We start from the raw sequence: 57,671 nt of genomic DNA, 5'->3' as shown, positions 1-57,671 counted from the left end.
GGTCACCTTGACGCTCAGCGGAGTCGCCTGCACTGTCACCCCTTGCTTTGTTTTGACTTTGACATCGAGTGTCACCGTCTGTCCGGGGGCTATGTTGATCATCGCCGGCGAGACGATGACCTGGGCTATGTCCTGGCCGCCGAGCACACGGACGTCACGGGTTTTTGTAATGCCTGCCGCCGTCGCTTCGATCGTGATCGTACCCGGCTTCAGAGCCGTCAGCCGATGGCCTTCAAATGTTCCAGCCTCGCTCTGTCTGACCGACCAAGTAATCTCGGAAGGATCGATCTTATACGGCAGGTAATGGTTGTCGTACGCCTTTGTCGTAAAGTCGGCCGTTTGTCCCATTAGCACGTCGGTCGGGCCGTCGATTTGGAAATTGGAAAGGGTTCCTTGGGGTGCCGTATTGTAAACGGCAAGTCCGGTCGGTACCCGGCGCTCCGCTCCGCCCTTCGGCTGGTTGATCAGTTTGGCCTGGGTATCGCCAAGCATCCGGGCAGCGATCGTGGTGGAACCGCCGCCATCGAAGTTGACCGCCCGATACGCGCCCAAATCCACCATGACTTGCGACAGTTCCTGCAAGGTTAGTCCACGGCTGTTGGCTGTATCGTCATTTGCCACTATGTAGAGCATCTTGCCATCCTGCGAGACACCAACTGCGGTGTGGGCGTTTTTCCCCGTAATCGCGGCTTCTGCCCGAAACGACGTGAGCGGTTTCCCCTGGTCGACCAACAGGACGCCGCCGCCTACCGCATTCACCCAGTTCTTGTTGTTCGGCGTGGTCTGGTAGTCGATGCTGACGCTAGAGCCGACGGGCACATTCTGTTTTAAAAAGTCGGCTGCAGCCCCTTGCCCCCACAAGACAAAACCGTTTGCCGGGATCGCGGCAGCCGGCTGGTCTGTGCGAACTTCGGTGGCAACGCCGTTCACGAACACGACTTCCACGACATTTTTATAGCCGCTGATCGGTCCCAGGCTTGTCTTGCCGAACTTGGGTGTATAGAGATTGAGCTGGCCCAGGTGGCTTTTTCCTTCACTGGGATTGTACTCTTCCTTGTTGACCCCGCGAAGCGAAAAAGACGTTCCGTTCTCGGCGGTCACCTTGCCCGTAAAACCGAGATGTTCTATGTAGGCCAATTTATCGTCGGTAATGCCCAGGCTGTACCAGTAGGATATGTGCCCCATCGAGGACACGACATCGGAATCCTTCACCACGACGCCGAAGGGAGCTCCGCGTTTCTGCATATTAAAGAAGTCTGCGTTAATCGCCGCAATCGCCCCGCTCTCGTTGGCCATTTTCGTGACGGTTTGCTTCTCCGTCAACAGGCCGTTCGTGCCGTACACCGGTTTGACTTCAACGTAATCGTTGTTCAAATCCACTTGTGTCACGTAAATGATCGACTGCTGATTTCCGTAAGCTTTCGAATATTTGTACAGTGTCACTCCTTCGCCAATGGGCGTCTGCCAGATAACCGACATGGAACTTGGCACTGCTGCTTCTGCTGCCCTGGACGCGAACGGAACATATGTTCCCCACAACAACGACGAAGCAACAAGGAGCGACAGCAGCCTGCGCTGCCTCTTCCTCATGGTAGTATAACTCCTCTCCTCTTGTGATTTTCTCTGATGTCGTTCACTATCTTTAGACGCTTTGATAGGTTTTTAGTTTCGTAGCTTTATAGAATTTTATTTGGGTAGTAAAGTTTTTTGAAAAGATGTATATAAAAAGAGGCACAGTCAATGTGCCTCAAACCCGTTATTCCGCTAACGTCCTCGCAATCTCTGCCAGCCTGGCAAGTCCGCTTTGCAATTCGTCGGGCGATGCATATGAGTAGGAGAGGCGCAAATACTGCGCAGCCCCCTGATCGTACACGCTTCCCGGATTAATCAGAATACCGGCTTCCAGCGCCCGCTCAAACAGCTTGCGAATGGGCATCCCCACTGTAAAGCGGAGCCAGATGTAGAAGCCTCCCGCAGGCATGCTCCATTCGGCCATATCGGAATAGTGGGCATCCAGCGCCTGTATTGCCGCTTCACGCCGCTTTTTCAGCTGCTCCCGGACCCAGGCGATGTGTTCCTGATACCTGCCGCTTGCCAGCCACTCGGCCGCTGCCCATTGGGACAGGGAGCTGGATCCGTAATCCGTCTGCATTTTGATGTCAGCCAACCGCTCGATCACCGGCTCGGGCCCGATCAGCCAGCCGATCCTAAGACCGGGACTCAGCGACTTGGACATGCTCCCGAGATACAAGACCAGGCCGCTTTTGTCCGCTGCTTTGAGGGGAGGCGGCGCAGGAGTGTCAAGCCACAACTCCCGGTAGACGTCGTCTTCGACAATCGGCAGCCGCTCTGCCTCGCACACCTTCAACAATTCCTGGCGACGCTGTGCTGTCATCAGAATTCCGGTTGGATTGTGAAACGAAGGAATCGTGTACAACATCGCCGCCTGGTGCTGCCTTAGGTACGCCTGCAGATGCGAGGTGATCAGCCCCTGTCCGTCCATCGGCATGCCGTGAAGCCTCATCCCGGCAGATTGAAACAAATGCAGGGAAGACAGATAAGATGGTTTTTCCAGCAAAATCGATGAGCCTCGGTGAAGGATGCCAAGCGAAATCAGTTGAAGCGCTTGAAGGGCGCCGGAGACCACCAATACGGCCGAGGGGGAGGCCTCTATCCCCAACGATTTGGCATAACGGCTGATCTGTTCCCGCAGTGCCGGCAATCCCTTGGGCTGTTCATACCCGAGCGATTCGATTTTGCCCGATACCCGGCCAAGCATCTCTCTCATCCACTCTTTCGGCTGCAGCTCCGGTCCCAGTTCACCGGTGCCCAGCCGGATGACGCCGGGATGAAATTCCGCCTTGTTAATTTCCTGAATGGTCGGCAAATTGGGCTTGTGAATGCCTGCATTGACATAAGCGTTCCAGTCTGGGGGCGGGACCGCAGTCAGCGTCGTCCAGCTGCTGTTGGCAACGACCGTGCCGCTTCCGCTGCGCCCCTCAAGGAAACCCTCCGCTGTCAATTCCTCCAATGCAGTGACGACAGTGCTGCGATTGACCTCGAACGCTCTGGCCAGTGTGCGTTGAGGCGGGATCTTGCTGTTTACCGGCCACTCCCCGCTCGCGATCTTCTCTTTTACGTATGCAGCAATCTGCCGATACAGCGGTACAGGCGAGGCCTTGTCCGGTTTCCAGTCCAATTGAGCCATTGCCCTGTCTTCACCTCCGGCAAGCTTTCCTCTATCTTAGCAATTGGTTGGGTATTATACCATCCATTTGGTTGGAGACTTGCAGCCTGTTTCCGTTTACGATAGCTCATATGCAACAGCAAAGCTGCACTATGGGAAGGAGAAATATGGATGGCGCAAGCTTTTATTCATGGCCTTATCCTCGCTTTTGGACTGATCATCCCGCTGGGCGTCCAAAATGTGTTCGTCTTTAACCAGGGCGCTACCCAGCCGACGCTGCTGCGAGCCCTGCCGGCGGTGATAACGGCATCCCTGTGCGACACCATCCTGATATTGCTTGCCGTGTTGGGCGTATCGGTCGTCGTGCTGCAAGTCTCCTGGCTGGCCTATATTCTCTATGGCGCCGGCTTCCTCTTCCTGCTCTACATGGGCTGGGTGACGTGGAAGAGCGCTGCGGCAAACCCCGCCACCGGGGAGATCGTCAGGCTTCCGGCCAAAAAACAGATCGCCTTTACCGCATCAGTCTCCCTGCTGAATCCCCATGCCATTCTTGATACGATCGGCGTGATCGGCACCAGTTCGCTCGGATACAGCGGAATGGCCAAATGGGGATTTACAGCCGCCTGCATTCTCGTCTCGTACTGTTGGTTTCTCGGCTTGTCGATTGTCGGCAGGCGGATCGGTTCCATCGACCGCTCCGGCAAGTGGCTGGCCTTGATCAACCGCATATCGGCGGTGATTATCTGGGGCGTCGCCCTGTACATGGGTGGGAAGTGGTTGTTTTAACAGGAAAGCGACAGCCTCCATGGCGGAAGCTGTCGCTCACCTTGTCTTACACGATTGTCTGTTCCTTTTGGCCCGGGCGAAACGGCTGCGGCCGTTCGCTGCGAAGGCCGAAGTGATAAAGGATCGCTTCGACAATCCGCTCGGAAGCTTTGCCGTCCCCGTAAGGATTTACTGCTTTTGCCATCGCTTCATAAGCATCGGAATCGCACAACAATTCATTCGCCAGCCGGTATACCTGTTCCTCGTCCGTCCCGGCCAATTTCAGCGTTCCGGCTTCAATCCCCTCCGGCCGCTCTGTGGTGTCCCGCAAGACCAGTACGGGAACTCCCAGTGAAGGCGCTTCTTCTTGCACACCGCCCGAGTCGGTCAAAATCAAGTGCGCCCTGCGGGCAAAATTGTGGAAGTCGAAGGTATCCAAAGGCTCAATCAGGTGAATGCGCTGATGGTCACCCAGTACCTCCCGGGCCACCTCCTGTACAGCCGGGTTTAGATGGACCGGATAGACGACGGCGATGTCCGGGTGATCCTCCACCAGGCGGCGAACGGCCCGGAAGATCCGCCGCATCGGCTCACCCAGATTCTCCCGGCGGTGGGCGGTCATTAGCACCATCCGGCGGCCTGCCGTCTGTTCGAGCACCGGGTGGCGGTAATCCTCCCGAACAGTCGTCTGCAAAGCGTCAATGACGGTATTTCCGGTGACAAAAATAGATGATTCCTGCTTGTTTTCCCGGCGCAGATTATCCGCCGCCCCCTCAGTCGGAGAAAAATGCAGGTCAGCCATGACTCCGGTCAACTGCCGGTTCATCTCTTCCGGGAACGGGGAGTACTTGTCCCACGTCCGAAGTCCCGCTTCGACATGTCCGATCGCCACCTGGTTGTAAAAGGCAGCCAGACTGGCGATAAACGTGGTCGTGGTGTCCCCGTGAACCAGTACGATATCCGGCTTGGTCTCTTTCATCACCCGATCGAGACTCTCCAGGCCGCGCACCGTTACATCAACCAGCGTCTGGCGTTCCTTCATCATGTTCAAATCGAGATCAGGGACGATTTCAAACATATCCAGAACCTGATCAAGCATTTGCCGATGCTGGGCCGTGACGCACACGATCGATTCGATCTGCTCCGGACGGCGTTTTAACTCGTGGACCAGCGGAGCCATTTTAATCGCCTCGGGCCGAGTGCCAAACACCGTCAACACTTTGATCTTTTTCATCAGTTTCACCTACTTCGTACCGAACAAGCGGTCTCCGGCATCACCCAGTCCGGGAACGATGTAGCCGTGATCGTTCAAACGGTCATCTACCGCCGCCACAAAGATGTCTACATCCGGATGTTCCTTCTGCATGAGTTCAATCCCTTCCGGGGCCGCTACCAGGCACATCAGCTTCAGGCTTTTCGCCCCGCGCTGTTTCAACGCCGTAATCGCTGCCGCCGCCGAACCGCCGGTTGCCAGCATTGGATCAATGACAATCAAGTCGCGTTCCTGGATATCAGTCGGCAGCTTGGCGAAGTACTCTACCGGCTTCAGCGTATTGGGATCGCGATACAAACCGATATGTCCCACCTTGGCGGCAGGAATCAGCTTGAGGATTCCTTCCACCATGCCGAGGCCAGCCCGCAGAATCGGTATCAGGCCTACCTTTTTCCCTGCAAGCACGCGGGAGCGACAGGGCGCCACCGGTGTTTCGATTACGGTCTCTTCCAGCGGCATATCTCGCGTAATTTCATAGGCCATCAACGTAGCCACTTCGTCTACCAGTTCCCGGAAGTCTTTTGTCCCGGTGTTTTTATCCCGGATAAACGTAATTTTATGCTGAATAAGCGGATGGTCAAAAACGTAAACTCGACTCATTCCATTTCCCCCCGTAGTTTCCGTTTTGTCGGTGATGTAAAGGCTTTAAAAACCCCCCTTTTGAAAGCTTTTATAATCATAGCGAAACAGATGAAGCACGTCAATTTTTTGAAAATGAATACGATAGCGCATGAAAGGGGAGTCCCTTCGGTAGCATGAGCCTCTTCACAAAGAAAGTCCCCGATACGGATCGGGGACACCTTTATCACTTATGCGGGTTAAATCGAGAGTCCTTCGTACAGCGGGAACCGGGCGCAGAGGGCAGCGACGCGCTGGCGGGCTTCCTCCTGCTTGGCTGCATCCTGCGGATTCTTCAACGACAATGCGATAATCGAAGCAACCTCCTTCATCGCTTCTGTGTCAAATCCGCGGGTAGTGACCGCTGGCGTACCCATGCGGACGCCGCTGGTGACGAACGGACTTTGCGGATCGTACGGAATGGTGTTTTTATTGGTGGTAATAGAGACTTCGTCAAGCAGATGTTCGGCCTCTTTCCCGGTCAAGCCCAGGTTGCGAACGTCCACCAATACCAAGTGGTTGTCCGTTCCGCCTGATACAAGCTGCAGCCCTTCCGCCTTTAAGGCTTCGGCAAATGCGCTAGCATTCTCGACAATACGTTTCGCATACTCTTTAAACGACGGCTGCAGCGCTTCTCCGAACGCAACCGCCTTGGCCGCGATAATGTGCATCAGCGGACCGCCTTGAACACCCGGGAAGATCGACTTGTCGATCGCTTTGGCAAACTCCTCTTTGCAGAGGATCAATCCTCCGCGCGGACCGCGCAGTGTCTTGTGGGTCGTACTGGTCACAAAGTGAGCGTACGGAACCGGATTTGGATGCAAACCAGCCGCTACCAAGCCGGCGATATGCGCCATGTCGACCATGAAGTACGCGCCCACTTCATCGGCGATCTCGCGGAACTTGGCAAAGTCGATTACCCGGGGATACGCGCTCGCTCCGGCGACGATCAACTTGGGTTTGTGTTCCCGGGCAAGCGAGCGGACGACATCGTAATCGATCCGGTGAGTCTGCTCATCGACGCCGTATTCGACGAAATTGTACAAAAGCCCGGAGAAGTTAACCGGACTGCCGTGAGTCAAGTGTCCGCCATGGGAGAGATTCATCCCCAGGACAGTGTCGCCCGGCTTGAGGATGGTAAAGTATACACCCATATTTGCCTGGGCGCCGGAATGCGGCTGCACGTTGGCGTGTTCTGCGCCAAACAGTTCCTTCACCCGGTCGCGGGCAATGTTTTCGGCAATGTCGACGTATTCGCAGCCGCCGTAATACCGGCGGCTGGGATATCCTTCCGCGTATTTGTTGGTAAGCACGGTACCCGCCGCTTCCATTACAGCTCGGCTGACAAAATTTTCGGAAGCGATCAGTTCGATTTTGTCACGCTGTCTGCCCAATTCAAGACGAACGGCCTCAGCAACCTGGGGATCTTGGCTCTTTAAAAATTCCAACATCTTCATCTCTCCTACCACTGTTTTTTATGTATATCTGGTTATCGCTTACAAACAGCTCGTGTTGCCTGTGTTCCGTTCGTAAACAGCCCTGGCGCCGCCAATCAGTTTGGGGCGGGTGTAGGCGGCTGTTACGTGGGCCTCGCCAATCTGACGCAAGCCGGGGCGAAACGGGACCGCTACGTGTTTTAAATGCATGCCGATCAGCGTGTCTCCAATATCGATGCCGGCATCAGCGCGGATAAATTCCACCACAGCAGGTGAAGGCAGCTTCGCATAGGCGTAAGCGGCCATCGATCCTCCTGCCGACGGCACCGGAACGACCGTGACCTGCTCCAGTCTGCCGGACTCCAGCATTTTTTGTTCAACGACGAGGGCCCGGTTCAAGTGCTCGCAGCATTGAAACGCAACGTCAAACTGATGAATCTGCCGCACCTCGTCAACAGCCCGATAGATCGCGGCGGCAACCTCTTCGCTGCCGGCTTTCCCAATGTGCTTTCCCAGCACTTCGCTTGTGCTGCAGCCGATGACCAGCAGCTTCCCTGCCTGCAGCCCTGCCGCCTTCTGCAGTTCCGAGAGGACCGACTTCATCTGGTCTTCAATTTGCGTTACATCCACCCTACTTCACTCCCAGATGCTTCGCTTCAATACCGGTTACTTTATCAATCCGTCTTTGGTGGCGCCCGCCTTGAAACTCGGTTTCCAACCAAATTTTTACGATCTCCCGGGCGAGTCCCGGTCCGATAACGCGTTCACCCATGGTCAGGACATTGGTATCGTTGTGTTCCCGTGTCGCTTTGGCTGAAAACATATCATGCACAAGTGCGCAGCGAATACCAGGCACCTTGTTGGCCGCAATCGACATGCCGATACCGGTCCCGCAGACGAGAATACCACGGTCAAACTCTCCCGCAGCTACCTTTTCCGCAACCGGCAGCGCGTAATCAGGATAGTCGACAGACGCCTCACAGTCGCAGCCGAAGTCCTCGTAGGCGATGTTCATCTCTTCCAGCAAGGACTTGATCTCTTCCTTTAATCTGAATCCGCCGTGATCCGCGCCCAATGCCACTCTCATATGCTAGCCTCCCGTTACCTTTGATCAATAGTATTATACCTCAATTTGCGATCCGGGACATAGAAAATTAGGATGTTTTATTCGGAGGAAGCAGAGGAGCCAATTTCTCATGAAGCATGTCCAGCAGTTTGTCCAGCTCCTCAGCGCACGTCATGTAGATCTCCAAATTGCCGCCGTACGGATCGGCAATGTCCCCGTCAACACCTACGTATTCGGTGAGCGTGAAAATCTTGTCGCCGTGACCGGGAAACATCTGCAGAATGTGCTCCTTGTGCCCTCGCGTCATCGTCAGTACCAGGTCCGCCCAGGAGAGCAGTTCGAGGGACAAGCGCTGTGCCCGATGATCCTGCCAGATTCCGCGTTCTGTCAACACTTGCCTGGTATGCTCAGAGGCTTGTTGTCCGTCGAAGGCGGCGAGCCCCGCGGAGCGGATTTGGGCTGCAGTCCCCTCCAGTTTTTGTCTGAACAATGCCTCTGCCATTGGGCTCCGGCACGTATTTCCGGTGCATACAAACAAGATATGCATCACAATCCTCCTCTTCATGCCCTTCGTCAGATGTCTCAGATGATAAACTTGCAGCCAACCGCCAACAGGATCAACCCGCCCAGCATTTCACTGTGGGCGCCTAACCAGTTGCCGATGCTCCGCCCAAGCATGAGCCCGCAACCCGCCATAAATCCGCCGATCAAGCCAAACAAGCCGACCGCCAAAATCGTATTCACTTCTATCAAACCAAAAGACAGCCCTACCGACAAGGCATCCAAACTGACGGTAAAAGAAAATAAAAGCAGGCCCAACCCGCTTGTTCGTATCGTACTCTTTTCTGCCGGAGATCGCAATACGGCATTCCACAACATATGTATTCCCAAAAGGATCAGGATGGCACCGGACAGGTAATCCGCGATGTGCCCGATTAAACCGGAAAGAAACAGGCCGACGAAAATGCCGATCAATGGCATGCAGATGTGAAAGAGTCCGATGGCGATGCTGACCTTTAGAACATCCCGCAGGCGCATTCCGCCAATGCCTACTCCTATCCCCAGGGAGAAGGCATCCATTCCAAGTGCAACCGCGATCATTAGCAAAGTGAGAAACTGCCCTAAATGGAATAAATGGTCTTCCATGCTTGTTCCTCCTTCCGTCCTTCCACAATATGCGGACAAGAAGGGAAACATGCTTACACGCGGATAATTCGGCCACCTGCAGCTTTTTCCAGGCGGTTCATAACCGCAAGTCCGATACCGCTGGTCGGGAACGCTTCGGAAACGATAAATTCTACCTGATGATCGTCAAATTGGCGGAGACAGGAGTAAAGCTCCCTGGCGACGCTTTCCAGCTCGCTGGACGAGCCGCAGGAGATCACCACATCGGCAGATTCCTGCCGCCTCCACCACTCTGCTTTTTCCTCCACAGCCAGTACTCCTGTCTTCTTGCCCTCCCGCTTGGCCTCTGCCAGCATATGCAGCATTTGCTGCCTGGCGGCGGCAGCCTCGCCGGAGACGATCCACATCTGCCCCTCAGGAGCGTAATGGGTGTACTTCATTCCCGGGGACAGCGGCTGTGCTTGCTTGCTGTCGGTTACAGCGGCATCCACCAGCACCTCGCCGATCACCGCCTTGATCTGTTCATACGTAATGCCGCCGGGACGGTGAATGACAGGAGGTTCGGCTGTCATGTCAATCGTGGTCGATTCTACTCCCACCCCGGTAGGGCCGCCGTCCAAAACACCGGCAATTCGGCCGTCCAAATCGGCAAGCACGTGAGCCGCGCTGGTGGGACTGGGCCTGCCCGAGCGATTGGCACTGGGCGCGGCAATCGGCACCCCTGCCTCCTGGATCAGCGCCAGCGCCAGGGGATGATCCGGCATGCGCACACCTACGGTATCAAGTCCTGCCGTCACCCGTCCGGCCACTGCTTCTGTCTTGGGTAAAAACAGAGTCAGCGGACCCGGCCAAAATGCTTCAATCAGTTTGAGTGCTTTAGGCGGAACAAAGGACGCGACAGCGGACAGCTGCGACAGCGACCCAATATGGACGATCAGCGGATTGTCGCTCGGCCGGCCTTTGGCCGTATATATTTTTTCCACAGCCTCATCCGACAATGCATTGGCGCCCAATCCGTAGACTGTTTCCGTAGGAAAAGCGAGCAGTTCCCCATCCCGGATTACACGGGCTGCATCCACAATCTGTGAATAATTTATTTTTTCTTCCACATTTTTATCCACATGCCAGACTTTCGTCTCGATTTTTTTCTGCATATCTTTGTTTCCTTTCCGAACCTTCATTTACACGGATTTGCTTCCCTAGTATAAAATCTATCCGCCAAGTTTTCAACAACCTGTGGGTAACTTGTGGATAACTAAAAAACCCACCTCGAAAGGTGGGAAAGGGGGAGCGTGTTTATCAAAATAAACCTGTCAGCCAATCCCAGAGAAAGAAGCGCACCTCTACTTCCGGGGCGGCATCAGCAAGCATTTTGCCGCTTTGGCCGGCTTGGTCATGGAGTTGTTGCGTATGATCTTGCTTCTGCGGCTCATCCCGCTTCTGCCGGTCAGCTTGTTGTTTGGGCTGCACGGCATCTCCGCTGGACATATCGATAAAACAGAGCGGCGGAAAGAGTACGCACCACCAGTTTTGTCCCTCGGCTTTACCAATGCGTATGCGCAGCGCTTCGTAATTCCCTGCCGGATAAACGTAAGAGCCATACAGCTTGGTAGGAAATGGCACCTGGCCAAAGTCAACCTCCGCCTGATACGCAAAACCTCTGTCCTGTATCGTTTGATCCACCAAGCGCTGCAGTTCGGGCAGCCTTGATGCCACTTGGGAACGAGCTTCTTCAAATGAGCGGATATCTTTTACCCATTCGTTCATTTGTGCGACGACCGCGTCCCGAACTTCGCGCTTCAGCCATTGATCCTGAAACGAATCGCTGTTGGCGATGATGCGCAGACGAATCGACTCCTGCGGGATCGGTCCGTTATCGACGACGGATGCCGCGTTCAGCTGTCCTTCCCAGTTCATCAGCATGACGCACAGCACATACAAAACAAGGTAAAACCGCTTCATGTAAATCTTCTCCCCTCAGATACTGACGCTTTGTTTTTAAGTCTCTTTAGCTGTCAGTATCGACGGGAATCCCGGCCAATATACTGTCTCTTCACAAAAGATTTGCGATTCGCCGGCGACATCCCAACACGACCCGGCTGATCCCGGCCAGATCGGGGACGATCTTCACTTCGTCGATCTCGCCTCCGGATCGCATGAGCTTTGCGACGCTCCGGGCTTGATCGATCCCCACTTCAAACGCGACCAGTGCCACAGGCTTTAGCAGCGCCGGCAAGGCTGCACAAATGCGCCGGTAACAGTCGAGACCGTCATCCCCTCCATCGAGTGCAAGCAGGGGTTCGTAGTCCCGTACTTCCCTGTCCAGTCCCTGCACATCGGCGGAGGGGATGTACGGCGGGTTGGATACCAGGATATCGAGTCGCCGGCCTGCCGCGACAAGCGGCCCAGCCAGATCGCCCTGCAAAAAGACAACTCGCTCCCCGACCCCCAACTCGCGGGCATTTTGCCGCGCAATCTCAATTGCTTCGGCAGACAATTCTACCGTGGTCACTTGCCAGTCCGGCCGTTCACAGGCCAGGGTCAGACAGATGGCGCCGCTGCCTGTCCCGATATCGGCCACATCCAGACTTTGGCGGGCAGGCCAAAGCTGGTCGGCAGACTGCAGTACCTGTTCAATCAGGATTTCCGTCTCCGGACGGGGAATCAGCACGCCCGGTTTGACGACAAAGTCGCGTCCAAAAAACTCCTGTTTGCCCAGGATGTACTGCAGCGGTTCCCGGGTGGCCCGGCGTTCGCACAACAGCTTCAGCCGCTGCACCGCTTCTTTGGAAATGGGATCCGGCAGATTGGCCAAAAAGGTGCTTCTGCTCCACCCGAGTACATGTCTCAGCAGCAGTTCTGCCTCAAACGGCGAATCCTGGCTGCCGGCGTTTTGCAAAAAACGAGAAGCCCAGAGCAGGGCTTCTCGAATCGTCTTGATGTTGTCTGTATCAAGCTGTTGCATGGCTTTTTAACAACTCCGTCTGTTCATGCATGATGAGATGGTCGATCACTTCGTCCAGCTCTCCCGCCAAGACCGAATCCAACCGGTGCAGCGTAAGGCCAATTCGGTGATCGGTTACCCTGCTTTGCGGGAAGTTGTACGTGCGAATCCGTTCACTGCGATCCCCCGTCCCGACCAGGCTTTTCCGGGCAGCGTCCTGCTCGGCCATCGCCTGCTGCTGGTAATAGTCAAACAGGCGGGCGCGCAGTACGCGGAGCGCCTTCTCCTTATTGGAGTTCTGAGACTTCTCGTCCTGGCAGGAAACGACGATGCCGGTAGGCACGTGGGTTACACGGACTGCCGACTTGGTCGTGTTGACGCTTTGGCCGCCTGCTCCGCTGGAACAGAACGTATCGACACGTATATCCTTTTCGTGCAATTCCACCTCTAATTCCTCTACTTCAGGCAGCACGATAACGGTGGAAGTAGAGGTGTGGATCCGGCCGCCGGACTCTGTCGTCGGAATCCGCTGAACCCGGTGTGCGCCGCTTTCAAACTTCAGCTTGCTGTACGCACCGCGACCGCTCACAGAGAAAATGATTTCCTTGTACCCGCCGATGTCTGTCGGATTCGCCTCCAGAACTTCCACCTTAAAACCGTGGCGCTCGGCAAAGCGCGTGTACATCCGGAACAAGTCAGCGGCAAAGAGCGCCGCCTCGTCGCCACCCGCGGCCCCGCGTATTTCGACGATGACGTTCTTGTCGTCGTTCGGGTCTTTTGGCAGCAGGAGAATTTTTAAGCGCTGTTCAAGCTTTTCCTTGCGCTCGGTTAAATCAGATATCTCCATTTTCACCATCTCGCGCATCTCATCGTCGAGCTTCTCTTCAAACATCGCCTTGGCGTCTTCCAATTGCTGCACAACTGATTTATATTCACGATACACCGTTACGGTCTCTTCCAAACCAGCTTGTTCCTTGGACAGATCCCGCAGCTTTTTGGTATCGTTAATGACATCGGGGTCACACAAAAGGTTCGTTACTTCTTCATAACGTTCCTCAACGGCAGATAAACGCTCAAACACAGCTATCACCCCAAAGTAAAAACTTAAATGTTTTTTCGTATAACATTACAATTATATAGGAGATCACCAAATTAGTCAAAGAAAAAAGCCCGGGATTCCGAGCTGTTTTCTCATCGATGGTAGCCGTCGTGTGAGGTAATGTGGTAATCGTAACGGGGCGCTTTCAGTTTCAGCGCGCTGATCACCTGGTCTTCGATATAGCGCGCCTGTCCGGCAGTGACGTTATGGACGAGATCCAGCGTCACGTACGCGTTGCCGCCGTGCAGCGTAATCCGCGCATTTTCCACACCCGGCACATTTTTTGCCGCCGCTACCATGCTGCGCATATCAACATCTTTGTTTATGACGTTTTGATGGCCGATAATCAGATTGGGATTTTGGTTTCGTCCCATAATCCTGTCGCGGTCTGCCCACCTTGTTCCCCTGCTGATGACGTCACCTGTCTGATCAGGAGCAACCGAAGGATTCTGCTGTCTGTCCAAACTGCGGATGCTGGAGGTTTTACCCTGTGGCGTGGAAGTCTGGTTGCAGCCGGAGAGCGAGATCGCCAAGGCGAACAGCGGAACAGCAACCAAATACGATAATTTCCTTGCAATGCGGTCTGTCCGCATATAAAAGCCACCTCCTGTTTTGCCTAGTTTGTACATCCCGGGGGATGCCCATGCAAACCAGAAGGTGGGGGCATGATCTCACATTATACGCGATGTATCTGATCGAGATGGGCCAGCTTTTCAGGCTTTCCCGGCACTTCGTGGCAGTGTCGGCAGCGCGCTTCGTATTTTTCCGCAGTCCCGACCATAATGACCGGATCGTTGTAGTCAGCCGGCCTTCCGTCGATCAGGCGCTGCGTCCGGGTTGCCGGACTGCCGCATGATACGCAAATCGCATGCAGTTTCGTCGTATACTCGGCCAGTGCAAGCAGCTCTGGCGTCACGCCAAAAGGTTCGCCGCGAAAGTCCTGGTCCAGTCCCGCGCAAATCACGCGTACGCCCCGGTCGGCCAGCTTTTGACAGACCCCCACGATCTCTTGGTCAAAAAACTGCACTTCGTCTATCGCCACCACTTCCGTGTCAGGCAAGATCGCCTCCCACAGCTCCCTGGCGTCATGTACCGCCAACGCTTCTTCCATCCCTCCGTTGTGCGAGACGACGGCCATGGCGTGATAGCGATCATCAATTACCGGTTTAAACACCTGAACCCGCAGCTTGGCGATCTTCGCCCGTTTAATCCGGCGAATCAATTCTTCGCTTTTCCCAGAGAACATACAGCCGCTAATGAGCTCAATCCATCCGTTTTGCTTGATAAAATACATACTTACAACTCCAAATGTAAAATGGTCATTACCGGAAATGGCGGTAGCCTTTTCATCATACCATCTCTCGCAACGACCGCCAAGACAACAAAACCAGGTAGGGCACTCTACCTGGTTACTGTCGATAAACTTTCTGATGCAATTAAGAAAGGTTGTATTTCCGTTTGAAACGGTCTACACGGCCGCCGGAATCAACAAATTTTTGTTTGCCCGTGAAGAACGGGTGGCAGTTGGAGCAAATCTCCACGCGCAGCGATTGCTTCGTCGAACCGGATTCGAATTCGTTGCCGCAAGCACAAGTTACTTTAACCGTGTGGTAATTTGGATGAATTCCTGCTTTCATGTTATCCACCTCTTTCCGCCCTGAATCGTATACCGAAACAGAGTTATATAAAACAGACATAAAAAGATAGTAGCACGACTGGTGCCGATTTGCAATAGCAGGAAGGTGGTTTACATATTTTTCCTGCGAAGCAGTTCCTTGGGCGGTACGTGGGTGAACGAACCGATTACCACATCGGGGAGCTCCTGCTGGTAAATTTCTATCGCCTGCTTCATCCCAAACACCTCACCCTGCGCCTTTGGAATCATCTCCAGGTAGCTTTCCGGGTCGATGTTCAGGTTGCGAAGCTGGATCAAGCGAATTCCGGTGCGCCGTATAAAGTTGATCATCGCTTCTATCTCTTCTTCGCGGTCGAATACCCCTGGGAAACACAGGTAGTTGATCGAGGTGTACACTCCCTTGGAAGCAGCGTACTCCGCGGAGCGGGCCACATTTTCCAAGGTGTAGCCGCGCGGGCGGTAATACGCGTTGTAGTGCTCGTCGATGGCGCTGATGATGCTGACCCGCATCAGGTCGAGCCCTGCGTCGACGATGCCCTTGATGTGGTCAGTCAGCCCGGCATTGGTGTTGATGTTGATCAAGCCCATGTCGGTCTTCTGCCGGACGCGGCGGATCGCCGGGACGATGATCCCCGCCATTGTGGAAGGCTCTCCTTCACAGCCTTGTCCAAAACTGATAATGCTCTCTGGCGTTTTCAGATGGTGGAGCATCACTTCCACAAGCTCGTCCTCTGTCGGCTTAAAATTCATTCGCGTCTGCGGCGAAGGAAATCCGCTGTCTTCCGGCTGCTCGGAAATACAGCCATAACAGCCGGCGTTACAGGTGTAAGATACCGGCAAGCTCCCTTCCCAGCGATGGAAAAAGTTATTGGATGCAGTCAAGCATTCATACTCCAGCGCACAGTGGGACAAATGGCGCAATATCCGATTTTCCGGAAACATGGATAACGTCTGTTCGACACGGCTTTTCAATTCCTCCATCGGGAAGTTCAGCGGGTTCCATTGATAAGGATCATCGCTTTGCCGGGCGGCTGTCCAGAATGCGCCGTCTTTCCAAACGACTGCCGTATATCCGAACAACGGAAACTTTTTTTGCTTATCCGTCTTTACGTAACCGGGCAAAAGCAAGCGGGTAAAGCCTTGCGGCAAAAGCGCACCCACGGCTGTAAACCCGTCCAATCTCATCATTTCTCCTGTATCGGGATCCATGCCGACCGGCACGGTGTCTGGCAGGCTGACCAATGTAGCTCCCTCAGGCAGCGGAATTAATTCTTCTTCCAGGATTTCCGTCAGCATCTCGCCATTTCTGCCAACGGCATAAGCCTCCGGATGATCGTAAACCCTTCCTTGCTCGTCTGCGTATACCAGATACATCGTTTCCATTCGCCCCTCTTTTTTGCTTCAAGTCATTGTAACGCAACCCGGCAGGCGTTGTAAACGTGAAGAACTGCCAATTACCGCAGAAAACGCAAGGGATTGACTGGCGTATCATCCTGACGCACCTCAAAGTGCAGATGGTAGTTGGTGGAATCTCCTGTGTTCCCCATGTACCCCAAAACATCTCCCTGGTTTACTTCCTGGCCAACGGTCACCAGGATCTTGCGCATGTGGGCATAAAAGGTATTCAACCCGTCGCCGTGATCCAGCACGACCAACTGTCCATACCCTGCGCGGGTCGTTCCTGCCTCAATGACTGTGCCGCTTTTTGCTGCCAATATCGGCGTGTTGCCCTTATTCTCGTTCCACAGGTCTATCCCTTTGTGCATTCTCCCCCAGCGGCTGCCAAAATCGCTCGTAATCGTAGCGTTTTCAATCGGCCATTCCATGGTTCGGGAGCGCAGCGTGCCGCGGCTTGCAACCTGGACGGACGATCGCTCTGCGATATCCTCATGGCCAGCCGGCATACGCCGCTGCAGGGGTATGGGAACATACAAGACCTGTCCGATATACAAGTTATCCGGAATCAGTCTGACCAGTGGGTTGCGGGCGGCGATTGCCGATTCGCTGACCTGGTAACGGGCGGCAATCTGGTCCAGCGTCTCTCCGCTGCCGACCGTATGAATTATTTCATTTCGCTTCATTGTAAGCTTCAAGCCGATTCCTACGAAGTTGGGATTTTTAATTTTATTTTGCTCTACCAATTCTTTCAGGCTGATTCCGTTGCGGTAAGCAATCTCGGAAAGTGTATCCCCCTGCTGCACGGTGTATGAAATGACCGGGCTTCGCTTTTGCGGAAGTTCCTCCTCTTCCTCAAAGATCGTATAGGGATTAAACGCCTGAAGCAGGGATTGTTCCACAACGGCTTGCCTTGCTTCATCCGAGCTTTGCCATGGTACCTGCGTATCAGCTGCGTAAGCATCCATCATGCTTAACCTCCCCTCTACTTTCCTAGTAATATGCCAAAATACAAAAAAAATGACGGCGTTTACTTTGCCGTCACAGTAGATTGTTTTGGAGAGCGGGACGTCTTGGCTTCCGGTTGGGACGGTGTCTGTCCTTCCGGCTTGCTTTCGATCCCCTCCAGAAATTCTACATTTGTTTTCGTTTCCGCCAATCGTTTCAAGAAGGTCTCGACAAACTCGTGGCTGTCGTTCATGCGCTTGCGAATGGACCACAATTTATCCAATTCTTCTTTCGATAAGAGCAGTTCTTCGCGGCGCGTACCGGAGCGGCGAATGTCGATGGCGGGAAAAATCCGCCGTTCGGCCAATTTTCGGTCGAGGTGCAGTTCCATGTTCCCCGTTCCTTTGAACTCCTCGTAAATCACGTCATCCATGCGTGAACCCGTCTCGATCAAGCTGGTGGCGAGGATGGTCAGGCTGCCGCCTTCCTCGATGTTCCGCGCCGATCCGAAAAACCGCTTTGGCCGGTGAAACGCTGCCGGATCGATCCCGCCTGAGAGCGTTCTGCCGCTGGGAGGGATGACCAGGTTATAAGCTCTGGCAAGCCGGGTGATCGAGTCAAGCAGAATGACGACATCCTTTTTATGCTCCACCAGCCTTTTCGCCCTCTCCAATACCAGTTCGGCTACCTTGATGTGGTTTTCCGGCAGCTCATCAAAGGTGGAGGCTACCACCTCTCCCTTCACAGACCGCTGCATATCCGTTACCTCCTCCGGACGCTCGTCGATCAGCAGGACAAAAAGCGAAATGTCCGGATGGTTTTCGGTAATGCTGTTCGCAATCTCTTTTAGCAAAACAGTTTTCCCAGCTTTTGGGGGAGCGACAATCAAGCCCCGCTGGCCCAATCCAACCGGTGTCAACATATCCATGATCCTGGTAGAAAGCTTTGTCGGTGAGGTTTCTAAAACAAGCTTTTTTTGAGGATAAAGCGGTGTCAGGGCGGGAAAGTGGAGGCGTTCTGCTGCCAATTCCGGATCTTGACCGTTGACGGCTTCAACCTGCAGTAGACCAAAATATCGTTCATTCTCCTTGGGTGGACGGACTTTTCCAGAGACGAGATCACCCATCCTCAGATCGAAGCGGCGTATTTGCGACTGTGAAATATAAATGTCTTCCGAGCTGGGAAGGTAGTTGATCGGCCGCAAGAACCCGTATCCTTCCGGCAGAATTTCCAGTACCCCTTCCATGAACATCAAGCCGTCCCGTTCGGCGCGTGCTCGCAGTATCGCAAAAATCAGTTCTTTTTTCTTCATTTGTGAGTACTGGGCAATCTGGTACTCCTTTGCTAGCTTGTACAAATCAGTTAATTTCTTCTCTTCCAGTTCGGAAATGAGCATATATACACCACACTTTAGTATCTTTTCTCTATCTTATTTCACCGCTCACAACGCAAGAATGGGCTTCCGTTCAAGGCGATGGTTTCCTTCGATGAAACGAATCGTTCCCGTTTTCGCCCGCATGACCACCGAGTGGGTGGTTGCACGCGTCCCCTGGAACCGAACACCGCGAAGAAGTTCGCCGTCAGTTACACCTGTTGCCGCAAAAATAGCGTCATCCCCCTTAACCAGATCGTCCATGTACAGGACCTGATGCGGGTCAGTCAGCCCCATTCGCTTGCAGCGTTCCAATTCTTCCTCGTTCTGCGGCAGCAGCCTGCCCTGGATCTCCCCGCCCAGACATTTTAGCGCCACTGCTGCCAACACTCCTTCCGGCGCACCTCCGGAACCGAACAGAATATCTACCCCCGTGTTCGGAAAGGCGGTATTAATCGCCGCAGCGACGTCTCCGTCGGGAATCAGCTTGATCCGTGCACCCGCTTCGCGGATTTCGGAGATGATCCGTGAATGCCGGTCGCGGTCCAGGACGATGGCGACCAGATCGCTCATGTCCTTTCCGGCTGCCTGGGCAACCGCTTTGAGATTGTCGGCAACCGGGGCGTTAATATCAATTTTCCCTACCGCATTCGGACCGACCGCGATTTTTTCCATGTACATATCAGGCGCGTGAAGCAAGTTGCCGCGATCGGCGATGGCGATTACCGATATGGCATTCCACGTTCCTTTGGCGACGATATTGGTCCCTTCCAAGGGGTCCACTGCCACATCGACGTAGGGCGGCACCCCTTGTCCCAGCTTTTCTCCAATGTAGAGCATCGGGGCCTCATCCATTTCGCCTTCGCCGATCACCACTACGCCATCCATCGGGATGTTTTCAAACTCCCGGCGCATTGCTGTCGTAGCCGCTCCGTCGGCCTCGTTTTTTTTGCCCAGCCCCATCCAACGTGCCGAAGCAAGTGCCGCGGCTTCCGTGACGCGAACCAACTCGAGTGATAAACTGCGTTCCATCTGTGCCTTCCCCCTTACGGTCGCTTTGTCGGCTTAAGAACTTCCCGGTAAACGTCTGCACCCAAATTCCGCAGCTTGCCAACCAGATTTTCATAGCCGCGGTCAATGTGTTCCAGCCCCTCTACTTCTGTCACGCCTTGTGAAACCAGTCCGGCAATGACCAGGGCTGCTCCCGCCCGCAAGTCGCTCGAGACGACCTTGGCGCCATTCAAAGTCCTGCCGCCTTCGATCACCGCAGAGCGCCCCTCTACCTTGATCGAGGCTCCCATGCGCCGCAGTTCGTCGACATGGCGGAAGCGGGACCCGTATATGTTGTCCGTGATAATGCTCGAACCCTTGACCTGGGTGAGCAGAGTTGTCATGGGCTGCTGCAGATCGGTTGGAAAACCGGGATACGGATTTGTCTTAACATCGACAGCTTGGTATTTCTCCTGACCGATCACGCGAATATTATCGTCCCCGTCCTCGATCACGACGCCAATCTCGCGCAATTTAGCCGAGATCGGTTCAAGGTGCTTGGGGATGACATTTTCCAGGATGACGTCGCCGCGCGTTGCAGCTGCAGCAATCATGTAGGTTCCCGCCTCGATCCGGTCAGGAATAATCGTATGACGGCAGCCCCGCAGGCGTTCCACTCCCTGGATGCGAATGACATCAGTTCCTGCTCCTTTGATGTTGGCACCCATATTGTTAAGCAGGGTAGCCACATCGACGATCTCCGGTTCGCGGGCGGCATTCTCGATCACCGTCACCCCTTCGGCGCGCGCCGCAGCCAACATGATGTTGATCGTCGCTCCGACGCTGATGAGGTCGAGGTAGATACGGGCGCCGCGCAGCCGGTTTGCCCTCAAGGTCATGACGCCATTCATGTTTTCCACACGGGCGCCAAGCGCTTGAAATCCTTTGATATGTAAGTCAACAGGACGCGGACCGAGATCGCAGCCTCCTGGCAACCCCACATTCGCCTCGCCAAACTTCGCCAAAAGCGCCCCCCAGAGATAATAGGAAGCACGCAGTTTTTTTACGTGTCCATTGGGCATTACAACAGGCTTCATCGCAGAGCTGTCTATTTCCATCCAGTCATCTTCGAACAACACGGATGCTCCCATCCGCTGCAGAAGCTCTACGTAGATCTCAACGTCTTGGATGTGTGGGAGGTTCTCGATAACAACCGGACCATCAGCCAGTAAAGCAGCCGGGATGAGAGCTACAGCGCTGTTTTTCGCTCCACTTATGGATACGCTGCCCCGCAAAGGCTTCCCTCCGTTAATGATCAGTTTCTCCATGATTCGCTCTCCTCAGGCATCTCTTTCTCATTTCTTTACAAGATTCTCTGGAAAGAAGCACCTTCTCCACGGAAAAGGTGCTTCTTAGCAATCGGAAATCGAGAACCCTACTTTTTCATGCTGTTCCAGTCTGCCAAGAATTTCTGCAGTCCGCTGTCTGTCAGAGGGTGATGTAAAATCTGTTTGAGGACCTTATAGGGGACGGTCGCAATTTCTGCGCCAAGGCGTGCCGCTTCCGTCACATGCAGGGCATGGCGAACACTGGCCGCGATGATTTCCGTTTCAATATCGTGCACAGCAAAGATTTCGACGATCTCTTTGATCAGCTTCAATCCGTCGTAGCCAATGTCGTCCAAACGGCCGACGAACGGGGACACGTATGTAGCCCCTGCACGTGCAGCCAGCAAAGCCTGGTTGGCATTGAAAATAAGCGTTACATTCGTTTTAATTTTCCGCTTTGACAGTGCTTTGACTGCTTTTAGTCCTTCTTCCGTCATCGGAATTTTGACCACGATGTTTTTGGACAGCGAAGCGAGTTTCTCGCCTTCTTCGATCATTCCCTTGGCATCCGTGCTGATGACCTCGGCACTGATCGGCCCGTCCACCAGGTCGATAATTTCCTTTAAGGCCTCGATGAAATCCCGGCCTTCTTTTGCCACAAGCGAGGGATTTGTCGTAACGCCAGAGATAACTCCCCACTCGTGAATCTCACGAATCTCTTCTACGTTGGCTGTATCGATAAAAAATCTCATGATGGCCTCCTGTTAAATGCGATTATTACTTCCGAACAGGCGAATTTTCCCTTTTACTACCTCTTTAATGGCTTCCCGGGCGGGTCCCAGGTATTTGCGCGGATCGATTTCATTTGGCTTGGCTGCGAGAATCTCGCGAATCTTCGCCGTGCAGGCCACTTGGTTTTCCGTATTTACGTTTATTTTGCCGACCCCGAATTGGATCGATTTTTTAATCGCTTCGTCAGGCACGCCGGAACCGCCGTGCAGTACGATCGGAGCAGCGATATTTCTCGCTACCTCGTCAATGATTTCAAAGCTGATCTTCGGCTCGCCCTTGTACATGCCGTGAGCGGTACCTACGGCAATCGCCATGTAGTCTACCTTGGTCTCTTCCCAGAAACGAATGGCGTCTGCGGGATTTGCCAAAGCAGCGTCTTTCTCGTCGACAGACAGGTCGTCTTCCACGCCGCCAATCGTTCCCAGCTCTCCTTCGACGGAAACGCCGACTGCATGAGCAGCCTCTACCACTTGTTTTGTCAGACGGATATTCTCTTCCAATGGATAGTGGGAACCGTCAAACATGACAGAGGAGAACCCTGCACGAATGCACTTCATGACTACCTCGAAGCTGCTTCCGTGGTCGAGGTGCAGGGCAATCGGCACGCCGGAAGTCTCCGCAGCGGCCTTGGCCATCGCTACGGTGTATTCCAAGCCCATATACCGCATGGCCCCTTCCGACACCCCGAAAATCACTGGTGATTTTTCCTCTGCAGCCGCTTCTGTGATCGCCTGCGTAAACTCCAGGTTGTTCAGATTAAACTGCCCTACTGCGTATTTATGTTTCTTCGCATCCTCTGCAAACGCGGTCATTGGTACAAGTGGCATAAACGTACGATTCCTCCCCATACTGGTCTGTGGTAACTTGTGTTATTATACCACAACCCTTTTTTGCTTAACAGGCTTTCACTGCTAACAGGCGAGCTGCTGATTGACTACTTGACGAAGCTCATCAATGTCAAAGGGCTTAGTAAAGTGCATCAAAGCTCCCAATTGCGTCGCTTCCTTGATCATATCCAACTCTCCGTAAGCTGTCATCATGATGACTTTGATACTTTTGTCCATTTTTTTAATATGTTTCAAGATTTCGATGCCGTCCATGCCTGGTATTTTCATATCGAGAATAACGAGATGCGGCGATTCTTTTTCTACAATCTCCAATGCTTGTTTTCCGTTCGCCGCCTGGAAGGTGGAATAGCCCTCTTTTCCAAGTACCTCGTACAAAAGAATGCGAATGCCGTACTGATCGTCGACAACCAAAATTTTCTTTCTCTGCATTTCCATCTCCCCCTATACACCAAGGTTAGTCCCGATTTATTCTGTTATTTTCAACAATTCGCTAACCTGAGGAAATCTCCTCCATGTCCTTTGACCTTATTTGCTATATGCAAACAAAAAAGGGGCCGTAGATTCACGGCACCCTCTATCTTATCTTCTATGAGTCAAAGCTGCTTTGACAAATTCCTGGAACAGCGGCTGCGGCCGGTTCGGGCGGGACGTGAATTCAGGGTGGAACTGCGTCGCCAGGAACCATGGATGGTCTGGCAGTTCGACGATCTCCACCAGTCTTCCGTCGGGGGTTGTTCCAGAGAAAACAAGGCCCGCCTTGGCAAGCTGTTCGCGGTAGTCGTTGTTTACCTCGTAACGGTGGCGGTGACGCTCATGAACCAGCGTACTGTTGTAGGCTCGCTCTGCAAGGCTGCCCGAAATCGCCTTCGTCGGACCGAGACCTAGGCGCATTGTACCCCCTTTGTCTTCCACCACTTTTTGCTCCGGCAGCAAGTCAATGACCGGATGCGGGGTAAGCGGGTTGATTTCGGAGCTGTTGGCTCCCTCAAGTCCTGCTACATTGCGGGCGAATTCGATGACGGCCAGCTGCATGCCGAGGCAGATGCCGAAATACGGTACGCGATTTTCCCGGGCAAAGCGAATGGCTTCGATTTTCCCTTCGATTCCGCGATCGCCAAATCCGCCGGGAACGAGAATGCCGTCGACATCGCCAAGCAGCTCGGCAACATTGGCCGCGGATACCTCTTCGGAGCTCACCCATTTGATTTTCACGTCGGTATCATTGGCGTAGCCTCCATGATAGAGCGCTTCGGCTACCGACAGGTACGCATCATGGAGCTCAACGTACTTTCCAACGATGGCAATGCGTGTTGTATGCTTCAGATTTTTTACTCTTTCGACCAATTTTTTCCACTCGGTCATGTCCGACTCATCGCAGGTAAGTCCCAGGTGGCGGCAAACGTAGTCATCAAGGCCTTGCTGCTGCATCATAAGGGGAACTTCGTACAATGTTTCGGCATCAACCAGTTCGACGACAGCGTTTTTATCGATATCGCAGAACAGCGCCAGCTTGTCCTTCATCTCCTGGGAGAGCGGATATTCCGTGCGGGTCACGATGACGTTGGGCTGAATCCCCAAGCTGCGCAATTCCTTTACGCTGTGCTGCGTCGGCTTCGTCTTCATCTCGCCTGCCGCTTTGATGTAAGGAATCAGCGTAACGTGAATGTACATCACATTTTCACGCCCCACATCGCTCTTGATCTGGCGAATGGCTTCCAAGAACGGCAAGCTTTCAATATCCCCGACTGTCCCGCCAATCTCGGTAATCACCACATCCGCTCCGGTCTTCTCACCGGCGGTAAACACCCGTTCCTTGATCTCGTTGGTGATGTGCGGAATGACCTGGACCGTGGCTCCCAGGTAATCGCCGCGGCGTTCCTTGGCAATGACGGCAGAGTAGATTTTGCCGGTCGTCACGTTCGAATTGGCGTTCAAGTTAATATCGATAAAACGCTCATAATGGCCTAAGTCAAGGTCTGTTTCAGCGCCATCGTCGGTGACGAACACTTCCCCATGCTGATACGGGCTCATCGTCCCAGGGTCTACGTTAATGTACGGGTCAAATTTTTGAATGGTTACCTTTAGCCCCTTGTTTTTCAGCAATCGCCCCAAAGAAGCTGCTGTAATCCCTTTGCCCAGCGAAGAAACGACTCCACCAGTTACAAAAATAAATTTTGCCATCGTTCAAGTCCCCTCTTTCCCCTATTCCAGCGTCGACGCTTGTTCTGATGAGGATGGCTCCCCCAAAAAAAGAAAAAACAAAAGGATGACCCAACCCGAATCATCAGGCAGGGGGCACTTTTGTTTTATAGCTTATCCATATTCGGTATAACTTCATGTGAAGCCCAAGCAGTATTTTATAACGCCCTATAGATGAAAGTCAAGGATTTAGAGGTCTTCCGTTTCTTCATCTTCTATTACTTCACCCTCAAGTTCCTCGTCGTCAAAGATCTCCTCGTCGTCAACAAGGTCATCATCAGCATCTTCGTCTGCTTCATCATACTCGTCATCGTCTTCGAGTTCGAGAATGTCATCGTCTTCGAAGTCTTCTTCCAATTCTTCATCCAGATCGTCGTCGTAGTCGTCAAGATCGTCGTCAAGCAGGATTTTCTTCCGCTTGCCGCCTTCCTGGCTTTCTTCTACTGCCTCAGTCGGGTACCAACGCTTCAATCCCCAGGTATTGTCGCCAACACAGATAAAGCGTCCGTCGATGTTGATCTCCGTATAAACTTGTGCGATCATTGCCATCATCTGCTCATCCGTCATACCGCGAAGCGCCGCAATCTCATTCATGAGCTCGCGAAAATTGCAAGGTTCATTAGTCCCTTTCAGTATTTCGTATGCGATGTCGACCATCGCCATTTCGCTCAGCTTCTCTGGATCAATATGTTGAAGTGTTTGACTCAACCCGGGCACGTCCTTTCGCAACAAAAAATTGACTATCATACAGTATTCCTTATTTTAGACGAAAATGCAAGGCTTTCAAACAGCAGGCGAGCCCGGGAAATCAGTCAAGGGACCAGCTTATATTACATGTTGCGGCGATATTGGCCGCCTACCTCATACAAGGCAGCGCTGATCTGTCCCAAAGATGCCACTTTTACCGTCTCCATGAGTTCGGCGAAGATATTGCCGCCGGATACCGCGACTTCTTTCAACCTGGCCAGGGCACGAGGGGCTTCCTCGCTATGGCGCTGCTGAAAATCGCGGAGATTGCGGATCTGATGTTCTTTTTCCTCCTCGCTGGCCCGTGCCAGTTCAATCTCGTAGTCCTCTTCCGAAGCATTGGGGTTGAGGAAGGTGTTCACGCCGACGATCGGCAGTTCCCCGGTGTGCTTCTTCATCTCGTAGTACATCGACTCATCCTGGATCTTGCCGCGCTGATACTGCGTTTCCATCGCTCCGAGAACCCCGCCGCGGGCGCTGAGCCGCTCAAACTCCTGAAGGACAGCTTCTTCTACCAGGTCAGTCAGTTCCTCGATGATAAAGGAGCCCTGCAGCGGGTTTTCGTTTTTCGCCAGGCCCAGTTCTTTATTGATGATCATCTGAATCGCCATTGCCCGGCGGACGGAGTTTTCCGTCGGCGTCGTGATCGCTTCGTCATAGGCGTTGGTATGGAGAGAATTACAATTGTCATAGATCGCGATCAACGCTTGCAGGGTGGTGCGAATGTCGTTAAAGTCCATCTCCTGGGCGTGCAGCGAACGGCCCGACGTCTGAATGTGGTACTTCAGCTTTTGGCTCCGCTCATTGGCTCCGTACCTGTGCTTCATGGCGACCGCCCATATCCTCCTGGCGACCCGCCCGATCACCGTGTATTCAGGGTCCAGTCCATTCGAAAAGAAGAAAGAGAGATTGGGAGCGAAATCGTCGATGTTCATGCCGCGGCTGAGATAGTATTCCACATAGGTAAAGCCGTTTGCCAGCGTAAAAGCAAGCTGGGTGATCGGATTGGCGCCCGCTTCCGCGATGTGATAGCCGGAAATGGAGACAGAGTAGTAATTTCTCACCTTGTGGTCAATGAAGTACTGCTGGATGTCTCCCATCATCCGCAGGGCGAACTCTGTCGAAAAAATACAGGTGTTCTGCCCCTGGTCTTCTTTCAAAATGTCCGCCTGCACGGTACCGCGAACAGTGGACATTGTGTACGCCTTGATGCGCTCCAGCTCTTCCTGATTCGGCTGGCGGCCTTCCCGTTCGACAAATTTTTCCACCTGCTGATCGATCGCCGTGTTCATAAACATCGCCAGGATCATCGGAGCGGGACCGTTGATCGTCATCGAGACGGATGTCGACGGCGAACACAGGTCAAAGCCCGCGTAGAGTTTCTTCATATCGTCAAGGGTACAGATGCTGACACCGCTCGTCCCCACCTTCCCGTAGTTGTCCGGTTTATAGGAGGGGTCTTCACCATACAAGGTCACGCTGTCAAAGGCGGTACTAAGCCGCTTCGCGTCGTCGTTTTTCGAAAGAAAGTGAAAGCGTCTGTTGGTCCTCTCCGGTGTGCCTTCGCCGGCAAACTGGCGGCGCGGGTCCTCTCCTTCCCGCTTGAACGGAAATACCCCGGCCGTGTAGGGAAACAACCCCGGAGCATTTTCCTTAAGCGACCATTTGACGATCTCTCCCCAATCGGCGAAGCTCGGCAAAGCTACCTTTGGAATGCGAAGTCCGGACAGAGATTCGGTAAACAGCTTCGTCACGATCTCCTTATCGCGGATTTTGGTGACGAACTCGTCACGATTGTACGACTCCTTCAACTTGGGCCACTTTTCTAAAATTTCCTTGCATTCCGGGTGAAGCTTTCCTTCAAACAAAGCGATCTGCTCATCGAGAAGAGCGATCAGGTCAGGCGCTCCTTCTCCGGTTTCCCCGGAGGCCAGCAGGGTCTCTTTGGCCCCGTTCAGCTGGAACAGCTTGCGCGCAATATTCGACTGCTCTTCCGCAAATTGGCGATAGCTGCGAACCGTGTCGGCGATTTCCTGCAGATAGTTGACGCGGTTGGCCGGAATAAGCGATGACTTGTGTATGCGGACCGGGGTCGGGTCAAGATGCTCCGTCGGCCAATCGACGCCCGTCTTCTGAACGACCGCTCGCATCAGGGCCGCAAAAAGAACATTGGTGCCTGGATCGTTAAATTGGTTGGCGATCGTCCCGTAGACCGGGATTTGATCGTCCGGCAGTTCGAAGGCGTTGTGGTTGCGCCGGTACGCCTTTTTCACCTCTCTGAGCGCGTCTTCGGAGCCTTTTCGGTCAAATTTGTTGATCGCGACGATATCCGCGAAGTCCAGCATGTCGATCTTCTCCAGTTGAGACGGGGCCCCGAATTCGCTGGTCATGACGTACATCCCTACGTCGGATACTTCTGTAATCTGGGCATCCCCTTGACCGATGCCGCTGGTTTCCACGATGATCAGGTCAAAGCCTGCCGCCTTGACCACCCGAAGTGCATCGGCCAGTGCCGCAGACAGCTCCGAACCGGATTTGCGGGTGGCGAGGCTGCGCATGTAGACCCGGGGCGTATTGATCGCATTCATGCGAATCCGGTCGCCGAGCAAAGCTCCGCCTGTCTTTTGTTTGGACGGGTCGATCGAGAGAATCGCCACGGTTTTTTCAGGATACGTATGGATAAATCGCCGTACCAATTCATCCGTCAAGGAACTCTTGCCGGCACCGCCAGTTCCGGTGATGCCGACGACCGGGACAGTTCGCTTGGGCTGCGGCAGTTTTTCGGCGATCGGCACGAACGCCGCCGGATCGTCTACCGCGTACTCTGCGACCGAAATCAACCGGGCAATGGCCTGATGGCGCTGTTCCTGAAGCTGCGCCAGCTCTTCCCCGACCTGGCGTACGGTCGGAAAATCCGTTTGCCTGAGCATCTCGTTGATCATCCCCTGCAGTCCCATATGGCGGCCGTCATCGGGGGAGAATATTTTACTGACGCCGTATGCTTCCAATTCACGGATCTCCCGCGGGACAATCACTCCGCCTCCGCCGCCGAAGACGCGAATATGACTCGCCCCCCGCTCCTTCAACAAGTCGATCATGTATTTGAAATATTCGACGTGTCCGCCTTGGTACGAGCTGATTGCAATTCCCTGCACATCTTCCTGTATCGCCGCTGTCACGACTTCTTCTACCGAGCGGTTGTGGCCAAGGTGAACCACCTCCGCACCGGACGACTGCAAAATGCGCCGCATAATATTAATAGAGGCGTCGTGACCATCGTATAAACTGGCAGCCGTCACAAAGCGAATCTTGTTTTTCGGGCGATACACTTCCGTCTCCATCCCTTTTTGCCTCCTTCTTTGCGCTTTACGTTTGCTTGCCGCTGATCTCCCGCAAAAGCAGCGCCGTCTGCTTTTCCGTATACTCTTCCAGCGAGTAATCCCGCTTCAGCGTCCAGCGGCGGAACACCCACATCTCGCCCAGCACCATGATGTTGTGGGCCATCAATTTTACCTGTTTTTCGTCAATTCCAATCGAGCCGTCGGCAATTCCTTTCCGCAGAATCTCTTCAAAGATTCCCGTTATCTCTTCTTCTCTGCCGAGTACGTAGCGCATCGTCTCTTCCGGCAGCGACTTGGTCTCCTGATAAATCAGCAGCACCCTGTCGCTCATCTGCTCCATTACGCGAAAGAAGCTGCGCAGCGCCAGTTTTAACACCTTGAGTCCTGTGCCCTGAAACGTGATCGCTTCCCGCAAGCGGTTTTCCACTTCGGCGTGAATCGCATCACAGACGAGGTAGAGCACATCTTCCTTTGATTCAATGTATTCGTAAAGCGTGCCAATGCTGAAGCCGGATGCCCGGGCGATCTCCCGGGTGGTCGTTTTATGAAATCCCTTGCGAATGAACAGATCGACAGCCGCCTCGACAATTTGGTCGCGCCGTTTTTCAATCAACTTCGGATCCTTCACCAGGGACGGTATTGTCTTTCTTCGATTAGACATCTGGATACACCTCGCGAACTGACTGAGCGTTTAGTCAGACATTTTCATAAGGAAAGCGTCTCTTTCTCCTCTATTATACGCCGGAAAGAGAGCTGCCCTCAATCTCTATTTGTCCCTCGGTGCACCCTGATCCCCTCGAAACAAGGTTTCGGCGATCAACTCGGCAGTGCTGTACGGATCCCGGCGGCGTTCCTCCACATCGGCCAGCTGATCGGCAAAACAGCCTTCCTGTACCGCTTGCAGCATCCGCTGATAGACGTTGTGGCTCACGATCTCCAACACCTCTTCGCGGAGGTGAGCAGCGCGTCTCATCTCCCAGTCGCCGCTTTCGTGCAGAAACTGCTGGTGTCGTTCGACTGCCGCCCACAGTTCAGCCATTCCCTGCTGCCTGGTAGAAATCGTCCTGACGACAGGCGGACGCCACGGAGCATCATGCTTTGCCAAATCGAGCATCTGCTCCACCTCTACCTGAAGCTTGTCGGTGCCGGGCAGGTCGGCCTTGTTGATCACAAACAGGTCGGCTATCTCCATGATGCCGGCTTTGAACGCCTGCACGCTGTCGCCGCCGCCGGGATTGAGGACGACGACGGTCGAATCGGCGATGTTCATCACATCCAGCTCCGATTGGCCGACACCAACCGTCTCGATCAGGATGACGTCGCATCCGTATGCGTCAAGCACTCGCACGGCGTCCTTCGTATTCCGCGATAGTCCGCCCAGACTGCCGCGCGTCCCCATGCTGCGGATAAATACCCCCGGGTCGAGGGCGTGATTTTGCATCCGCACCCGGTCGCCGAGCAGAGCTCCGCCCGTAAAGGGGCTGGTCGGATCCACCGCGACGATCCCGAGCGAGAGTCCCTTGGCCCGCAGGAAATAGACCAGCGCGTCCACCAGCGAGCTTTTTCCCGCCCCCGGGGTACCCGTAATCCCGATCAATTTGGCCCGGCCGGTATGCGGGAAGATCTCCCGCAGCATTTGCATCCGTTCCGGATAATCCTGTTCGATGCAGGTAATGGCACGGGCCGCTCCCCGCACGTCGCCGGCCAGTACCCGCTTTGTAATCTCCAGCATTGCACAATCCCACGCTATTCTTTAAGAAGGTAGTTGCTGATCACGACGCGTTGAATTTCGTTGGTTCCTTCGTAGATCTGGGTAATTTTGGCGTCCCGCATAAAGCGCTCCACGGGGTATTCCCTGGTGTAGCCGTATCCGCCAAAGACTTGCACGGCTTCAATCGTGACCTCCATCGCCGTGTCGCCGGCGAACAGCTTCGACATCGCGGAAGCCTTGCCGTACGGCAGACCTTGATCCTCCAGCCACGCCGCCTGATACGTGAGCAGCCGGGCCGCTTCGATCTTCGTCGCCATCTCTGCCAGCTTGAACTGGATGGCCTGCAGCGAAGCGATCGGCTTGCCGAACTGGTGCCGCTCCTTGGCGTAGGCAAGCGCGTGCTCGTATGCGCCCTGCGCGATCCCCAGCGCTTGGGCGGCAATCCCGTTGCGCCCGCCATCGAGCGTCATCATCGCGATTTTAAAGCCTTCTCCTTCGGCCCCCAAGCGGTTTTCCGCCGGAATCCGCGCGTTTTCAAAAATGACCTCCAGTGTTGGCGAGGAGCGGATTCCCAGCTTCTTCTCCTTTTTCCCCATGCTGAAGCCAGGCGTGCCCTTTTCCACGATGAAAGCCGTAATCCCTTTGTGTTTCAGTGTCGGGTCGGTTACGGCAAAGACGATGTAGATTTCCGCATCGCCGCCGTTGGTGATGAAAATTTTATTGCCATTCAAAACGTAATGGTCTCCGTCTTTTACCGCCGTCGTCCGCATCCCCGCCGAGTCGGACCCGGAGCCGGGTTCGGTCAGGCAGTAAGCTCCCAGCTTTTTGCCCTCTGCCAGCGGCCGCAGGAACTTCTGTTTTTGTTCCTCAGTCCCGAACTTGAAAATCGGCCAGCTGGCCAGCGAGACGTGGGCAGACAGCGTAACGCCGATTGACGCATCCACCCGGGACAATTCCTCTACGGCCAAAACGTAGCTCATATAATCGGCGCCTGCACCACCGTACTCTTCCGGCCACGGTATGCCCGTGAGCCCCAATTCCGCCATCTCTTCAAAAATCGCCCGCTCGAAGCGCTCCTCTTCATCCCGCTGGGCGGCAGTTGGCGCAACCTTCGTCTCGGCAAAGTCCCGCACCATTTTTCGAATCATCTCTTGCTCTTCGGTTAAACGAAAGTCCATCTCTTCTCACCCCTGTTCTATTTACGAAAGCAAGTGCTTGGCTATCACCAGGTGTTGAATTTCATTCGTTCCCTCGTAGATCTGCGTGACTTTCGCATCCCGGAACAGGCGCTCTACCGGATACTCGCGAGTGTAACCGTATCCGCCAAAGACCTGGATCGCTTCCGTGGTTACTTTCATCGCTGCATCAGAGGCGAACAGCTTGGCCATGGAAGCCTCTTTGCCGCAGGGCAGCTTCTCATTGCAAAGGAAGGCGGCACGATAGACCAGCTGGCGTGCTGCCTCCGTCATCGTCGCCATGTCAGCCAGCTTGAAGGCGACGGCCTGCTGCTCTGCGATGGGCCGGCCAAATTGCTTCCGCTCTTTGGCGTAGCGGCGGGCATGCTCCACAGCCGCTTCCGCTATCCCCAACGCCTGGGCGGCGATGCCGATGCGCCCGACGTCCAGGTTGGCCATGGCGATGGCAAATCCGTCTCCTTCTCGCCCCAGCAAGTTTTTCGCCGGCACGGAAGCGTTGTCAAAAATCAGTTCCGCAGTGTTGGAACCGCGCAGCCCCATCTTCTTTTCCTTTTTCCCGACATGCAAACCTTTTGTGTCTCTTTCGACAATAAACGCCGAGATTCCGTTCGGCCCCTTTTGCGGATCCGTAACGGCAAAGGTGATGTACGTATCGGCCTCGCCGCCGTTGGTAATGAACACCTTGCTTCCGTTGAGCACGTATTCATCGCCTTTGCGGACAGCGGATGTACGGATGCTTTTGGCGTCCGAACCTGAATGCGGTTCCGTCAGAGCGAAGGCACCGAGGGACTTTCCTTGAGCCAGTTTGGGAACAAATCGCTGCTTCTGCTCCTCAGTGCCAAAATTCAAGATCGGATTGGTGCCGACAGAGGTGTGGACGGATAAAATGACGCCTACTGTGGCGCTGACCTTGGAGATCTCATGGATCGCCGAGATGTATGAAATGTAATCCGCGCCCGCTCCGCCCCATTTTTCCGGTACGGGAATGCCCATGATGCCGGCTTTCCCCATCTTTTCGACGATTTGACGGGGAAATTCATCACTATCTTCCATGAAAGGAACAAGGGGGGCAATTTCCTTCTGGGCAAAGCTGCGCACCATCTTGCGCATCATCTCTTGTTCCGCTGTCAGGCGGAGGTCCATAATACTCCTCCCTTTCCCAAAATGACCTCAATTTTACCTGTCATTCATACACATAAAAGCCCCGTCCGCTCTTCTTGCCGAGCCAACCTGCCTTTACGTATTTTCGCAGCAGCGGGCAAGGACGGTACTTGGAGTCGCCAAACCCTTCGTACAGCACCTCCATGATGTACAAGCAGGTGTCCAGGCCGATAAAATCAGCAAGCGTCAGCGGTCCCATCGGGTGATTCATGCCCAGCTTCATCACCTCGTCGATCGCCTCCGGACTGGCGACCCCCTCGTAGACACAGTAGATCGCTTCGTTGATCATCGGCATCAGCACGCGATTGGAGACGAAGCCGGGGAAGTCATTGACGCTGACCGGAACTTTTCCCATCTGTTTGGCCAGGGCCTCCACCAGCAGGTACACTTCATCCGCCGTCTGCAGTCCGCGAATCACTTCGACCAGCTTCATGACCGGAACCGGGTTCATGAAGTGCATGCCGATTACTTTTTCCGGGCGCCGGGTCACTGCAGCGATCTCTGTGATCGGCAGTGAGGAGGTGTTGCTCGCCAGCACCGCATGCGGCGGGCAAATCTCGTCCAGTTGACGAAAGATTTCTGTTTTGATTGCCATGTTTTCCGTGACAGCTTCTATGACGAAATCGACCTCTTTGGCGTCCGCCAAATCCGTCGAAAGGGAAATCCGCGACAGGATCAGTTCCTTGTCGTCTGCCGAAATTTTTTGCTTTTCAACGCTGCGCGCCAGGTTTTTGCTGATCGTACCCAATCCCCGTTCCGCGAACTCACGCTGCGTATCGTGCAGCAGCACCTTCAGACCTGCCTGGGCCGCCACCTGGGCAATCCCGCTGCCCATCTGGCCTGCCCCCACTACCATCAGCTTGCTCACATTCACCCAAGACCCCTCCTCATTCATCTACACGCAGCAGCACCGCGTCACCCTGGGCCGCACCGCTGCAAATCGCTGCGATCCCGAGACCTCCGCCGCGCCTGCGAAGCTCGTAGGCCAAAGTCATAATAATCCGGGCACCGCTCGCGCCAATTGGATGTCCAAGTGCGATCGCACCGCCGTTCACGTTCACTTTTTCCTCGTCCCAGCCGACGATCTTGCCGCTGGTCAGCGTGACGGCGGCAAACGCTTCGTTCACTTCGAATAAGTCAATCTGCCGGACACTCAGCCCGGATTTTTGCAGCAGCTTTTGAATCGCCAGCCCGGGCGTAACGGCGATGTAGGGCGCTTCAGCCCCCACTGCCGCATGGCCGAGAATCGTCGCCAGCGGTTTTTTACCGAGGCGGGCGGCATTTTCATCACTGGTGATCACCATCGCTGCCGCTCCGTCGTTGATGCCCGGCGCGTTGCCCGCCGTGATCGTTCCGTCCTGCAGATAGACAGGCGGAAGCTTAGCTAGCCCTTCCAGTGATGTGTCCGGACGGGGAGCCTCGTCTTGGGAGACGAGCAGCGGCTCGCCTTTTTTCCGGGGAACCTCCACCGGGACGATCTCCTCGGCGAAAAGTCCGTTGGCTGCGGCCTTGGACGCCCGCATCTGGCTGCGGTACGCCCAGGCGTCCTGCTGCTGCCGGGTGATGCCGTACTCCCGGGCCACGTTGCTGCCGTGCACAGCCATCGGCACGCCGTCAAACGGGCAGGTTAGCCCGTCGAACATCATCAGGTCGACGGCTTGACTGTCGCCCATGCGCATGCCGTACCGCGCCCCTGGCAATGCATAGGGGGCGTTGCTCATGCTCTCCATACCTCCCGCAACGATCACCTCGCCATCTTTGGCACGGATGATCTGATCCGCCAGCGTCACGGCGCGCATGCCGGAGGCGCACACCTTGTTGATCGTTTGGCTGGAGACGTTCCACGGCAGTCCGGCTTTGCGGGCCGCCTGCCGGGATGGCACCTGGCCCGCCCCTGCCTGAACGACCATTCCCATGATCACTTCATCTACCTGTTCGCCGGTGACTCCTGCCCGCTTTACCGCCTCTCGGATCACGACAGAGCCGAGTTCGACAGCACTCAAGTCCTTCAACGCACCGCCAAATTTGCCAAACGGAGTTCGGACAGCACTTACGATGACTGATCTCACGCCATTTCCCTCCTTACAGGACTGGCAAATACGCCAATCTGATTGAGCGGTCGCTCACCTATGCTTTTATTTTGACGGCATTATCTGAATTAGTCAACAAATCGAAATCGATTACCGCCTAAAAATTTGCCCATTGTTCCAGCGAAGGAGCAGTCAACCTGCTGACCGCTCCCTTCCCGCTGGTTCCGTTCATTTTTCCGGCAGCTTTTGCCGTCAGATAGCGTCGGCCAGTATCTCGGCAATATCTCTCGCTTTCACTTCGTTCTCTTTTTCCTTCATCTTGATGCCGTCGTTCATCATCGTCAGACAGTACGGGCAGGCACTGGCAATCTGTGTCGGCCCCACCTCAAGGGCCTGCTCGGTGCGGGCGACGTTGACGCGGGTGCCCTCTGTTTCCTCCATCCACATCATGCCGCCGCCGGCGCCGCAGCACATGCTGTCGCAGCCGCTTCGCTTCATCTCCACAATCTCCACGCCGGGGATGGCCGCAAGGATTTGCCGCGGTTTGTCATAAATCTCGTTGTAGCGTCCCAAATAGCAGGAGTCGTGGTAGGTGATCCGTTCTTTTACCTCTTTGGACGGGGACAGCCTTCCCTCTTTCAGCCATTGTTCCAGCAGTTCAGAGTGATGGTAGACTTCCGCCTTCAAGCCGAATTCGGGATATTCGTTTTTAAACGTATTGAAAGCATGCGGGTCGCATGTGACGATCTTCTTCACGCCGTACGCTTCGAACAGCGCGATGTTCTCCTGGGCCAGCTGCTGGAACAAAAACTCGTTTCCGATGCGGCGGGCCGTGTCCCCGGAGTTCTTTTCTTCATTGCCGAGGATCGCAAAGGAGATGCCCGCTTCGTGCATCAGCTTGACGAACGCGTGGGTGATCTTGATGCTACGGTTGTCGTACGAACCCATCGACCCGACCCAGAACAGGTATTCAAATTCATCCGTGTCCTTTACTGTCGGCACGGCATACGCTTCGTCCAACCCTTCGATCCACTTGGTCCGGTCTTTTCGGTTGATGCCCCACGGATTACCCTGCCGCTCGATGTTGTTCAGGGCGCGCTGGGCCTCGGCCGGGACGCTGCCTTCCGTCATCACCAGATAGCGGCGCATGTCAATGATCTTGTCGACGTGCTCGTTCATGACCGGGCACTGGTCTTCACAGTTGCGGCAGGTCGTGCAGGCCCACAGCTCCTGCTCGGTAATCACATCGCCGATCAGATTGGTCGTGTACTCCAGCGGTTTGGCCGCCGCTCCTTCTGCGGCTGCGGCAGCTTCGTTCGCCTGCACGGCCAGTTGATTGGCGGCAGCGTTCGGGAATGCAAAGCTGGGCATCCACGGCGTACGCGATGTCACTACCGCCCCCTTTTCCGTCAGGTGGTCGCGCATTTTGACGATCAGATCCATCGGCGACAGCAGCTTGCCCGTTCCGGAAGCGGGACACATGCTGGTGCAGCGGCCGCACTCGACACAGGCGTACAAATCGATCAGCTGCACCTGGGTAAAGTCCTCGATCTTGCCCACGCCAAAGACTTCCTGGGTCTCGTCTTCGAAGTCGATCGATGACAGCTTGCCGGGCGGATCTAGCTTTTTAAACCAGGTGTTGACTGGAGCGAACAGCAGGTGGGCGTGCTTGGACTGCGGCACGTAGACGGCAAAAGAAAGCAGGATCAACAGATGGGCCCACCAAAACACGTAGAACAAAGCCGCGGCCGCCGTCGTGCCGATCCCCGAGCAGACAATCGCGATCAGCGACGAAATGGGAGCGTAACCGGACGGCTCATGGCCCAGCCAGATCTGTTCGAAGCCGAGCGAAAGCAGTACGGATGCCATCAGCGTGGAAATAAAAATCAGGACCAGACCCGCTTTAAACCCCCGCTTCAAACGCTTCAGCTTCTCGATGTAGCGGCGGTAGTAGGCATAAGCCACCGCAACCAAGATCAGAAAGGTGGTGATCTCCTGCATCAGGCTGAAGTATTTGTGAGCGCTGCCAAAAGGGAGTTCGAAGCCGCGAACCAAACCCTTGATGATCAGTTCCACCGCCCCGAACTGCAAAATGATGAAACCGTAAAACATGACGACATGCATCATTCCGCTTTTCTTGTCTTTTAACAGTTTCTTTTGCAAAAAGACGTTTTGCAAAATCAGATTGAGGCGGGTTCCAAAATCGTCCTTAATGTCAGCCTTCTTCCCTAGCTTGATGAACAAGTAGCGGCTGTAGACAACATGGGCAAACAGGTAAAGCCCGTACGCCAATACCAGAAAAAACGCAATGAGGTTCAATAAGGACAGATCCAATTCTCTCAACTCCCTTTTCTCTTTATCCTCCGTATTTTTTATATTATCAGAACTATTTTAAAAAATGAACGAGTATTCATTGCAGATCATCTGCATTTTACCTACTGAGCGTTCACTCAGTTTCCATATTGATTTGAATATATCACAAGATCAGCACGGAAGGACATTAATAAAAAAAGGGCCTAAAAGGCCCGGGGAGCGGCGGAAATTGCCATTTTTATTGATGGAGCCGTCTTACGACCCTAGGGCGTCGCTGGGCCGCTGTCCGAGGGCTCCAGCACCGGCTGATACTTGGCGGGGATGTAGGCTTCCGCTTTGGGTTCGGTGATCATCTCCCCATTCATGCTGCCGGGGGCCGGGTCGCCGAGAGAGTAGCTGATGACCGCCTGTCCGTCCTCGGTAAAGCGAATCGCGTCAACCTTGATGCTGTAGCCGGTCGTCTGCTTCTGGCCGCGAGACAACACGACCTTGTTTACCTCTTCATTCACCTTCTCGACGGTAAAGCTTACTTCTTCTTGGGGGGCCGGTTTTTCCGACATGGACTCCAACCGTTGGAGCGCATGATACACCCAAATGCTGGCCTCCCCTCGGGTCAGCTCGTGCTTCGGGTAAAATTTGCCGTCCTCACCCGGAGTCGTGATCTTGTGCAGGACCAACCGCTGTACACTGCCGCTGCAGCTTGGATCGATCTCATCAGCGTCGGCAAATACGACCATCATCTTCACAACCGGGAGGTCACCCTTCATTTCCAAAGCGTGAATCAGCAGATCGGCGAATTGCTCGCGGGTGATGGTGCTGTTCGGATCGATGTCCTCGGGAATCTCGAGCCCGTTTGCCTTGGCGCTGATAAACGCCTTTGCATACCACGCGTTATTGGGTACCTTCGTAAAGAAATCGGATGCTGCGGGAGCTTTTACAAAGCTGGCGGCTGCGAGATTCAAGTCGAACGCCTTGACGATCAATTGGATGCTCTCTGCGTAGGTGATCTTCCCCTGCGGCACAAAGTGCCCGGCGTCCACACCGCTGACGATGCCCCGCTCCGCCAAAGACGAGATCGGCCCTTGCTGTTCGGGAGTCAGATCGGTAAAAGCGAACGCTGAACTGACGGATAAACTGGATATCAACGCTGCCGCCGTGATGGCGGAAAGGATTTGTTTTTTCATACTTGCACCTGACCTTTCTTCAATTAAAGTCCATTTTTTCTCTATCACTCCGGAGTTACTTTTTTGACGAGAGAAGGAGGTGGTCCGTTTCAGTAAATAAAAAAAACAGCACGCCTTGATTTCCAAGACATGCTGTCTTTGCACAGGTTCAGCGGGCGACTACTTGACCGCCGTTTCTTTTGGCTGCTGTTTCTTTTCCGCCTGTTCCCGGCGAACATCTGCCAGTGACTTCACTTTTGTCGCTTTGATCCGTTCATTGCGAGCCAATCCGACCGGCTCCAGGTTGTTCGCCTCATCTTTCATCAGGGCGGCGATGCCGACTGCTTTTCCTTTTGCAGCCTGACAGTACTCACAATTTTCTTCGTCGTGGGCATGGTAGTTTTTCGGTTCCGGATAGGAGGTGATCACACCTTCAAAGTTGCGCAGAACAACCTTGTCTGATGACTGGGAAATCATGTAGTTTGGCGCAACCGGGATTTTTCCGCCGCCGTGCGGTGCGTCCACGACGAACGTCGGCACGGCGTAGCCGGAAGTGTGCCCGCGAAGGTGTTCCATAATCTCGATCCCTTTGCTGACAGGCGCCCGGAAGTGCCCGATTCCTTCCGACAGATCGCACTGGTAAATGTAGTACGGGCGAACCCGGATCTTCACCAGTTCGTGCATCAGTTTTTTCATGGTGTGCGGGCAGTCGTTGATCCCGGCCAGAATGACCGATTGGTTGCCCAGCGGCACCCCGGCATTGGCCAGCATCTCACAGGCTTTGGCCGCTTCTTCCGTTATCTCGCGCGGGTGGTTGAAGTGAGTGTTCAGCCAAACCGGGTGGTATTTTTTCAAGATGCTGCAGAGGTTTTCCGTAATCCGCTGCGGGAACACGACAGGAGCCCTCGTGCCGATGCGGATAATCTCCACGTGTGGAATCGCCCGCAGGTTGCTGAGAATGTACTCCAGGATGCGGTCGTTAATCAGCAGTCCGTCTCCCCCTGAGAGCAGCACATCCCGCACTTCCGGTGTATTGCGAATGTACTCGATGCAGGCATCCAGCTGCTTCTTGGGCACGCCCATCCCGATCTGACCGGAAAACCGGCGGCGCGTGCAGTACCGGCAGTACATCGAGCACTGATTGGTCACCAAAAACAGCACGCGATCAGGATAGCGGTGAGTCAAGCCGGGAACCGGCGAGTCATCATCCTCGTGGAGTGGGTCTTCCATGTCGTACCTGGTCCGGATCATCTCCTGGGACAGCGGGACCGACTGCATCCTCACCGGATCCTTGGGATCATCCGGATCCATCAGCAGAGCGTAATACGGGGTGATATTAAGGGGTATCGTCTGGTTGGAGATACCCACGCCTGTTTCTTCGTCAGGAGTCAGGTTAATTACTTTCTTCAGGTCATCCACGGTTTTGACCGTGTGGGTCAATTGCCACATCCAATCGTTCCACTGTTCCTCCGTAACATCTTTCCACAATTCAACCGAACGCCAATCACGCATGACAGCTGCCATCAGCAATCCACTCCTTTTTCCGTTCTCGTACAAATGTGAAAACGATTTCGAAAAAAGGTGTTGCAAACTCCATGCCAATGAAAAGCTGCGGGAAAAACGGCTAAAAATTCGCTTTTTTGCCCTCTTCATCTGCCGCAGATGCCGAATTTTTGGCACCTGTCTGTCTTTGGTTCAACTTGTATTGAAGGGTCTGTCTCGGGATCCCAAGCCGTTTTGCCGCCTGCAAAATGTTCCCTTGGGTGGCCTGCAAAGCCTGGTTGATCATGGCTTCCTCCGTGGCCTGCAAGACATCCCGAAGTTTTCCGGTCTTTCCTTGGAGCGGCGGGAGGGACGACACTGTCATGCCTGAATCTTCCCGGTGGGCGGCCCTGTCAACGACGTACTGCGGCAGGTTTTCCGGCTTGATGATCTCCCCTTCTACCAGATTCATCGCCGCTTCGATGACGTGCTCCAGTTCACGGACGTTGCCAGGCCAATCGTAGTGGTAAAACAGTTCCCGGACCTCGCTGTCGATCCCGGTGACGTTCAACTGAAATGAACGATTGTACTTGTCGATAAAATGGCTGGTTAAAAGCTCAATGTCTTCCTTTCGACGGCGCAGCGGAGGAAGCTCAAAGGAAACGACGTTGATCCGGTAGTACAAATCGGCCCGCAGCAGCCCTTGCTTGACTGCTTCCTGGGGATTTTCGTTGGTCGCGGCGATGATCCGCACGTCCACTTCCATCGACTGGGTATGGCCGATGCGGCGGATGATTCCATCCTGCAGCACTCGCAGCAGTTTTGCCTGCAGATCGAGCGGCATGCTGTTCAATTCGTCAAGAAACAGCGTTCCTCCATTTGCCAGTTCAAACAATCCCGGTCGGTCATCGGCTCCGGTAAAGCTTCCCTTCGTCGTCCCGAACAGGATGCCCTCCAGGAGGGAGGACGGCATTGCGGCACAGTTCTGGGCGATGAACGGGCTGCCGCTGCGGGAAGACGCCTGGTGGATGGATTGTACCAGCAGTTCTTTCCCCGTGCCGGTCTCCCCGGAGATCAAGATCGGCGAATTCGTCCGGGCCGCCCGCCGGGCCCGTTCTTTGATGCGGATCAACTCGGAAGATTGCGTCAAAATATCATCAAACCGATACACAGTGCCATCGGAAGAAAAACGCCGGGCCCGTTTCGGCTTTCTCACCTGGGCCTGCAGGTCGATCAGCTTCTCCGACAGCTCACGCAGCTTCCGGATGTCTTTGGCCACCTCAACCGCTCCAACCAGCCGCTGCCCGACTCGCACAGGGAGCGTTGTATTGACCGTTTCGACCCGCATTCCTCGCCAATTGGTATACGTTTGCGGCTGGTTGTATATCGGTTCGCCGTCCTTGATGACCCGCAGCAGTGTGCTCGATTCCCTGTCCAGTGAGGGGAAGACCTCCAGCACGGGCTTGCCCAGAACCTCCTCGGGGGTTAATCCGTCCAGTTTGGCAGCCACGTGATTGTAGAAAATGGTGATGCCGTTCGCATCCACCACGTGAATCCCTTCGTCAATCGTCCCTAGAATGGCCTGCAGCATCTCTTTTGTGTCTGAAATCGGCCAGTTGGTCACCGTTCTCCTCCTTCCCGTTAGCAATGTGCCGAAGATTCGTCGCACAACTGCCAACTTTCCGGCAGTTCAAACTTCCTTTTTTCCATATTAGCATTGTTGACAGGCTCGGGTCATGCATGAAATATTGCCGTGACGTGAAACTAACAAGAAACAAGAAGGAGGTTTCGCCATGACAAGCGACAAATACGGCAACACGAAAAACGATATGGGGTATAACGGAAGCGGCATGCACGGCTATACGCTGCATGAAAAAGAGGGGAAGATTGACAAGTACGCCGGAAAAGGTACAAAGGCAAAAAAGGCGGAATCCGAGTAAAGCGCTGAACGATTTTATAGCAAAAACGCGGGGAAAGCAAAAAGCGCCCCGCGTTTTTACATGGATTACATCTACATTTTGGGCGAAAACTTGCCCGTTTGCCCTGGCATCACGCCAGTTCAGGGCTTTTCCTACATTTTTTCCGGAGCTGAAACCCCGATCAGGCGAAGCCCGTTTTGCACGACCGTTTGCACCGCCCGGGCAAGGGCAAGCCTTGCCTGTGTTTTGCCCAGGTCGTCGGTCAAGACGCGTTCGGCATTGTAAAAGCTGTGGAACAGCGTCGCCAATTGGTGCAGGTAGCGAACCACCCAGTGGGGGGCAAGTGAACGCGCGGCTTCTGCCACCTCCTGCGGGAAAGCCCCTACCTGCTTGAGCAAGTCGATCTCCTTCTCGGTTTGGATCTGATTGAAGTCGGCCTGCTGCAAATCAAACGTAATGCCGTTCTCTTCCGCTTGCCGCAGGATGCTGCAGATGCGGGCGTGTGCGTACTGCACGTAAAACACGGGATTTTCGTTTGACTTGGAAACGGCAAGGTCCATATCAAAGTCGAGGTGGGAGTCAGGGCTGCGCATGGCAAAGAAGTAACGGGTCGCGTCTTTCCCGACTTCTTCCATCAGATCCCGCATCGTCACCGCTTTTCCGGTGCGCTTGGACATCTTGACCTTTTCCCCGCCCTGATACAGGTTCACCATCTGATTGATGATCACCTCGAGCGTATCCGGCTTGCCGCCCAGAGCCTGGATCGCCGCTTTCATCCGCGGAATGTAGCCGTGATGGTCGGCGCCCCAAATATTGATCAGCTTGTCGTAGCCGCGCGACAGCTTGTCTTGGTGGTAGGCGATGTCGGGAGTCAGGTACGTATAGGAACCGTCGTTTTTCACCAGGACCCGGTCTTTGTCGTCGCCATAGTCTGTAGAGCGGAACCAGACAGCTCCGTCCTGTTCGTAGACGACCCCTTTGTCCCGCAATACTTCCACGATCTTCTCGACGGCCCCGTTCTCGTACAGAGAGGTCTCGGAAAACCAGATGTCGAATTGGACGCCAAAATCAGCCAGGTCCTGCTTCAGCTTGGCTAATTCCCGGCTCAATCCGTAATTGCGGAAAAAGGCGAAACGCTCGTCTTCCGGAAGGCTGACGTACTTGTCTCCCGCTTCTTTCGCCAATTCCTGGCCAAACTCTACGATATCCTGTCCGTAGTACCCGTCCTCCGGCATCGGAAAATCTTCTCCCAGCGCTTGGCGGTAGCGGGCCTCAATCGATTTGGCCAAATTGTTGATCTGGTTTCCGGCGTCGTTTATGTAATACTCGCGGGTAACCTGGTAGCCGGCCATATCGAGCACGTTGCACAAACTGTCGCCGACAGCTGCTCCGCGGGCGTGCCCCAGGTGCAGGCTTCCTGTAGGGTTGGCGCTGACGAACTCGACGTTGATCTTCTGGCCTCGTCCGGCGTCTGTCCGGCCATAGTCGGCTCCTGCCGCAAGGACTTGTCCAATCACCTCGGTCAAATAGCTGTTATTCAGATAAAAGTTGATAAAGCCCGGTCCTGCGATCTCTACTTTTTCGATGGAGGCTTTCGATTTATCCAATTGGGCCACGATTGCTTCGGCAATTTGCCGCGGCGGTTTTTTGGCAATTCGCGTCAACTGCATCGCTATGTTGGTGGCATAGTCGCCGTGAGCTTTCTCCTTGGGAATTTCCAACACGACTTCCGGCAGCTCGCTTTCAGCGACCAGGCCGGCCAGCACCGTTGCGCGACCAATCTCTGCCTTCAATCTTTGCTTCATTTGTTCGACCACGCTCATGCTCATCCACTACTCCTTCCATTCAATTCCTAATGTCAAAGCAAACTCTCCGAGGTATTCATCATGCAGCCACAGCTGGTAAGCAAGCGAGATGCCAGTCGGCCGGTCGCCTGTGCGCTCAATCCGCAGCTTTCTCGTATGGGTCTTCAACTGAAAGCGGCCATGCGGAGTGACGTAGGCCGATTCTGTGCTGCGGTTCTTGCAAAACACCTGCTTCATTTGCAGGGAGCCTTGGCGAAGCAGGGTCACATCGCTTTCGGCGACCTTGATGACAGCGCCGACCTCGCCGATCCCTTCCAGGTCCTCCTGATAGGAGAAGTACCAGCCGGACGCTTTTTGTACCGCCCTGCCATCGTAACGGTTATCCGTGACCACAGTCTGTCCGCCGCTGCTCTGCCTGATTGTCAGATGGATGGTAACCTCTTGCATGACCTGTCCTCGTTTCCCTGCCCGTTTTTCCTCATTGTTTCATTGTACCAAAAAAGCGCTCCCTTACAAGAAGCGCTTTCCCAACGTGTTATTTTACAAAGCCGAGAATCAATTCACGCACGATTTTCGAAGCGACGATCTGGGTCATTTCACTGTGGTCGTAGACCGGAGCCACTTCCACGAGATCACATCCGATCACGTTTGCTCCATTGTTCGCCATGAAGTGGATCGTATCGAGAAGCTCCCGTGAGGTAATGCCTCCCGCCTCGGTCGTGCCGGTCCCCGGAGCCGCCGAAGGATCGAGCACGTCAATGTCGATCGTCAGGTATATCGGCCGGCTGCCGATCTCCGGCAGTACGCTCTTGACCGGTTCCAGCACGTCGTACTTGTACAGGTTCATATTCTCCTTCGCCCACAAAAACTCTTCCTTCATTCCGCTGCGGATCCCGAAGGAGTAGACGTTTTTGCCGCCGATCAAATCACACGCCTTCTTGATCGGCGTGGAATGGGAGTACGGGTATCCTTCGTAATGGTCGCGCAGGTCGGTGTGGGCGTCAAAGTGGAAAATGACGAGATCCTGCTTGTACTTCTGATATACCGCCTGAATCACCGGCCAGGTCACCAGGTGCTCCCCGCCCAGCCCAATCGGCATCTTATCGTCGTCCAAGATCTTGCTGACGAAAGATTGGATGGCATCCAGACTCCCTTCCACATTTCCAAAGGGAAGCGGGATGTCTCCGGCGTCAAAGTACTTTACGTCCTCCAATAGGCGATCCAGATACGGACTGTACTCCTCCAGCCCAATCGAGACCTCGCGGATACGTCCTGGACCGAAGCGGGAGCCGGGACGAAAGCTGACGGTCCAATCCATCGGCATGCCGTAGATGACCGCCTGGCTTTCTTCGTAGTTGTTGTGACTGCGGATAAATACCTTCCCGGAATAGGCCTCATCAAAACGCACAATGATTTCCTCCTCTTAGTCGCGAGTCAACTCAGCCACAAACTTCGGCAGGTTAAAGACCGAATGATGCAGCTCTGGAGTGTAGTACTTGGTGTCCAAATCCTTGATCCTGCTCGCATCAACTTCCAACGGATCGTATTGTTTGGAGGCAATCGTGAAGCTCCACAGTCCAGAAGGATAAGTAGGAATGCTGGCCGTGTACAGTCGGGTCACCGGGAAGATCGATTTCAGATCCTTGAAGACGCGTTTGATCAAATCCCGGTTAAACCACGGCGATTCCGTCTGTGCCACCATAATGCCATCAGGGGACAGCGCGTCATAGATTCCCTGGTAGAAGCCCTTTTCAAACAGGCCTACCGCCGGGCCGATCGGCTCCGTCGAGTCTACCATGATGACATCATATTCACCTTTGCTCTCGTGGATGTGTTTGATTCCGTCTATTACCTTCACATCCACGCGCGGATTTCCAGACAGCTCGCTGGCGATTTGCGGAAAGAACTTTTTGCACGCCTCAATGACGCCGCCGTCGATCTCCGCGAGAACAGCTTTCTCCACAGAGGGGTGTTTAACGATCTCGCGGATGGCTCCGCCGTCCCCACCGCCAACGACTAGTACCTTTTTCGGATTGGGATGGGTGTTCAGTGCCACATGAGTAATCATCTCGTGGTAGACAAATTCATCCTGGTCCGTCGTCATCACCATTCCGTCAAGGAGCAGCATGCGTCCCAACTGTTTGGTATGAACAATATCGAGTTGCTGGATTTCCGTTTTTTCGCTATGTAAGGTCTCCGTTATCTTCATCGTAATACCGAAGTTTTCCGTTTGCTTTTCTGTATACCACAATTCCATTTCCATTTTGGCACTGCCTCCTCATTACTAGCCTTCAGCTTATCAAGAAAATTATAGTGGTTACCTCCAAAAATGCAAACCTATTTTTAAGAAAAGCTTCGAGCTTTTCATGCAGGATAAGCAAGCCTCCCAGACAGGTGATCCTTTTTTCATCCTGTCGAAAATGGTAGGGAAGTATAGACAAAAATAGATTTTCCCATACTGGTAAGGGATTCTTCTACAGTATCGCCATTTTAACCGGAAATCCTGCAAATGCACTTCAGCTTTGCCGAAAGGACGTGATGACAATTGGAAGTGGTCCGCGAGAGCGAATGGATACGCTGGCTTCGGCGAGCAAAGCGGCTGATCAAGCTGGCTGTGTACATGACCCTGCTCGGTTCTTTTGCCATTTTACTTTTGCTCCTGTTCTTGCGGTCACAGCCGTTGCCAGCCGCGGCCATTCATCAAACGACAATCATCTATGACAGCAACGGAGAAGTGCTCGACTCCCTGCACCAAGGGGAAAACAGGACCGTCGTGCCGCTGAAAGACATTTCCCCCTGGCTTGCCCAGGCGACCGTAGCTATCGAAGACCGCTATTTTTGGCAGCATTATGGCTTCGACTTAAAACGTCTGGCAATGGCTGCCTATATCGACTTGAAAAACATGAGCAAGGCACAGGGAGCCAGTACGATCACCCAGCAATTGGCAAAAAATCTCTACCTGACCAATGACAAGACATGGGACCGAAAAATAAAAGAGGCCCTGCTTAGCGTTCAGCTGGAGCTAAATTACAGCAAAGAAGAAATATTGGAGAAGTATTTAAACCAGATCTACTACGGACACTCGGCATACGGGGCGCAAGCGGCGGCCCAAACCTATTTTGGCAAGGATGCCAAAGAGCTGACACTGGCGGAAAGCGCCATGTTGGCAGCAATCCCAAAAGGGCCAACGTACTACTCGCCGTTGACGAATTACGAAAATGCCAAACAGAGGCAAAAGCTGGTGCTCGAAGCGATGCAGCGAGACGGCTATATCACCGCCGAGCAGGCCGACCGCGCATATGCAGAGAAGCTAGTCTTCACCACCAAGGAAGAGCGAAAAGATCCTTCCTATGCTCCGTACTTCCGGGACTACATCGCCTCGCTGGTTCAGGAAAAGTACGGCATTGACGGGGAAACCTTCCGTCACGGGGGACTCAAGATTTACACGACCCTGGACCTTGGTATGCAAAAGAAGGCGGAAGAAGCCATCGCCAAAAACTTCTCGAACAGCAATCCCGACCTGCAGACCGCACTGATCGCCATGGAGCCGTCCACAGGGAAAATCAGGGCGCTCGTCGGCGGCCGCGACTACGCCAAAAGCCAGTACAACCGCGTCTTCAGCCTGCGGCAGCCGGGCTCCTCTTTCAAAGCCTTTCTCTACTTGGCAGCCCTGCAGCAAGGATATACGCCGCTGACGGAGATGAAAAGCGAACCTACCGTTTTTACGTATGACAACGGCAAGCAGTACATTCCCAGCAACTTTGGCGGTCATTACGCCTACGACTACATTACCATGCAGCAAGCCATCGCTACTTCTGACAACATCTACGCCGTCAAGACGATTGAACAGCTGACGCCCAAGGCTTTGGCAGACGAGGCCCGCGCCGTCGGCATTACCAGTCCGCTGCAGGAGGTACCCTCGCTGGCGCTCGGGGCCTCCCCTGTCTCCCCTTATGAAATGGCGGTAGCCTACAGTACGATTGCCAACAAGGGACAGCGGGTCGAACCGATCGCGATCGAGAAAATCGTTGACAGCGACGGCAGCGTGCTGATAGAGGAAAAAGAGCAGAAAACCCAGGTCGCCGATCCTGTCGCCAGCTTCTTGCTGACACAGATGATGCAGACCGTTTTCGAACCGCAGGGAACGGCCCACCGTGTCGCCGATCGGCTGAATCGCCCCGTGGCGGGAAAGACCGGCTCCACCGACTACGACGCCTGGCTGGCCGGATTTACGCCCCAGCTGACCACAATCGTCTGGGTCGGTTATGACGAAGGGAAAAAAATCGACCCCGTCAAAGATGCGATGCTGGCCGCCCCGATCTGGGCCGATTTTACCGAAAGCGCCTTGCAGGATCAGCCGCCCGCCCTGTTCGACAGTCCGGTCGGCACCGTTTCCGTCTACATCGACCCGGCCAACGGCAAATTGGCGACAGAACATTGCCCCAACCCGCGTCTCGTCTACCTGGCAAAGGGTACCGAGCCCACGGAGTACTGCACGGAACACCTGCCCACCCCGGAAACGCCGCCAAAGCCGCCCAAACCGCCGGAAAAACCGTCGTTTTGGCATCGCATGGGCAAACTGTTGACCCCGTAAGCGGCAGGCACGGGGGCTCAAAAAAATGCAGCCACCGCTCCCAAAAGAGCCTGGCTGCATTTTGATTTTGGCTTTTGCCTTACTCCCCGCCGCCGATTACCCCGTTGCCATCGGTAAAAACGTGGTCATTCACAATCTGAATCAAACCGGCCCGGTCCAGCTCATCAAGCACCTCAAACAAGCTCTCCCGCTTGCCTGCCGGAAGTCTGCGGATAAAAAGATTGATTTCTTCAGGTGACACGTTGCTTTTAAAGTGCACGCCGCCGTGGCGGGCAAAGTGGTCGTTATCCTCTTGGACTTCGCCAAGCTCCGAATGATCACCGTTTGGTTGCACCATATGACACCCCTTTTGTCGAGTAAATGGACAAGACTCTGTTATAGGATGTCACTTTCGTACAATTTGATAACCTGAATTTTTGATTCGATAAGAAAAGCTTCGATTGAAGCCTTCTCGAAGAAGTAGTCGAGTCCCTCTTTAGAGGAAGCTTTTCATGCAGGATAAGGAAGCCATTTCAAGAAGTTATACTTTCTTATCCTGTAAAGACAAACAGGGAAAGACGACGGTATCCTTCCCTGTTTGCTGACCTAGTATAAGATGTATGCAGTTGCATCGTTAGTTTACCTGAGTTAATTTCCAGGTACAATTGATTTCACAATTTGTTCACAGATTCGACCATTTTACCCATCCGTTTTGCCGCGATAAACCCTAGGACAGCCCTTCCTTCAATTCATCCGAAGAGTTGTTCCACATCTCCAGGTTATGTTCCATCAACAGCTTTTTCAGGGCCTTCTTGCACGTCTCATCCAACTCCGACACCATAATTCGCCTTTTCATCGAGTAGTCCATTCGGTTCACATGGTCTGCCAGGATTTTATAGCCGCGTCGCGCTTCCCGGTCGATCTCCATGTAGCAGGCCGTAACCCCGGCGTAATACGGTCCGGACTCATTCCGGTCTACGGTGACCCAGACCAGCCAGTACGGTTTGCCATTCGGGACCTCGTCCTTGTTGGTTGTCCATTTGATCCCTTTTTCCACAGCGCTTTTGGCGTGCATGGCTCCCATGTCGATATAAGCCTCATCGCCGTCAATAATGACGGAAGCTACCGAATTCAGGTCGATGACTCCTTTGCCGTAGCCGCCGTGCACTTCCGTCTTGCTGCTTAAAATGGTAAATCCGGAATTTTTCTTGTTATTGTTCAGCAAATCCATACGGATACCTCCATTAGCCTCTTCCCTTCATTCTACCCCGAAACATGAATGGTGTGCAATTTACTAACCGGCAAACATGCTTTGCATCAGGAAATGACACCGTTGAGATGTCCCCCTTCAACTTTTCAAATGCCGTTTGGCGATGTTTGCAAACATACTCAATAGAGCAGCCAACAACATCTGTACGAGCAGTATTCCGAAGACGAGCGGAACGTTACCTAGGTCGTATGCTCCTGAAAGAAGCATGACTCCCACGGTTGCGGCCGCCATGACAACCGGCGGCAGCCATACCCTTTTGTAGTGCAGGCCGGCATATACGGATGCAGCAAGCAGCACGATAAATACCGGAAACAACAGCAACAGCAGTCCAGTTGAAAGCCCCTCTGTGAATTGCTCCCACATTGTCTTTACCTCCCGCTATCTCACCCTTTAGACGGGATCATTTTCTCCCCAATTTTTCTGCATATGATGTAAAACAGCGCGGTGTATATCGTCGTGGGAATGGAGAGTCCGATAAAAAACCCGTAATCCCCGCCTCCTGCGGCAGAAAAGACAACGATCAGCAGAAAAATCAGCAGACTGGTCAACAGTCCTACCCAGAGCCGCTTTGCCAAAAGGGAGAAAATCGCGGCCAGCAGAAAAACGCCCCAGTTCAACAGCACGCCGCTAAATGCTCCTACGTACAGACCCGTAAAAAAGTCCACAAATGCTCACCCTCGACATGATTTTGATATCTTATTCAGAGCGGGCTTGATAGCGCTTTACAATCAGCCCGGAATCGACGCTGCTTAACGTCCTGACCTGCTGTTTTTGCTTTACCTGCACGCTTCCCCGCTCTTTATCCTCAAAGACGACCAGCGTATCGCCGTGAACTTCCACCTGGAAAGAATTCGCCTGCTTTTGCTCGATTCCTTTTTTTGTAATTACGAGCTCTTCACCGGCCTGTGACAGCGTCACCTCCGGAAATTCTCCGTCCTTGCGGTAGATGACGAGATAGTCAAAGGATTTCGTCTTTTCGGACGCTAACCTGATGCCCGGTTGAACCTCCTCTTTCCCTGAAAGAAGCTGAGCTACCTGCTGAATCACAGAACGGTTCACGGGCAATTTGGCATGTTCCTCCTGTACATAGTATTTCTTTGCCACATCACTCTTGCTGTAGGCCGCACTGACAAGGGGAACCGTCCCGTCACCGCCGGCCACTCCGTAAAACGGGATAAAACGCTGGCTGGCCTGTTCAAAGTCGTAGCCCAGCAAGGTCTTCTGTCCATCGCCAATAATTGCGTACTGCTGTACGTTAAGCTGGGCGTGATCCCACTTCTGATGCAGCCGGTCACTTTGCTCCGCGAGCGGACGATAGGTCAGCCTGATCCTCGGGTCGGTCAGAGTCTCATCATAGGTGTACGGCCGCTGTACATTCACGCCGATCAGGTTGAGGTAGCCCTGCTTTTTGACGTACTCGCGCGACGGCAGCAATTCGTAGACGGCCGGTGCGTATTCGGCGATGGTTTTGCCCGCATTTGCGCTAAACAGGCTGATCGAGTTATTCTCCGTAATCTTGATGCCGATCCCGAAGGTATAGCCCATCTTGATCGCCTGATAAGCTCTGGGTGAACCCAAAAACGGCGTGCCCATGTAGATAATCCTTTTCGTTTTGTGTTGGTATTGCGTATTTTGCAGCAGGGCCTCCTTGGTTAAGAGACCGCCCATACTGTGGACCACCAGCTGTACCTGCTTGGCATTTGACTTGGCGATCGCTTCATCAATCTTTCGCAGCAGGCTGCCGGCATTGTCGGCGCTGCTCATCCGCCAGTCATAAGGGAACCCGAAGAGTGATTCTCCTTTTTTATAGCCCATCTTCTGCAGGTGTTCAGCCATGCTGTGGTACTGCTCTGCCTCTTTTTTCGCAAGGGAATTGTACGACAGATAGGAAATACCCCGCAGCCCATCGTCCTCTGCTTCCGGGAGGATTTGAATCCCGCTGTTTTGGGGAACCATCTTGACACTTCCCGGAGACTGAGGGGTCAACGCGAGCAATCTGCGGTGTTCGTTGTCCTTGGGATCGAGCATGGCTGCAAAGTTGAGCCAGGCTTCCGAGATTTTCCCCCGTTCATTCGCCAGCAAGCGCGAACCGCCGATGCCGGGAACCAAGATGACCGGAATGGTATGTACCTTTACGGACAGTTGGTACTCGTGATCCACCAATTCCGAGCGCTTGTCCATCTTTATTTTGACATAATACGTCCCGGGATCGCCGTTGAACGTGATCGATTCGTTCAAATTCTTCGCGTACTCCGACTGTGCAATCTGTCTGCCGTCCTTGTCCAGCAAGTACAAGTCGAGGTCCACGCCTGCCGGCATGCCAGTCAACAAAAGCTCGATTGTCGAGGCCAGGGGCACCTGCAGTTTAAAGTAGTCGATGTCGTCCTTGTCGTGTATGTTGGCCCGCAAAGTGCTGTTTGGCTGGATTTCCACAGCGTCTGCCGACCTGTTGTTCGGCTCGTACTTGTCAGGTATAATCCGGCTCCCCTCCGGGACAAACTCAGCCATTAAATGGTAGTAGTCTTTTTTGCTGAAACTGCCGCCTGCTCCCCGTACTGCGAAGTAGTACCACTGTTCCTGCTTGACCCTGATCCCTTCGATTCGCTCGTCTGCCGCCCCCCTCCTCTCCGATTTTCCCAGTTCTTTCTGTTCGGAATCGTACAAATAGAGGTTGTAGTCTTGTCCAGCGGGAATCTGATCCAGCTTCACCTGCAGCGTTCCGTTGCCGGGTGCCCTGATCTTCCAGTAGTCGACATCATCTGCACTCTGTATGCGCCCGTAGGCATCGCTTCCGGAGAAAGTCCAATCTGCTTGTCCCGGCGTATCGTTTGGCTCAATCTCAAACCGCTCATACCTGCCAGTCGCACTGCCGGAACGCTTCCCTTCCTGGCCGATGAGCTCGGTGATGGCGTCTTCGTCCTCCGTGCCGTACACATCTTGGTAAAACTCCTTCTCTTTTTGATCCAGCGGGACGCGCGCTTCTGGCTGCACGCTGCGTTTTCCGGGATTCTCAGCCGCAATCAACGCGGATGCCTGCAGCACCGGCATCAACGTAAACGCAAGGACCAGTAGTAGCAGCAGCACCTGTCTAATCCGGTTGTTCAAATAAAACCCCCCCTTTGCTTTCCTCACCACTAAGGTAGGAAAAGACAGACAGGGGGCGCAAAGAATTTTAGTGGGTGGTGTGATTGCGGATGCCTTGGCGTTCCCACGCATTGGCGATAATACGAAAGACCGCGCGATAATCTTCCGGGTCGTGTCCCGTTCCACGTGTCTTATCAGGATAAGCAAATCCTTTGTTCACCTGAAAACCGAACTGTACAGAGAAGTAAACGGCGTACTGTCTATCTTTTTGAAATCCCTTCTGTTTGTCTCCCATGAGCGGAGTATCTACTCCTGCCTCCCGTAGTCCCAATTTCTCGATCATTTGCCCGGGACCTGTCCACAAGGTGGATGACTTTGCTACCAGGGATAGCTTCGACTGCAGTGTGGTCGACTGCCTGCCCGTTTCGGAGATCCAGGCAGCCGCCGACTCGATTCGCGGGTATTTGCCGCTCACCGGATGCTTGTGCCTGGACTCAAGCTGCAGATGGGCGAGGATGCGTTCCCCCGCGTAAAAATCATGAGGCTGACTGTCTTTATACCGGTCCCGCTGATGGAATTCACTCCATTCGTCAGTATGCAGGATGATCCCCTTGGCGTTAGGCTCGAACACCTCAAAACGGGTTTCATCTCCCTTCACGACGATGGCAAACAAGCCTGCAATCCTGTCAGAGTCCCTGCCAGGTGTACACCATTTTTCCTCTGGCGGGTCGCCGTCATCCTCTCCGCTGTTCGTCACGCATTGCTGGAAACTCGCCTCGAAATCTACCTGATAGGGAACCTGTATGGTGAAAGAATCTACCGCTGCGGAATACTTCATCGTCTGAAGCGCCTGCCGCCAAGTCGTCTGCGTCGGTACAACCGTCCCGGCATACAGATTGGATTGGGAGGCCTGCTTGGGATTCAGCGAAAACCGTTGATCTTGGCCAGGACCGGTTACTGTCAACTCAAGGCTTGGCCATTTTGTCCCGGCGCTCGTTTTGCCGGTCCATTTCGGCGGGTCAGCCGTAACTTGTACGTCCTCATACTCGGCACCTGAATACCTGCTGTACAGCTCGCTGACCTTGTGTTGAATTGCCGTGTTAATCTGGTCGTCAATGGCGGAAAAAGCCGCGTCGATCCTCCCCTGGTCAATGACTACTTCTATTCTGGCCGGCTCACGCTCCCATACCCCGTCAGAGGGGCTGACCAATAGGCGGTTTTCCGAGTCGTAGATGTTGATTCTCACCTGGCCGCCGTCTACGTCTCCCCCGGGCGGCGGATCAGGCGGAGAAGCGTCGTCTGAGATCACAACCGTTACCGTATAGATGCAGCCCTTGGCATTGGGAAAATTTTTATCTGTTACAACCGCTTTGATCGTGTATGTTCCCGGCGGGGCATTCATTAAGAGATATCCAAATTCGCCCGAATCGCTTGGTCGCGGCCCCGACCAGTCAGCCTCCAGTGTGGTTCCTTCATGGCGATTGGGTTCATCCAGCAAGAGCAACCCAAATGTCACGCTGCTGCCTTTGAGATAGATCGTCTTTCCGTCAACATTGTGAGTCCAACCTCCACTTGCGGAATCCACCAGATGAAGGTATATGCCGGAACAATCTTTCTGATCGGTAATCTCAACTGTAAAGGTGAACGTACAATCATTGAGTGACGGATATCGCGAATCGTCTACCTTGGCTGTGACGGTGTAACTGCCAATTGGCAAACCGGTCATGGTGTACTCTTTCTTTGGATCAGGGGAGGCATTTGAATAAGGACCGCTCCAAACGGCGTTAATGTACTCATCACGGTTCCCCGTTTTAGACAGCCAAAAGGTAACATTTACCTGGACACCAACGATCTTTTCTTTGCCGCCATTGGGGAGGTCGGCAAGGACAAAACCACTGGCAGAGTTTTTCATGTTCAAACTAATGTCTGCGCACTTCAGCCCTTTCAGTTCAATCTGGAATGTCTTTCGGCAGGGTTCGCCGTTCACGTAAACGGTTGCCTCCAAGGTGTATACGGCATCGGTCTTATCATCAAAGGTATGGGAGAACGGATTTTTGCCTACGACGGTTCGAAGCGTCGTCCCGTTTTTCTTAAGCACCCAATCCCCTGTAACTGTGACATTCGATTGAGGATAGACGGCTTCCAAGACAAGTTGATTCGTAAGCCCCCTTTCCAGACGGATTGTGTAAGGGCTGGATCCCTGAATGCGGGTATCCCTGCCGTCCACTGCTGCGTTGAAGGATATTTCTTCACAGTCAATGGTTTTGACATTGATGGTCACGGTCTTGCTGCAATCGATGACCCCAACGGACGACTTGATTTGATATTTGGCTGTTAATGTGTACGTGTCTTTATCAGTAAACGTATACAGGAAATTGGTAATATTGGTTGTCGATTTTAACACCTGACCAGAGCTGTTTCTCAACGTCCATTCCGGCCACGGGATCGTTTTTTTGTCGTAGAATGCTTCAAACGAAACATGACTTCCCGGCATGATGGTTAGGGCATAGTTTCCATCTGCATTTTTGGACATGGGCAGCTCCGTTTGGCTATCAAGCCAAGCTTCGATCTCGGAATTTTTACAGATGTTCTCTGTGGTTCCGACAACCCGAACCGTTATTTCCCATTTGCAGTCCTGCCATTCTTTCTCGTATTGGCCGTCGTAACGCAATTTGATCCGGTAAATGCCGCCCGGCCGGTCAAAGACAATGGAGCGATCATCGTATCCGATTGCCGGAAGCTTCAAGTTATTTGTCGGAACAGTGCGAATTTTATCTTCCCACACCATATCCATCACAACGGGCACTGTGTCCCCTGGGCGGTACACTTCCCAATACAAATAAGCGTCTGCCATCGTGCCGTCCGTATCCTTGAAACGGGCAAACAGACTGAGGCTGCCGCCCAGTTCTACCTCAATGGTCGATCCGTCAGAGATTTGCCTGCCGTTTTTGGAGTTCTGGTAAACGATCGGGCAGCTCACTTGTCCATCCCATACAAAGGTCTTGATCCAGCACTCCCTGCCGTCTTTGCTGACGTACTTTATGGTGATCGCATCATTGCGGCTTACGGAAAAATCATGGGAGCCGACATTCTCCGCAACCAGGACGCCATTGAGGTAGAAGGAACCTTTTTGCGCGCCTGGGGCTTCAACCGTAAGCAGGTGGACATCTGTGGGGAGGGCATAACCCGGGCTTCCGCTTGGCAGGTTGACATCACGGTCCGTCCTGCTGCCAAACATCCAGACGTGGAGCGATAGCTTGGATTGGGCCGGATCGCACTCGGCTATGGGTGGCGCTTCGGGATAAATATCCTTTGTCCAGCACTCTTTCTCATCAGCAGACTTATAAAACAGCGTTGTGGGGCCTTTGATGAGTATGTTCGAAAAGGTGTTTCCACTGCCATAATCGACCCCATCCATCTTCAGTGTTCCAGAGTGAGGAAAAGACAGCGTGACGGTGTTCACTCCTGCTGGCAGCTTGTACTCTCCACCACTGGGAATGGACTTATTGGATTGACCTGGTAGCTGTAAGGTTGCGTTCACCCAATCCGTACATTCCTGTGTCGTATCCACTTTATACTTGATCTCAATAGGAGTGGATCGGCCATAATCGTCTCGCGCCTCAAAGGTTATCGTATGTATATCGCCAGACTTTAGTAAGGCAGGATCGCTAATCGTAAACTTCCAGGAGTACGGCGCGGCTCCATAGGCGATCTGTGTAGATGATCCGCCTAAACTTGGTTCAAGCTTGCCATCCACATAGGTTTTGAGCGTGTTCACTGTTCCGTTTATCCCATAGGTAGTGGAATTGACGACGACGTTCAACGGTTTGCCGGCTGCCGCGATAAATAGCTGATTCGTAACCTTCGAATCTTTCGCCACCTGGGTACTGTTGAGTGTAATGGAGTTGTAGACAGGCCATGCAGTCGTTTGCCAGGTTGTGTGATACAATGGCTCTGATACCCCACCACCTGGTTTTCTATCTCCTGGTTTTGTTTGGTTCGGGCTGCCGCCTCCACTGAGTCGGACGAGGTCGCCAAAGGCTACCCATTCCGAACCGTCTACTTGCCAAATATGTTCACGAGGAATTTTCGACTTATTTTTTAACACCCAATCGGGATTTCCATTAGCTGATTCGACTACCTTTGTTACATCTGCTGTATTCCAAGGTACAACGTAATATCCTGCTTTTCTCGTTAAATCCCACTCTCCCTCATCTGGATTTGGCTGCAGCTCCATACTTGTGCCTTCTATTCTCGTTAAGGCAGAATTATTTCGAGGGCCACTGAAATCTGATTGGTGCCAAAGGGCAAGAGCACGTCTATTATCATTAGTTCCTAATCCAGTAGGTGATAAATCTCCAGCAAAGAGATAGGTTGACACTTTATTCCATGGAGGACCATAATCCGGTGAACCATTTGCTCCAAAAGCAATAGGAACATTAGGTAGAATAGCATAAGCCGTCATGATGAAGCTTAAAACCCAAGGTATGAGTTTTTTCTTATTCACGGTCTAACCATTCCCCATCGTGCATCTAAAGACGGAACTTCAATTCGGATATCGCCAAGTCCCGGATCACCCTTGAAAACACCTAAAATAAAATATCCTCCTTTACCGTAATAGGGAATCTTAAACGTTTGGCCAGCCTTGTATTTTTTATTAATGTCAATTACATCATATTGTTGATTACCCCATTGCCCATCACTGGTGTCACGATAATTAAAAACTATTTGATACCCCTTCGGAACAGTCGGAACAGTCCCAATAGCTGTATTCCCTTCCACTCTTACACTATTGTAAAAATCGTTCATGATTTTATAAGCAACTTCGTTGTAAGGCATTAGCCAAAAATCTTGT

51 protein-coding genes (2 of these 51 running past the window's edge) are annotated in these 57,671 nt (G+C 53.7%); 3 read left to right on the top strand and 48 right to left on the bottom strand.

Annotated features, from left to right (window positions below):
- Both HGBM_RS10540 and pdxR read right to left on the bottom strand, forming a co-directional pair.
- A protein-coding gene (locus tag HGBM_RS10540) for a phosphodiester glycosidase family protein (protein ID WP_019121075.1) crosses the window boundary here: on the bottom strand, positions 1-1,590 show its 5' portion. It extends 1,572 nt beyond the left edge of the window; the window shows 1,590 of its 3,162 coding nt (coding positions 1-1,590); the start codon lies at positions 1,588-1,590; its stop codon lies off the left edge, out of view.
- Between the two features lie 166 nt (positions 1,591-1,756).
- A complete protein-coding gene (gene pdxR, locus HGBM_RS10535) occupies positions 1,757-3,208 on the bottom strand; it encodes a MocR-like pyridoxine biosynthesis transcription factor PdxR (RefSeq protein WP_019121074.1) in 1,452 nt (483 codons plus the stop codon).
- Between the two features lie 150 nt (positions 3,209-3,358).
- Between pdxR and HGBM_RS10530 the strand changes: the two genes are divergently transcribed.
- Complete coding sequence (locus HGBM_RS10530) at positions 3,359-3,973, top strand: LysE/ArgO family amino acid transporter (protein WP_019121073.1); 615 nt, start codon at positions 3,359-3,361, stop codon at positions 3,971-3,973.
- 46 nt (positions 3,974-4,019) lie between these two features.
- On the opposite strand, the gene wecB is transcribed toward HGBM_RS10530, so the two are convergent.
- The 35 genes from wecB to HGBM_RS10355 all read right to left on the bottom strand — a co-directional run bounded on the left by wecB (position 4,020) and on the right by HGBM_RS10355 (position 41,756).
- On the bottom strand, positions 4,020-5,186 hold the full coding sequence (gene wecB / locus HGBM_RS10525; RefSeq protein WP_019121072.1) for a non-hydrolyzing UDP-N-acetylglucosamine 2-epimerase: 1,167 nt from the start codon (positions 5,184-5,186) through the stop codon (positions 4,020-4,022).
- 9 nt (positions 5,187-5,195) lie between these two features.
- On the bottom strand, positions 5,196-5,825 hold the full coding sequence (gene upp / locus HGBM_RS10520) for a uracil phosphoribosyltransferase (protein WP_019121071.1): 630 nt from the start codon (positions 5,823-5,825) through the stop codon (positions 5,196-5,198).
- A gap of 218 nt (positions 5,826-6,043) precedes the next feature.
- Positions 6,044-7,294: a serine hydroxymethyltransferase gene (locus HGBM_RS10515; protein ID WP_019121070.1), complete on the bottom strand. Its 1,251-nt coding sequence runs from the start codon at positions 7,292-7,294 to the stop codon at positions 6,044-6,046.
- 45 nt (positions 7,295-7,339) lie between these two features.
- The gene (locus tag HGBM_RS10510) at positions 7,340-7,909 is read right to left on the bottom strand and encodes a TIGR01440 family protein (RefSeq protein ID WP_019121069.1); all 570 of its coding nucleotides are present in this window, start codon (positions 7,907-7,909) and stop codon (positions 7,340-7,342) included.
- Between the two features lies 1 nt (position 7,910).
- Entirely contained in the window at positions 7,911-8,366 is a 456-nt protein-coding gene (gene rpiB / locus HGBM_RS10505) for a ribose 5-phosphate isomerase B (protein ID WP_019121068.1), read from the bottom strand.
- A 67-nt stretch (positions 8,367-8,433) separates the two neighbouring features.
- Positions 8,434-8,892: a low molecular weight protein arginine phosphatase gene (locus tag HGBM_RS10500; RefSeq protein WP_019121067.1), complete on the bottom strand. Its 459-nt coding sequence runs from the start codon at positions 8,890-8,892 to the stop codon at positions 8,434-8,436.
- Positions 8,893-8,927: 35 nt separating this feature from the next.
- Complete coding sequence (locus tag HGBM_RS10495; protein ID WP_019121066.1) at positions 8,928-9,491, bottom strand: manganese efflux pump MntP; 564 nt, start codon at positions 9,489-9,491, stop codon at positions 8,928-8,930.
- A 53-nt stretch (positions 9,492-9,544) separates the two neighbouring features.
- A complete protein-coding gene (locus tag HGBM_RS10490) occupies positions 9,545-10,612 on the bottom strand; it encodes an L-threonylcarbamoyladenylate synthase (RefSeq protein ID WP_173391384.1) in 1,068 nt (355 codons plus the stop codon).
- A 157-nt stretch (positions 10,613-10,769) separates the two neighbouring features.
- A complete protein-coding gene (gene spoIIR, locus HGBM_RS10485) occupies positions 10,770-11,432 on the bottom strand; it encodes a stage II sporulation protein R (protein ID WP_019121064.1) in 663 nt (220 codons plus the stop codon).
- Between the two features lie 91 nt (positions 11,433-11,523).
- Positions 11,524-12,435, bottom strand: coding sequence for a peptide chain release factor N(5)-glutamine methyltransferase (prmC, locus tag HGBM_RS10480; RefSeq protein WP_019121063.1), 912 nt, complete (start codon positions 12,433-12,435; stop codon positions 11,524-11,526).
- Positions 12,422-13,495 carry a peptide chain release factor 1 gene (gene prfA / locus HGBM_RS10475; RefSeq protein WP_019121062.1) on the bottom strand — a complete coding sequence of 358 codons (1,074 nt, stop codon included), beginning with the start codon at positions 13,493-13,495 and terminating at the stop codon, positions 12,422-12,424. The genes prmC and prfA overlap by 14 nt, the downstream gene beginning before the upstream one ends.
- 110 nt (positions 13,496-13,605) lie before the next feature.
- A complete protein-coding gene (locus HGBM_RS10470) occupies positions 13,606-14,106 on the bottom strand; it encodes a hypothetical protein (protein ID WP_019121061.1) in 501 nt (166 codons plus the stop codon).
- 83 nt (positions 14,107-14,189) lie between these two features.
- Complete coding sequence (locus tag HGBM_RS10465) at positions 14,190-14,807, bottom strand: thymidine kinase (RefSeq protein ID WP_019121060.1); 618 nt, start codon at positions 14,805-14,807, stop codon at positions 14,190-14,192.
- Positions 14,808-14,949: 142 nt separating this feature from the next.
- Positions 14,950-15,150, bottom strand: coding sequence for a 50S ribosomal protein L31 (gene rpmE, locus HGBM_RS10460; protein ID WP_019121059.1), 201 nt, complete (start codon positions 15,148-15,150; stop codon positions 14,950-14,952).
- 110 nt (positions 15,151-15,260) lie between these two features.
- The gene (locus HGBM_RS10455; RefSeq protein WP_026074316.1) at positions 15,261-16,523 is read right to left on the bottom strand and encodes a radical SAM family protein; all 1,263 of its coding nucleotides are present in this window, start codon (positions 16,521-16,523) and stop codon (positions 15,261-15,263) included.
- A gap of 80 nt (positions 16,524-16,603) precedes the next feature.
- The gene (locus HGBM_RS10450) at positions 16,604-17,515 is read right to left on the bottom strand and encodes a peptidoglycan DD-metalloendopeptidase family protein (RefSeq protein WP_019121057.1); all 912 of its coding nucleotides are present in this window, start codon (positions 17,513-17,515) and stop codon (positions 16,604-16,606) included.
- Between the two features lie 59 nt (positions 17,516-17,574).
- Positions 17,575-18,888, bottom strand: a complete 1,314-nt coding sequence (rho, locus tag HGBM_RS10445; protein WP_019121056.1) for a transcription termination factor Rho — start codon at positions 18,886-18,888, stop codon at positions 17,575-17,577.
- A 45-nt stretch (positions 18,889-18,933) separates the two neighbouring features.
- On the bottom strand, positions 18,934-19,896 hold the full coding sequence (gene glpX, locus HGBM_RS10440) for a class II fructose-bisphosphatase (RefSeq protein ID WP_019121055.1): 963 nt from the start codon (positions 19,894-19,896) through the stop codon (positions 18,934-18,936).
- Between the two features lie 14 nt (positions 19,897-19,910).
- A complete protein-coding gene (locus HGBM_RS10435) occupies positions 19,911-21,182 on the bottom strand; it encodes a UDP-N-acetylglucosamine 1-carboxyvinyltransferase (protein ID WP_019121054.1) in 1,272 nt (423 codons plus the stop codon).
- A gap of 107 nt (positions 21,183-21,289) precedes the next feature.
- A complete protein-coding gene (fsa, locus tag HGBM_RS10430) occupies positions 21,290-21,934 on the bottom strand; it encodes a fructose-6-phosphate aldolase (protein WP_019121053.1) in 645 nt (214 codons plus the stop codon).
- A 12-nt stretch (positions 21,935-21,946) separates the two neighbouring features.
- Positions 21,947-22,801, bottom strand: a complete 855-nt coding sequence (gene fba / locus HGBM_RS10425) for a class II fructose-1,6-bisphosphate aldolase (RefSeq protein ID WP_026074314.1) — start codon at positions 22,799-22,801, stop codon at positions 21,947-21,949.
- Positions 22,802-22,885: 84 nt separating this feature from the next.
- On the bottom strand, positions 22,886-23,251 hold the full coding sequence (locus tag HGBM_RS10420) for a response regulator (protein WP_019121051.1): 366 nt from the start codon (positions 23,249-23,251) through the stop codon (positions 22,886-22,888).
- A 150-nt stretch (positions 23,252-23,401) separates the two neighbouring features.
- Positions 23,402-25,003 (bottom strand): CTP synthase, encoded by a 1,602-nt coding sequence (locus HGBM_RS10415; RefSeq protein WP_019121050.1) that lies wholly within the window; start codon positions 25,001-25,003, stop codon positions 23,402-23,404.
- A gap of 207 nt (positions 25,004-25,210) precedes the next feature.
- On the bottom strand, positions 25,211-25,729 hold the full coding sequence (gene rpoE, locus HGBM_RS10410) for a DNA-directed RNA polymerase subunit delta (protein WP_026074313.1): 519 nt from the start codon (positions 25,727-25,729) through the stop codon (positions 25,211-25,213).
- A gap of 122 nt (positions 25,730-25,851) precedes the next feature.
- On the bottom strand, positions 25,852-29,109 hold the full coding sequence (gene icmF / locus HGBM_RS10405) for a fused isobutyryl-CoA mutase/GTPase IcmF (protein ID WP_019121048.1): 3,258 nt from the start codon (positions 29,107-29,109) through the stop codon (positions 25,852-25,854).
- Between the two features lie 25 nt (positions 29,110-29,134).
- Positions 29,135-29,770: a TetR/AcrR family transcriptional regulator gene (locus HGBM_RS10400; protein ID WP_019121047.1), complete on the bottom strand. Its 636-nt coding sequence runs from the start codon at positions 29,768-29,770 to the stop codon at positions 29,135-29,137.
- 105 nt (positions 29,771-29,875) lie between these two features.
- Complete coding sequence (gene meaB, locus HGBM_RS10395; RefSeq protein WP_019121046.1) at positions 29,876-30,841, bottom strand: methylmalonyl Co-A mutase-associated GTPase MeaB; 966 nt, start codon at positions 30,839-30,841, stop codon at positions 29,876-29,878.
- Positions 30,842-30,855: 14 nt separating this feature from the next.
- The gene (locus HGBM_RS10390; RefSeq protein ID WP_019121045.1) at positions 30,856-31,998 is read right to left on the bottom strand and encodes an acyl-CoA dehydrogenase; all 1,143 of its coding nucleotides are present in this window, start codon (positions 31,996-31,998) and stop codon (positions 30,856-30,858) included.
- A gap of 21 nt (positions 31,999-32,019) precedes the next feature.
- The gene (locus tag HGBM_RS10385; RefSeq protein ID WP_019121044.1) at positions 32,020-33,159 is read right to left on the bottom strand and encodes an acyl-CoA dehydrogenase; all 1,140 of its coding nucleotides are present in this window, start codon (positions 33,157-33,159) and stop codon (positions 32,020-32,022) included.
- Positions 33,160-33,199: 40 nt separating this feature from the next.
- Entirely contained in the window at positions 33,200-34,051 is an 852-nt protein-coding gene (locus HGBM_RS10380) for a 3-hydroxybutyryl-CoA dehydrogenase (RefSeq protein WP_019121043.1), read from the bottom strand.
- A 13-nt stretch (positions 34,052-34,064) separates the two neighbouring features.
- Positions 34,065-35,246, bottom strand: a complete 1,182-nt coding sequence (locus HGBM_RS10375; RefSeq protein ID WP_019121042.1) for an acetyl-CoA C-acetyltransferase — start codon at positions 35,244-35,246, stop codon at positions 34,065-34,067.
- A gap of 213 nt (positions 35,247-35,459) precedes the next feature.
- On the bottom strand, positions 35,460-37,541 hold the full coding sequence (locus tag HGBM_RS10370) for a (Fe-S)-binding protein (protein WP_019121041.1): 2,082 nt from the start codon (positions 37,539-37,541) through the stop codon (positions 35,460-35,462).
- A gap of 242 nt (positions 37,542-37,783) precedes the next feature.
- The gene (locus HGBM_RS10365; protein WP_019121040.1) at positions 37,784-38,704 is read right to left on the bottom strand and encodes an S-layer homology domain-containing protein; all 921 of its coding nucleotides are present in this window, start codon (positions 38,702-38,704) and stop codon (positions 37,784-37,786) included.
- A gap of 159 nt (positions 38,705-38,863) precedes the next feature.
- Complete coding sequence (kamA, locus tag HGBM_RS10360; protein WP_019121039.1) at positions 38,864-40,207, bottom strand: lysine 2,3-aminomutase; 1,344 nt, start codon at positions 40,205-40,207, stop codon at positions 38,864-38,866.
- 100 nt (positions 40,208-40,307) lie between these two features.
- Positions 40,308-41,756 carry a sigma-54 interaction domain-containing protein gene (locus HGBM_RS10355; RefSeq protein ID WP_051029648.1) on the bottom strand — a complete coding sequence of 483 codons (1,449 nt, stop codon included), beginning with the start codon at positions 41,754-41,756 and terminating at the stop codon, positions 40,308-40,310.
- Positions 41,757-41,958: 202 nt separating this feature from the next.
- Between HGBM_RS10355 and HGBM_RS31075 the strand changes: the two genes are divergently transcribed.
- Positions 41,959-42,105 (top strand): hypothetical protein, encoded by a 147-nt coding sequence (locus HGBM_RS31075; RefSeq protein ID WP_019121037.1) that lies wholly within the window; start codon positions 41,959-41,961, stop codon positions 42,103-42,105.
- Positions 42,106-42,236: 131 nt separating this feature from the next.
- On the opposite strand, the gene argS is transcribed toward HGBM_RS31075, so the two are convergent.
- The 4 genes from argS to speE form a co-directional block, all read right to left on the bottom strand.
- Positions 42,237-43,907 (bottom strand): arginine--tRNA ligase, encoded by a 1,671-nt coding sequence (argS, locus tag HGBM_RS10345; protein WP_026074312.1) that lies wholly within the window; start codon positions 43,905-43,907, stop codon positions 42,237-42,239.
- Between the two features lie 9 nt (positions 43,908-43,916).
- The gene (locus HGBM_RS10340; RefSeq protein WP_019121035.1) at positions 43,917-44,336 is read right to left on the bottom strand and encodes a YwiB family protein; all 420 of its coding nucleotides are present in this window, start codon (positions 44,334-44,336) and stop codon (positions 43,917-43,919) included.
- An 88-nt stretch (positions 44,337-44,424) separates the two neighbouring features.
- Entirely contained in the window at positions 44,425-45,297 is an 873-nt protein-coding gene (gene speB / locus HGBM_RS10335) for an agmatinase (RefSeq protein ID WP_019121034.1), read from the bottom strand.
- Positions 45,298-45,312: 15 nt separating this feature from the next.
- Positions 45,313-46,146, bottom strand: a complete 834-nt coding sequence (gene speE / locus HGBM_RS10330) for a polyamine aminopropyltransferase (RefSeq protein WP_026074311.1) — start codon at positions 46,144-46,146, stop codon at positions 45,313-45,315.
- 288 nt (positions 46,147-46,434) lie between these two features.
- Here speE and HGBM_RS10325 point away from each other — a divergent pair, with 288 nt between their 5' ends.
- Complete coding sequence (locus tag HGBM_RS10325) at positions 46,435-48,483, top strand: transglycosylase domain-containing protein (RefSeq protein WP_019121032.1); 2,049 nt, start codon at positions 46,435-46,437, stop codon at positions 48,481-48,483.
- A gap of 79 nt (positions 48,484-48,562) precedes the next feature.
- Here the strand turns inward: HGBM_RS10325 and HGBM_RS10320 are convergent, their stop codons facing one another.
- From HGBM_RS10320 to HGBM_RS28875, 7 genes are all read right to left on the bottom strand, one after another.
- Positions 48,563-48,820: a hypothetical protein gene (locus HGBM_RS10320; protein WP_019121031.1), complete on the bottom strand. Its 258-nt coding sequence runs from the start codon at positions 48,818-48,820 to the stop codon at positions 48,563-48,565.
- A 369-nt stretch (positions 48,821-49,189) separates the two neighbouring features.
- Positions 49,190-49,693 carry a YwhD family protein gene (locus HGBM_RS10315; RefSeq protein WP_019121030.1) on the bottom strand — a complete coding sequence of 168 codons (504 nt, stop codon included), beginning with the start codon at positions 49,691-49,693 and terminating at the stop codon, positions 49,190-49,192.
- A gap of 117 nt (positions 49,694-49,810) precedes the next feature.
- Positions 49,811-50,095 carry a hypothetical protein gene (locus HGBM_RS10310; RefSeq protein WP_019121029.1) on the bottom strand — a complete coding sequence of 95 codons (285 nt, stop codon included), beginning with the start codon at positions 50,093-50,095 and terminating at the stop codon, positions 49,811-49,813.
- A 20-nt stretch (positions 50,096-50,115) separates the two neighbouring features.
- Positions 50,116-50,397, bottom strand: coding sequence for a hypothetical protein (locus HGBM_RS10305; RefSeq protein ID WP_019121028.1), 282 nt, complete (start codon positions 50,395-50,397; stop codon positions 50,116-50,118).
- 31 nt (positions 50,398-50,428) lie between these two features.
- The gene (locus tag HGBM_RS27180; protein WP_019121027.1) at positions 50,429-52,837 is read right to left on the bottom strand and encodes a lipase/acyltransferase domain-containing protein; all 2,409 of its coding nucleotides are present in this window, start codon (positions 52,835-52,837) and stop codon (positions 50,429-50,431) included.
- A gap of 67 nt (positions 52,838-52,904) precedes the next feature.
- Positions 52,905-57,053: a hypothetical protein gene (locus tag HGBM_RS10295; RefSeq protein ID WP_147512853.1), complete on the bottom strand. Its 4,149-nt coding sequence runs from the start codon at positions 57,051-57,053 to the stop codon at positions 52,905-52,907.
- A gap of 266 nt (positions 57,054-57,319) precedes the next feature.
- On the bottom strand, positions 57,320-57,671 hold the end of the coding sequence (locus HGBM_RS28875) for a copper amine oxidase N-terminal domain-containing protein (protein WP_019121025.1). Its footprint extends 473 nt past the window's final position; only the last 352 of its 825 coding nucleotides appear in the window; its start codon lies beyond the right edge, outside the window — the gene reads right to left on this strand; its stop codon occupies positions 57,320-57,322.

Source organism: Brevibacillus massiliensis, from assembly GCF_000311785.1.
Classification (GTDB): Bacteria; Bacillota; Bacilli; order Brevibacillales; family Brevibacillaceae; genus Brevibacillus_C; species Brevibacillus_C massiliensis.
The sequence above is the reverse complement of the archived record's forward strand: the minus strand, read 5'-3'. Positions and strand labels throughout refer to the sequence as shown.

Excerpts from the sequence above, each read along its gene's own strand:
- pdxR (WP_019121074.1), bottom strand. The coding sequence starts at position 3,208 with ATGGCTCAATTGGACTGGAAACCGGACAAGGCCTCGCCTGTACCGCTG.
- HGBM_RS10530 (WP_019121073.1), top strand. The coding sequence starts at position 3,359 with ATGGCGCAAGCTTTTATTCATGGCCTTATCCTCGCTTTTGGACTGATC.
- wecB (WP_019121072.1), bottom strand. The coding sequence starts at position 5,186 with ATGAAAAAGATCAAAGTGTTGACGGTGTTTGGCACTCGGCCCGAGGCG.
- upp (WP_019121071.1), bottom strand. The coding sequence starts at position 5,825 with ATGAGTCGAGTTTACGTTTTTGACCATCCGCTTATTCAGCATAAAATT.
- HGBM_RS10515 (WP_019121070.1), bottom strand. The coding sequence starts at position 7,294 with ATGTTGGAATTTTTAAAGAGCCAAGATCCCCAGGTTGCTGAGGCCGTT.
- rpiB (WP_019121068.1), bottom strand. The coding sequence starts at position 8,366 with ATGAGAGTGGCATTGGGCGCGGATCACGGCGGATTCAGATTAAAGGAA.
- HGBM_RS10500 (WP_019121067.1), bottom strand. The coding sequence starts at position 8,892 with ATGCATATCTTGTTTGTATGCACCGGAAATACGTGCCGGAGCCCAATG.
- HGBM_RS10495 (WP_019121066.1), bottom strand. The coding sequence starts at position 9,491 with ATGGAAGACCATTTATTCCATTTAGGGCAGTTTCTCACTTTGCTAATG.
- spoIIR (WP_019121064.1), bottom strand. The coding sequence starts at position 11,432 with ATGAAGCGGTTTTACCTTGTTTTGTATGTGCTGTGCGTCATGCTGATG.
- prmC (WP_019121063.1), bottom strand. The coding sequence starts at position 12,435 with ATGCAACAGCTTGATACAGACAACATCAAGACGATTCGAGAAGCCCTG.
- HGBM_RS10470 (WP_019121061.1), bottom strand. The coding sequence starts at position 14,106 with ATGCGGACAGACCGCATTGCAAGGAAATTATCGTATTTGGTTGCTGTT.
- HGBM_RS10465 (WP_019121060.1), bottom strand. The coding sequence starts at position 14,807 with ATGTATTTTATCAAGCAAAACGGATGGATTGAGCTCATTAGCGGCTGT.
- rpmE (WP_019121059.1), bottom strand. The coding sequence starts at position 15,150 with ATGAAAGCAGGAATTCATCCAAATTACCACACGGTTAAAGTAACTTGT.
- HGBM_RS10455 (WP_026074316.1), bottom strand. The coding sequence starts at position 16,523 with ATGTATCTGGTATACGCAGACGAGCAAGGAAGGGTTTACGATCATCCG.
- HGBM_RS10450 (WP_019121057.1), bottom strand. The coding sequence starts at position 17,515 with ATGATGGATGCTTACGCAGCTGATACGCAGGTACCATGGCAAAGCTCG.
- rho (WP_019121056.1), bottom strand. The coding sequence starts at position 18,888 with ATGCTCATTTCCGAACTGGAAGAGAAGAAATTAACTGATTTGTACAAG.
- glpX (WP_019121055.1), bottom strand. The coding sequence starts at position 19,896 with ATGGAACGCAGTTTATCACTCGAGTTGGTTCGCGTCACGGAAGCCGCG.
- HGBM_RS10435 (WP_019121054.1), bottom strand. The coding sequence starts at position 21,182 with ATGGAGAAACTGATCATTAACGGAGGGAAGCCTTTGCGGGGCAGCGTA.
- fsa (WP_019121053.1), bottom strand. The coding sequence starts at position 21,934 with ATGAGATTTTTTATCGATACAGCCAACGTAGAAGAGATTCGTGAGATT.
- fba (WP_026074314.1), bottom strand. The coding sequence starts at position 22,801 with ATGCCACTTGTACCAATGACCGCGTTTGCAGAGGATGCGAAGAAACAT.
- HGBM_RS10420 (WP_019121051.1), bottom strand. The coding sequence starts at position 23,251 with ATGCAGAGAAAGAAAATTTTGGTTGTCGACGATCAGTACGGCATTCGC.
- HGBM_RS10415 (WP_019121050.1), bottom strand. The coding sequence starts at position 25,003 with ATGGCAAAATTTATTTTTGTAACTGGTGGAGTCGTTTCTTCGCTGGGC.
- icmF (WP_019121048.1), bottom strand. The coding sequence starts at position 29,109 with ATGGAGACGGAAGTGTATCGCCCGAAAAACAAGATTCGCTTTGTGACG.
- HGBM_RS10400 (WP_019121047.1), bottom strand. The coding sequence starts at position 29,770 with ATGTCTAATCGAAGAAAGACAATACCGTCCCTGGTGAAGGATCCGAAG.
- meaB (WP_019121046.1), bottom strand. The coding sequence starts at position 30,841 with ATGCTGGAGATTACAAAGCGGGTACTGGCCGGCGACGTGCGGGGAGCG.
- HGBM_RS10390 (WP_019121045.1), bottom strand. The coding sequence starts at position 31,998 with ATGGACTTTCGTTTAACCGAAGAGCAAGAGATGATTCGAAAAATGGTG.
- HGBM_RS10385 (WP_019121044.1), bottom strand. The coding sequence starts at position 33,159 with ATGGACCTCCGCCTGACAGCGGAACAAGAGATGATGCGCAAGATGGTG.
- HGBM_RS10365 (WP_019121040.1), bottom strand. The coding sequence starts at position 38,704 with ATGAAAAAACAAATCCTTTCCGCCATCACGGCGGCAGCGTTGATATCC.
- kamA (WP_019121039.1), bottom strand. The coding sequence starts at position 40,207 with ATGGCAGCTGTCATGCGTGATTGGCGTTCGGTTGAATTGTGGAAAGAT.
- HGBM_RS10355 (WP_051029648.1), bottom strand. The coding sequence starts at position 41,756 with ATGCTGCAGGCCATTCTAGGGACGATTGACGAAGGGATTCACGTGGTG.
- HGBM_RS31075 (WP_019121037.1), top strand. The coding sequence starts at position 41,959 with ATGACAAGCGACAAATACGGCAACACGAAAAACGATATGGGGTATAAC.
- argS (WP_026074312.1), bottom strand. The coding sequence starts at position 43,907 with ATGAGCGTGGTCGAACAAATGAAGCAAAGATTGAAGGCAGAGATTGGT.
- HGBM_RS10340 (WP_019121035.1), bottom strand. The coding sequence starts at position 44,336 with ATGCAAGAGGTTACCATCCATCTGACAATCAGGCAGAGCAGCGGCGGA.
- speE (WP_026074311.1), bottom strand. The coding sequence starts at position 46,146 with ATGGAATTGTGGTATACAGAAAAGCAAACGGAAAACTTCGGTATTACG.
- HGBM_RS10320 (WP_019121031.1), bottom strand. The coding sequence starts at position 48,820 with ATGGTGCAACCAAACGGTGATCATTCGGAGCTTGGCGAAGTCCAAGAG.
- HGBM_RS10315 (WP_019121030.1), bottom strand. The coding sequence starts at position 49,693 with ATGGATTTGCTGAACAATAACAAGAAAAATTCCGGATTTACCATTTTA.
- HGBM_RS10310 (WP_019121029.1), bottom strand. The coding sequence starts at position 50,095 with ATGTGGGAGCAATTCACAGAGGGGCTTTCAACTGGACTGCTGTTGCTG.
- HGBM_RS10295 (WP_147512853.1), bottom strand. The coding sequence starts at position 57,053 with ATGGAGCTGCAGCCAAATCCAGATGAGGGAGAGTGGGATTTAACGAGA.